General features: G+C 63.3%; 45 protein-coding genes. 27 read left to right on the plus strand and 18 right to left on the minus strand.

All coding sequences use genetic code 11. From position 1 onward, the window contains the following. Together VLJ37_09400 and VLJ37_09405 are read right to left on the minus strand one after the other, a co-directional pair. Positions 1–213 (minus strand): prolipoprotein diacylglyceryl transferase family protein (locus VLJ37_09400; GenBank protein HSA59883.1); only part of this gene is annotated, 213 nt, incomplete at its 3' end. A 142-nt stretch (positions 214–355) separates the two neighbouring features. Further along, complete coding sequence (locus VLJ37_09405; protein HSA59884.1) at positions 356–1,975, minus strand: hypothetical protein; 1,620 nt, start codon at positions 1,973–1,975, stop codon at positions 356–358. Between the two features lie 291 nt (positions 1,976–2,266). On the opposite strand from VLJ37_09405, the gene VLJ37_09410 reads away from it, so the two are divergent. After that, entirely contained in the window at positions 2,267–2,767 is a 501-nt protein-coding gene (locus tag VLJ37_09410) for a hypothetical protein (GenBank protein ID HSA59885.1), read from the plus strand. Here the strand turns inward: VLJ37_09410 and VLJ37_09415 are convergent. Further along, a complete protein-coding gene (locus tag VLJ37_09415) occupies positions 2,687–3,697 on the minus strand; it encodes a diguanylate cyclase (protein HSA59886.1) in 1,011 nt (336 codons plus the stop codon). The two genes, VLJ37_09410 and VLJ37_09415, sit on opposite strands and share 81 nt — an antisense overlap. 14 nt (positions 3,698–3,711) lie before the next feature. On the opposite strand from VLJ37_09415, the gene VLJ37_09420 reads away from it, so the two are divergent. From VLJ37_09420 to VLJ37_09430, 3 genes are all read left to right on the plus strand, one after another. Next, on the plus strand, positions 3,712–4,725 hold the full coding sequence (locus tag VLJ37_09420; protein ID HSA59887.1) for a tetratricopeptide repeat protein: 1,014 nt from the start codon (positions 3,712–3,714) through the stop codon (positions 4,723–4,725). A 128-nt stretch (positions 4,726–4,853) separates the two neighbouring features. Beyond that, positions 4,854–5,993 (plus strand): calcium-binding protein, encoded by a 1,140-nt coding sequence (locus VLJ37_09425; GenBank protein ID HSA59888.1) that lies wholly within the window; start codon positions 4,854–4,856, stop codon positions 5,991–5,993. Further along, the gene (locus tag VLJ37_09430) at positions 5,993–6,661 is read left to right on the plus strand and encodes a hypothetical protein (protein ID HSA59889.1); all 669 of its coding nucleotides are present in this window, start codon (positions 5,993–5,995) and stop codon (positions 6,659–6,661) included. The genes VLJ37_09425 and VLJ37_09430 overlap by 1 nt, the downstream gene beginning before the upstream one ends. Before the next feature lie 14 nt (positions 6,662–6,675). On the opposite strand, the gene VLJ37_09435 is transcribed toward VLJ37_09430, so the two are convergent. Genes VLJ37_09435 through VLJ37_09445 form a run of 3 tightly spaced genes read right to left on the minus strand, consistent with a single transcriptional unit; the run spans position 6,676 to position 13,715 of the window. Next, positions 6,676–7,224 carry a hypothetical protein gene (locus tag VLJ37_09435; protein ID HSA59890.1) on the minus strand — a complete coding sequence of 183 codons (549 nt, stop codon included), beginning with the start codon at positions 7,222–7,224 and terminating at the stop codon, positions 6,676–6,678. Positions 7,225–7,238: 14 nt separating this feature from the next. Continuing rightward, positions 7,239–13,019 (minus strand): hypothetical protein, encoded by a 5,781-nt coding sequence (locus VLJ37_09440; protein HSA59891.1) that lies wholly within the window; start codon positions 13,017–13,019, stop codon positions 7,239–7,241. Between the two features lie 12 nt (positions 13,020–13,031). Beyond that, positions 13,032–13,715, minus strand: coding sequence for a hypothetical protein (locus VLJ37_09445; protein ID HSA59892.1), 684 nt, complete (start codon positions 13,713–13,715; stop codon positions 13,032–13,034). A gap of 213 nt (positions 13,716–13,928) precedes the next feature. Between VLJ37_09445 and VLJ37_09450 the strand changes: the two genes are divergently transcribed. The 4 genes from VLJ37_09450 to VLJ37_09465 all read left to right on the plus strand — a co-directional run bounded on the left by VLJ37_09450 (position 13,929) and on the right by VLJ37_09465 (position 17,434). Then, positions 13,929–14,471, plus strand: a complete 543-nt coding sequence (locus tag VLJ37_09450; protein HSA59893.1) for a DUF309 domain-containing protein — start codon at positions 13,929–13,931, stop codon at positions 14,469–14,471. Between the two features lie 33 nt (positions 14,472–14,504). Continuing rightward, positions 14,505–15,830, plus strand: a complete 1,326-nt coding sequence (locus VLJ37_09455; GenBank protein ID HSA59894.1) for a methyltransferase domain-containing protein — start codon at positions 14,505–14,507, stop codon at positions 15,828–15,830. A 168-nt stretch (positions 15,831–15,998) separates the two neighbouring features. Further along, positions 15,999–16,499 (plus strand): hypothetical protein, encoded by a 501-nt coding sequence (locus VLJ37_09460; GenBank protein HSA59895.1) that lies wholly within the window; start codon positions 15,999–16,001, stop codon positions 16,497–16,499. Between the two features lie 113 nt (positions 16,500–16,612). Beyond that, positions 16,613–17,434, plus strand: a complete 822-nt coding sequence (locus tag VLJ37_09465; GenBank protein HSA59896.1) for an amidohydrolase family protein — start codon at positions 16,613–16,615, stop codon at positions 17,432–17,434. On the opposite strand, the gene VLJ37_09470 is transcribed toward VLJ37_09465, so the two are convergent. The 4 genes from VLJ37_09470 to VLJ37_09485 all read right to left on the minus strand — a co-directional run bounded on the left by VLJ37_09470 (position 17,363) and on the right by VLJ37_09485 (position 21,039). Further along, the gene (locus VLJ37_09470) at positions 17,363–18,061 is read right to left on the minus strand and encodes a hypothetical protein (GenBank protein ID HSA59897.1); all 699 of its coding nucleotides are present in this window, start codon (positions 18,059–18,061) and stop codon (positions 17,363–17,365) included. The genes VLJ37_09465 and VLJ37_09470 overlap by 72 nt on opposite strands. 37 nt (positions 18,062–18,098) lie before the next feature. Beyond that, positions 18,099–18,791, minus strand: coding sequence for an SRPBCC family protein (locus VLJ37_09475; GenBank protein ID HSA59898.1), 693 nt, complete (start codon positions 18,789–18,791; stop codon positions 18,099–18,101). Positions 18,792–18,890: 99 nt separating this feature from the next. Next, entirely contained in the window at positions 18,891–19,820 is a 930-nt protein-coding gene (locus VLJ37_09480) for a GGDEF domain-containing response regulator (protein ID HSA59899.1), read from the minus strand. 118 nt (positions 19,821–19,938) lie between these two features. Continuing rightward, positions 19,939–21,039, minus strand: coding sequence for a DUF748 domain-containing protein (locus tag VLJ37_09485; protein HSA59900.1), 1,101 nt, complete (start codon positions 21,037–21,039; stop codon positions 19,939–19,941). A gap of 66 nt (positions 21,040–21,105) precedes the next feature. Here VLJ37_09485 and rplS point away from each other — a divergent pair, with 66 nt between their 5' ends. Further along, a complete protein-coding gene (gene rplS, locus VLJ37_09490) occupies positions 21,106–21,492 on the plus strand; it encodes a 50S ribosomal protein L19 (protein HSA59901.1) in 387 nt (128 codons plus the stop codon). Further along, positions 21,437–22,069, plus strand: coding sequence for a ribonuclease HII (locus VLJ37_09495; protein ID HSA59902.1), 633 nt, complete (start codon positions 21,437–21,439; stop codon positions 22,067–22,069). Before rplS ends, VLJ37_09495 begins: the two co-directional genes overlap by 56 nt. A gap of 20 nt (positions 22,070–22,089) precedes the next feature. Here the strand turns inward: VLJ37_09495 and VLJ37_09500 are convergent, their stop codons facing one another. Genes VLJ37_09500 through purM form a run of 5 tightly spaced genes read right to left on the minus strand, consistent with a single transcriptional unit; the run spans position 22,090 to position 26,446 of the window. Beyond that, a complete protein-coding gene (locus tag VLJ37_09500) occupies positions 22,090–23,544 on the minus strand; it encodes a hypothetical protein (GenBank protein HSA59903.1) in 1,455 nt (484 codons plus the stop codon). After that, positions 23,545–24,219: a metal-dependent hydrolase gene (locus VLJ37_09505; protein ID HSA59904.1), complete on the minus strand. Its 675-nt coding sequence runs from the start codon at positions 24,217–24,219 to the stop codon at positions 23,545–23,547. A gap of 15 nt (positions 24,220–24,234) precedes the next feature. Continuing rightward, positions 24,235–24,807: an outer membrane beta-barrel protein gene (locus tag VLJ37_09510; GenBank protein ID HSA59905.1), complete on the minus strand. Its 573-nt coding sequence runs from the start codon at positions 24,805–24,807 to the stop codon at positions 24,235–24,237. Then, positions 24,804–25,406, minus strand: a complete 603-nt coding sequence (gene purN, locus VLJ37_09515; protein ID HSA59906.1) for a phosphoribosylglycinamide formyltransferase — start codon at positions 25,404–25,406, stop codon at positions 24,804–24,806. The genes VLJ37_09510 and purN overlap by 4 nt, the downstream gene beginning before the upstream one ends. Beyond that, positions 25,403–26,446 (minus strand): phosphoribosylformylglycinamidine cyclo-ligase, encoded by a 1,044-nt coding sequence (gene purM / locus VLJ37_09520; protein HSA59907.1) that lies wholly within the window; start codon positions 26,444–26,446, stop codon positions 25,403–25,405. Before purM ends, purN begins: the two co-directional genes overlap by 4 nt. 109 nt (positions 26,447–26,555) lie before the next feature. Between purM and VLJ37_09525 the strand changes: the two genes are divergently transcribed. The 8 genes from VLJ37_09525 to VLJ37_09560 are packed head-to-tail and all read left to right on the plus strand — an operon-like array spanning position 26,556 to position 36,222. Beyond that, positions 26,556–27,785, plus strand: coding sequence for an ATP-binding protein (locus tag VLJ37_09525; GenBank protein HSA59908.1), 1,230 nt, complete (start codon positions 26,556–26,558; stop codon positions 27,783–27,785). Beyond that, the gene (locus VLJ37_09530; GenBank protein HSA59909.1) at positions 27,778–29,151 is read left to right on the plus strand and encodes a sigma-54 dependent transcriptional regulator; all 1,374 of its coding nucleotides are present in this window, start codon (positions 27,778–27,780) and stop codon (positions 29,149–29,151) included. Before VLJ37_09525 ends, VLJ37_09530 begins: the two co-directional genes overlap by 8 nt. Further along, on the plus strand, positions 29,148–30,575 hold the full coding sequence (locus VLJ37_09535) for a sigma-54 dependent transcriptional regulator (GenBank protein ID HSA59910.1): 1,428 nt from the start codon (positions 29,148–29,150) through the stop codon (positions 30,573–30,575). Before VLJ37_09530 ends, VLJ37_09535 begins: the two co-directional genes overlap by 4 nt. Continuing rightward, positions 30,572–31,942, plus strand: coding sequence for a sigma-54 dependent transcriptional regulator (locus VLJ37_09540; protein HSA59911.1), 1,371 nt, complete (start codon positions 30,572–30,574; stop codon positions 31,940–31,942). Before VLJ37_09535 ends, VLJ37_09540 begins: the two co-directional genes overlap by 4 nt. Next, positions 31,939–33,180, plus strand: a complete 1,242-nt coding sequence (locus VLJ37_09545) for a folylpolyglutamate synthase/dihydrofolate synthase family protein (protein HSA59912.1) — start codon at positions 31,939–31,941, stop codon at positions 33,178–33,180. Before VLJ37_09540 ends, VLJ37_09545 begins: the two co-directional genes overlap by 4 nt. Continuing rightward, positions 33,156–33,854, plus strand: a complete 699-nt coding sequence (locus VLJ37_09550) for an ABC transporter ATP-binding protein (GenBank protein HSA59913.1) — start codon at positions 33,156–33,158, stop codon at positions 33,852–33,854. Before VLJ37_09545 ends, VLJ37_09550 begins: the two co-directional genes overlap by 25 nt. Further along, a complete protein-coding gene (locus VLJ37_09555; GenBank protein ID HSA59914.1) occupies positions 33,851–35,077 on the plus strand; it encodes an FtsX-like permease family protein in 1,227 nt (408 codons plus the stop codon). The genes VLJ37_09550 and VLJ37_09555 overlap by 4 nt, the downstream gene beginning before the upstream one ends. Further along, positions 35,074–36,222, plus strand: a complete 1,149-nt coding sequence (locus VLJ37_09560; GenBank protein ID HSA59915.1) for a hypothetical protein — start codon at positions 35,074–35,076, stop codon at positions 36,220–36,222. Before VLJ37_09555 ends, VLJ37_09560 begins: the two co-directional genes overlap by 4 nt. Positions 36,223–36,275: 53 nt before the next feature. On the opposite strand, the gene VLJ37_09565 is transcribed toward VLJ37_09560, so the two are convergent. After that, on the minus strand, positions 36,276–36,734 hold the full coding sequence (locus VLJ37_09565; GenBank protein HSA59916.1) for a hypothetical protein: 459 nt from the start codon (positions 36,732–36,734) through the stop codon (positions 36,276–36,278). Positions 36,735–37,072: 338 nt separating this feature from the next. Here VLJ37_09565 and VLJ37_09570 point away from each other — a divergent pair, with 338 nt between their 5' ends. The 6 genes from VLJ37_09570 (at position 37,073) to VLJ37_09595 (ending at position 46,275) form a co-directional block, all read left to right on the plus strand. Beyond that, a complete protein-coding gene (locus VLJ37_09570; protein ID HSA59917.1) occupies positions 37,073–38,332 on the plus strand; it encodes a hypothetical protein in 1,260 nt (419 codons plus the stop codon). Between the two features lie 70 nt (positions 38,333–38,402). Next, complete coding sequence (locus VLJ37_09575) at positions 38,403–39,368, plus strand: hypothetical protein (GenBank protein ID HSA59918.1); 966 nt, start codon at positions 38,403–38,405, stop codon at positions 39,366–39,368. Positions 39,369–39,512: 144 nt separating this feature from the next. After that, a complete protein-coding gene (locus VLJ37_09580; GenBank protein HSA59919.1) occupies positions 39,513–39,890 on the plus strand; it encodes a helix-turn-helix domain-containing protein in 378 nt (125 codons plus the stop codon). Then, positions 39,887–40,531 (plus strand): hypothetical protein, encoded by a 645-nt coding sequence (locus VLJ37_09585; protein HSA59920.1) that lies wholly within the window; start codon positions 39,887–39,889, stop codon positions 40,529–40,531. Before VLJ37_09580 ends, VLJ37_09585 begins: the two co-directional genes overlap by 4 nt. A gap of 63 nt (positions 40,532–40,594) precedes the next feature. Then, entirely contained in the window at positions 40,595–41,470 is an 876-nt protein-coding gene (locus VLJ37_09590; protein HSA59921.1) for a hypothetical protein, read from the plus strand. A 137-nt stretch (positions 41,471–41,607) separates the two neighbouring features. Then, positions 41,608–46,275 carry a hypothetical protein gene (locus tag VLJ37_09595; protein HSA59922.1) on the plus strand — a complete coding sequence of 1,556 codons (4,668 nt, stop codon included), beginning with the start codon at positions 41,608–41,610 and terminating at the stop codon, positions 46,273–46,275. On the opposite strand, the gene VLJ37_09600 is transcribed toward VLJ37_09595, so the two are convergent. After that, positions 46,229–47,578: a hypothetical protein gene (locus VLJ37_09600; GenBank protein ID HSA59923.1), complete on the minus strand. Its 1,350-nt coding sequence runs from the start codon at positions 47,576–47,578 to the stop codon at positions 46,229–46,231. The genes VLJ37_09595 and VLJ37_09600 overlap by 47 nt on opposite strands. Positions 47,579–47,800: 222 nt before the next feature. On the opposite strand from VLJ37_09600, the gene VLJ37_09605 reads away from it, so the two are divergent. Next, a complete protein-coding gene (locus VLJ37_09605; GenBank protein ID HSA59924.1) occupies positions 47,801–48,640 on the plus strand; it encodes a hypothetical protein in 840 nt (279 codons plus the stop codon). Between the two features lie 17 nt (positions 48,641–48,657). Continuing rightward, positions 48,658–48,852, plus strand: coding sequence for a hypothetical protein (locus VLJ37_09610; GenBank protein ID HSA59925.1), 195 nt, complete (start codon positions 48,658–48,660; stop codon positions 48,850–48,852). Here the strand turns inward: VLJ37_09610 and VLJ37_09615 are convergent. Beyond that, positions 48,849–53,024, minus strand: a complete 4,176-nt coding sequence (locus VLJ37_09615) for a sigma 54-interacting transcriptional regulator (protein ID HSA59926.1) — start codon at positions 53,022–53,024, stop codon at positions 48,849–48,851. The two genes, VLJ37_09610 and VLJ37_09615, sit on opposite strands and share 4 nt — an antisense overlap. A 230-nt stretch (positions 53,025–53,254) precedes the next feature. Here VLJ37_09615 and VLJ37_09620 point away from each other — a divergent pair. After that, on the plus strand, positions 53,255–54,005 hold a 751-nt coding region (locus VLJ37_09620; GenBank protein ID HSA59927.1), incomplete at its 3' end, for an RnfABCDGE type electron transport complex subunit D.

Consider the following 54,005-nt stretch of genomic DNA (forward strand, 5'->3'; position numbering starts at 1 on the left):
GTCGATGGCGATGTAAAGGATGCGGGAACCGACCAAGGCCGCGACGATGATGTAGAAGGAGAGGTCGAGGACGAAGTCCGTCTTGATCCGGACGAATTTCGCCTCTCGGGTCGACCACCAAATGCCCGCCACGAACCCCAAGGCGACGAGGACCCCGTACGTATAAACCTTGATCCCCCCGAAAAGCGGAATTTCGAATAATAACGGGAACATCGGTGAGGTTGAGTATACAGGCGAAGGTCTCAATGTAAAGGAGTTAAAAGGAAAGTGCCCCTCCTTCACATCCCTTCGTGAAGGAGGGGCACGGGGCAACTGGCCTCGCAGGGCGGCGAAGGCCAGAGCAGGGCCAAGGTGATTACTTCAACCGGATCAAAGCCCCGGTCAGGCTTGCCTCGCCGGCGCCGGACACGGTGAGCGCGTCCGCGGGCGTGGCGAGACGGTAGTACTGCGACGCCGTGCCCTTCAGAATGTTCGTGGCCGGATACGTCGCGACCGTCGTCGTCACGGGGCCGTCCAGGACGGTCCCTCGTCCGTCCTGAGCGTCGCAACGGACGCACAGCCCCGTGATATTTCCCGATTGCGAGTCGACGCTTCGCCCTTGGTAATTGTATCGGGGATCGGAGGTGGCTCCGGTCTCCGAGAGGGAAAGGGCAAGCGACCATCGGCTTACGAATTCCGGGAATTCGTCAAAATCGGCGTCAGTACCGTTCCAAGCCGCCTCGAGATTGGCGACGCCCGTGAACGGGCTCGCGTAGAGGCCGCTCAAGAAAGCGTCTCCGTCCGGGCTCTGTTCATAGAGGTAGCGCAGGAACGTGTAGCAGGCGCCGCGCTCGGGCAGTGTCGGGGATCCGGCCGAGATGATCGATGTCCGGGACGGCTGCGAGAGAAACAGCTTCACGCGGGAAGGGTTCTCGTTGCCGAAACCCGTCAGATCCTCCGAAAAGTGCGAGAGGCATTCGTTGAGCCAAGGTTCCTCGGTGGAGCCTTTGTTCTTGAAGACATGCTGCTGGAAGCTATTCATGTGCTGGTATTCGTGGGCGAGCACGCCGGGCAGGATGTTGGTCACCGCGAAATCGGCCGTGACCGAGGCCCCGCACTTGCCGTCCGGATCGGGAACCAACGTGTAGAAGATTTCCTGGGCGTTCGAGGCGGGATTGACCGAACTCCTCTGATACAGATCGCCGGGAAAGAAGAACCCGGTCACGATCCCTCCGGAGGTCGCCATCCGGTTGACCGTACAGGTCATGAGAATCGTGATATGGCCGTCCAGGTTGATGTCCGACTCATGGCCGAAGAGGGCTCGTTCTCGGGGGAGTGCGACGCCCTCAAAGTTGTAGGCCAGCTTTTGAAGGTCCGTGTCCGAGATGTTGTCGCGGTTCTCCTGATCCACGTAGACATAGAGGTCGCCGGAGGCGTACCGAAGCTCGCCCGTCACCTCTTGATAGGTGGTCAGGGAATTCATGGTCGAGATAACGTTGAAGGTGGAGGTGTCTCCGACGGCCGGCGCGGCGCCGGAAACCAGGGAGGCCTGTGAGGATGTCCGGACCTCCTCGAACTCGCCCGACTCGCTCACGATGTTTTCGACGGCGCGGAGGTAGTCGTGCAGTTGGCCGGCGCCCTCTTCGGTCTCCGAGGCCAATCCGGCGTCGGCGGCCAAGGCGGCCGTTTCCGTCTCCAGGGCCGCCACGGCTCCCGCCGCAAGGCGCACGGTCGAATCGGACCCCGTCTGCTCCGTTGAATTCACGATCAAGACATAGTCGGTCGCCGGGTCGTCCATGGAGACCGTGGTGACGCCCGCGGAGAGGTCCAGGATTTCGATGCTGTCGAGGGTCTTGTTCCCCCCAAAGGAGCCGGCGCCGGGGCTCTCCACCGAGGTCGAAATCCCAGGCGCCGAAACGCCGGAACCGCCGCAGGAGGACAGGATCGCGATGGCGGGTAGTACAAGGATGATGCCCTGACGGATCGAAAGCCCCATTTGCCCCTCTCCGGATTCGACTGCCGGACTGTTTGCCCTGGAGGGGTGCAGTGCAAGGGGCATACCAAAATGATAAATGACTCAATACGACGTTTGTTATATTAGTAATTTCAGTATGTTATATAACTATTTATGCTTGGATCACGTCCCGGCCCTAGGGCGGGAAAAGAGGGTCAAAAGAGACCCTTTTGGGCCTCGTTTCTTTCGGAATGAGAAGGATTTTTTCTTTACAGTCCGACCGGTCCTTTGTTACGCCACGTGCACTTTTGATCAATCTCTAAGGAGGAGTTCATGAAAAAGATCGCTTTGATTTCGGCTGCGCTTCTTCTTTGCGTCTTCGGAATGGGTTGGGGAACCGCCTGGGCGGGGTCGCGGGAAGGGAAGTTTCAGTTGGGCGGCGGCGCGGGTCTTGCGCTGAACCCTCCGGTGCGATTCGACCTCAACATCGGCGGTGAATACTTCTTTTGGGAAAACATCGGCATCGGCATGAACATCGACATCTTCTTCCGCGGGCCGACGGCGTTCACCTTCATTCCGTTCGCGAGATACCATTTTGACATCCGTTCGGCGCCCGCATGGGTGCCTTACGTGGGCGGCGGCGTCGGTGGCGGCGTCAACACGGACGGGGCGGGGGCCCTCGACATCATGATTCCGGACTTCGGCGTCCAGTACGAAGTCCTCGATGACAAGCTCTTCTTAGGAACGGACATGTCAGTCCACGTCGTCACGAACTTCGACAACACCGACTGGGACTTCCGCTGGCTCTTCATTACGGCCCACTACCGCTTTTAGCGTCAGGACGCGGTCGCGTCCGAGCCTCTTGGCCTCGTAGAGAATTCCATCCGCTTCATGCAGGAGGGATTGATGGGACATGTGCGACGCTCTCAAGCCCGCGACGCCGAAACTCGCCGAGAGGGGATAGATTTTATCTTCATGAAAAAAAGGGCTTTTCCGGATTTCCCGGAGGAGCCGGTTGGCGATCTTGGCCGTCGTCCTTAAATCCGTCTCGGGAAGGATGATGGCGAACTCGTCGCCGCCGTAGCGGGCGACTGTATCCACGAAACGCACCCCCTGCAGGAGGAGCCTCGCCATCTGCTTTAAAACCTGATCTCCTTGCGGATGCCCGCAGGCGTCGTTGACGGTCTTGAATCCGTCCAAGTCGACCATGACGAGGGACAGGTCGCGGTGGTATCGCCGAGCGCGCTCGAATTCGCGTTCCAACGCTTTTGCGAAATACCGGTGGTTATAGAGGCCCGTGAGGCCGTCGCGTTCCGCGAGGTCCCGAAGGAGATTTTCCTCCCGCTGGCGGTCGGCTTTCTGACGATTGCGCTCGATCAAGCTCCCGATGACCTCCAACAAGGGAAGGCTCTCCAGGTCGTCCTTCAGAAGAAAATCGTCTGCCCCCCGGTGAAAGGCTTCGCGGGCCACGCGTGCGCAGGCGTCGCGCGTGAGGAGAAGGATGGGAAGGGCGAGCCCCATTTGACGGACTTCGAAGAGAAAATGAAATGCATTGGCGTGAGGGAGGGCGTGATCCGTCAAGACGAGATCGAAGGTCTTGTGGCGGAGTTTCTCAAAGGCCTCGTCGGTGGTTCGGACAAAGCAGAGGGAGGCGGGGACGTCGGATTTCCGCAGGGAATCACGGATGAGGACGTGGTCCTCCGTGACGGGATCGATCACGAGGATCGAGAGATTCTCCTTTTCCATCGTGTTGGTGCGGTGCATTATAACGTCGCGTCATGAAGCTGACAAGAAAAGTTCAGACTATTTTCCTCGTTCTCGCGTCGGCTTGGACGCTCGCGGCCTTTCCCGTCCAAGCGAGGCCGTCCCCGGGCGAACAGATCGAAAAAGCGATCACCGCGCGGGACCTGCTTCTGCAGAGGAGATATGCGGAGGCCGAAGCTTTTTTGAAACGCATCGTGACCGAATGGCCCGAGGAGCTGATCGGGTATTTCGGTTTGATGTCCCTCTACCAGGTCCGAAACCTTGACAACTACGATTACCGGTTCGATCCGGCCTATCTTGCCTGGGAGGCCAAGGGCCGCCCGATGGCCCTCAAGATCGCCCGCGCGCCCGCGGAGGCCGGGGCGTGGGATCTTCTCATCGCCGGTGGGACCCTTGGTGTGAGCGGTTTCTATCGTGCGCACAACCACAAGTGGTTCGCGGGGCTCCGCGACGTCTCGTTCGGTTTCCACACCATCCAGAAGGCCCATGAGAAGGACGATACGCTGGCGGATGCCCTCTTCGGGACCGGGCTCTATGATTATTGGAGGAGCTATTTTACCCGGAAGCTGCACTTTCTGCCGTTCTTCGCGGACCGCCGCCCGGAGGGGAAGGCGGCCCTGGAGAGGGCGGTCAAGGAGGCTCATTTGACGGGAATCCTCGCCGAAATCGGGCTCGCCTTCATCGATTTTCAGGAGAAGAATTTTGAAAAAGCAGCGTCCACGGTGGACCGCTTTCTGGAACACTACCCTGGAAACACCATCCTGCGGACCCTGAAGGGGGAATGTTTGATCGAGCGGAAGAAATATGCCGAGGGGGTCAAGGAGTTCGAAAAAATCATCGCCCTCGACCCGAAACTCACCAAGTCCTACCTCTATATGGGTGTGGCCCTCGCCAAGGAAGGCAAGGACAAGGACCATGCCCGGGAGCTGCTTAAGAAATTCCTCGAGATGGAGCCGAACGCCTCCGAAGATTGGAGGGAGCCCGCCCTGGAACACTTGAAAAAGCTCGAAACGCCCGACCGGACCTAAAGACCCTGCCGTCCGGAAATTGAGACGCCGGCCGGAGACCGTCCGCGCGCGTCCTCGGAATTCATTCGCCTTTTTCGCATCCCCTTGTTGGCACCGCTCTTGCGATAGCCCTCGTTGAGGAGGTGGCTATGCGCCAGGTTTCATCGTCCGCGTCGTCGGTTCATTCATGGTCGGGTTTGGGGATCGAGACCCATGCGGGGCGCTCGAGCGTGCTCGAATCCGATCCCTTTGGAAATCACCGGATCACGGCCACCGGCCATGACGATCTGATCCGCGCCCGGGAGGAGAGCCTCGGAGGCCTTCGCTGGCTGGTCGTCGACGTCAACGACGACCGGTACCGGATTCCGCTCACCGGTCCAAGGGCCGCGCGGTCCGTCGCCATCGACGCCGGAGCCGGCAACGACGCCGTCTTCGTCGATCCCAGTGTCATGTTTCCTCTCTTCATCCAGGGAGGCGTCGGGGATGATTACCTCAAGGGAGGTTCGGGGCCGGCGGCCCTGCTGGGCGGTGAGGGCAGCGACACGCTGATCGGCGGTCCCGCATCCAACGATTTACTCCTGGGTGGCGGGGACAACGACGTGATCCACACGGGGGGTGGCCGGGACATGGTCTCCATGGGGGATTTGCTCCAGCGCCTCCGCGAGGGCTGGTGTGATCGTCCTGTGATCGCTCCGGAACGTCCTTCGGAAGCGCCCTCCTGGACGCTGCCAGCGCAGGAACTCCCCCCGGTCGCGTCGCAGCCTCAGCCGCCATCTCAGCCTCAGCCGGTCATCGCACCGGTCCCCCCGCCCATCGTCCGTCCTCAACCCCAGGTACAACGGCCCGTCGTCCCGCGATCTCAAAAGCCATTCGTGGCGCCTCGACCGAGGCTTTCGGACCTCCTCGCCGCCGTCGACACGCACAACGAAAAGGGCTTCAAGTCCGGGCGGTCGATGACCAAGAACCTCCTGACCGCTCTCTATGACGGCCCTCAAAGGTTCCGGGAAGCGGTCGCATCCCTCGCCGGCCAGGGGGAACGGGACGACGCGGTCGCGAGTTTCCTGCGCGCCCTCTTCGACGCGGGTCCCGGCGGGGCCAGGCTTTTCAAAGACATTCCTCTTTCCGAGAAAAAGACCCTCGCCGCCTACCTGGGCGGTGGCAACAGCTGGAACGCCCAGAAAAAGGGCCTGATGCTGGTGATGTCCAAGGCCACGGGGGCACCGGACCGGAATTTTGGAAACGACAGCCAGGCGCAGGATTACCTGCGCCGCTATGCGGGGGTGTTCTGATGGAAACGAGAGGGATCAGTCTCTTGAACAACAAAATCATTTCTTTCGACGGCTGGCCGGAGAGTCTTCCGGCCGCAAGCGGCGGGCCCGTCACGGGCGACGAGTACGTCGGCGCCCGCGCGACGGTTGCGGCGAATCACGAAAGCCTCAGGACGCCCGGCACCGCCCCGAACGCGGCGGTCGTGAAACAGATCGAGGAGATCGCGGACAACCCCGCGCTCAGCGACAAGCAAAAGCGCGCTACGATCAATGACTTGAGAAAACAACTCGGGATATCCAAAGGGGACATGAAGAAACTTTACATGAAGCCTCTTGAACAGAAGGCGGCACAGGAAGGGGACGAAGCGAAAAGAAAGTTATATGCTTCGATGTACAAGCCCGGCGGATGCGTGAAAAAGGTGTTTAAGGGGATCGGCAAGGGTTTAGCCGTCGGTGCCAAGGTCGCGGCGGGTGTCGCGTCGGCGATGGTGAATCCGGCAAACCTCATTCCCATGGGCGTCTCGTTGATCAGCAAGATCCCAGGCGTTTCCAAGGCGACCAGAGCCGTGGAAGGCGCCGTGGATCAGGTCACCGGGTGGGCGGATAAGGGCATGGGTTACGTTCAGAGAGGCGTTCAATTCTCGAAGGATCTGGCCTCGATCTTCGGAAATTTTGGCGGGAGGGGCTGAAGCTCACGAAAGGATCAGAACATCACCCCCATCCCGGCCTGCAGCTCCAGGAATCCGAAGCCGCCGTGCCGGTTGCCCATGCCGCCCAAGCCGATGTCGGCGCCCCAGAAGGGGAGCACGCGCCCGTCGGTCCGGTCGCGCCAGAACATGTGACGGACACCGATGTTCAGGACCCCGCCGTGTTGGGGGTCGCTTCCGGACACCTCGCGATAAATATAGTTCAGATGGATGGGGAACATGAGCCGGTTATCCAAGACGAAAAGATCAAAGCCGGCCCCCGCCCGGTGTTGCATGTTTCCAGCCGAATCATAAAGGAACGCGTAGCAGGCACCGCCTCCGACGCCCGAGAAGGCCCCGGTCGCGCCGTCCGCGCTGGTCGGGCGCAGGATGTCGAAACAGCCGCGTACGCCCGCGTAGGCCCCGCCCGTCCCGTATTCCTCGAAGTTGCCGCTCACCGAGGGCCGGTCGTCGTGGCCCGCGCCGATCCAGGCGCCCAAGACGGGTACCTCCAGTCGGAAATGGAAGTAGTCGGTGTGGAGCTGGTAATCCGGTCCGTCGCCCATAAAAACTCCTTCAATTAGAAGATCGAAGCATTTCTCTCCGAGACCACCGTGCCGCGGCCGTAGCTGATGCTGCGACGCGAGGCGACGCCCGCATGGTCCTGGGCCCCGTTCAAGACGGCGGTCATGAAACCGATGACGTCGTTCAAGGCCGCCGAAGACACCGTCGGATCGCGATCGGTGCCGAGACGCGTATTGATGACGCCCGCACGCACGACGATGAAGCCGCCTTCCCGCATCGGAAGTGTGAGCCACCAGCCCTGGTTGTCCAAGAAGTCGCGCGCTCCGGGTCGGTCTTCCTGGCGCCAAGGCGAGAGGAGGATGTTGCCCGGGAGAGTGATCGGATCCGTCGGAACGCTGATGCGGTAGTTGAAATTCGAGGATGGCGTGACGACACCGGTGTCGACGTACGTACGGCCCGCGACCGCTCCGGGAATCTCGGACGCCGGAACGACCCGGGACGGCGCGAAACTGGAGGAGTAGCCCGGGAACTGATCGGCGTGATGCACGAACCAGGTGATGTCCGCGGGGGAAACGCCCAAATCGCCCGGAACGAACCAGTACATGAGGTTGTCAATCGTGTCCGGTTGGGCCGTGCTTCTGCTGTGGAATCGGCCGTCCAGCATGCCGCGGACGCGGCAGTTGAAGCTGCTGCCCGTTCCCGAGCCCCGGATTTCCGACGCCGTCCGCAGGTCCTCGATCATCAGGAGGAAGCGCTCCGTCGGCGCGCTGAAATGCCGCATCGTGTCCGTGACCGTGTCCGGCGGGTTCAGAACCACCTGGGCCACGGCCTGGATGGTCGCGGTCTCGAAGTGGGTATCCAAATGGGTCTCGGTCATGAGCTCGGAGAGAGGGACGCGATGCGCCGAAATCCAGCGGTTGGCGACGGTATCGCTCACCCCCAAACGCGCGGTCAGCATGGGGCGGATGACATCCGCGGTGGCGTCGGGGCTGATGCGGAGCGAGGGGTCGGAGGCGTCGGTCGTATCAAGGGTCAGGAATTCGACGACGCGCGAGGTGCGGGAGATCGGCGAGCGCGAGTCGAAATCGACGCCGCTGGTGCGGACTCCCGTGCCCATCTCCATCAGGTTTTCCGCCATGCCGGCGAACCGGTTCGCGTAGAACGTGGCGAGATCCGGCGCCATGGGGCGAAGCGCTCCCAGCGCCCCCGTGCCGACCGTTTCGAGGTTGATCGGCGGGCGCGTGGGCAAACGCATGCGCGGGAGCCTCGCGTCGACGTCGGTCCCGGGAAAATCCTCATGCTGATCCAAGATGAGCAGGGAACGACCTCCGGACACGGGGACGATGCGGAAGGTGCGCGACGAGGCGACCATCGCGCTCGCTCCCGTCGGTGTGACGCGGATGACCCGGATGTTTCCTTCCCGCGTCTCCACGTGCGTCACACGGAAGCTGTGGTCGTTCAGGAGGGTTCCCGTCTCCAGCGAGCCGTTGATTTCCCCGTCGGAGGCCCAAGGGTCCCAGGCCGAGGAGGGGTTGGTCTCGATGATTCTCGCCAGGGCGGCCGGATCGACCGGAAGGACGGCCAGGAACTGCATGTCGGTGCCGTCGTTCGGCGCGGGGGCCCTGTGATAACTCGGGTCACCGAAGGCGTGAGCGTGAATACCGCGCAGGCCGCCGGATCCCACGGTCGCCAGCCGCGTGAGCTGGCTGCGGATGTTGCCCATGGTGATGATCAGCCGGTTGCTGAATCGCCGGAAAGACCCGCCGCTGTCGTTCAGATACGAGGAGACGAGCGTGGTCAGGTCATCCTCAGAGATGGCCGCCCGGATTTCCGGCGTGTTGCGGATGCGCGTCACGAGATCCGACACCTCCATGCGGCCGCTGGTGAGGATGCGGTCGACTTCCGCGCGGGGGATCCCCAGGGCGTCTTCCATGTTGCGGCCCAGGTCGGGGTCGAGGCGTGGAGGACCATCCGAACGCGTCTCCGAGATGAAGAACAGGGTGCCGGGGGCGCCGGTCGTCCGGTAAAGCGGGCGCTGGGCGTCGGAGAGGACGATGGGCTCGCCGGAACCGCTGCGCGCCGGCGGATTCGGGAACTCGCGGCGCATCGTCAGGGACTCCTGCAGCCTTCCCAAAAGGGCGCCCATGGACGCCGGGTCGCGCAGATTGGCCGTCAGTTCAAGCCGCGGCATGTCCACGTAGATCCGGCCGCGGCCCTGCGGGAAGAGGGCTCCCGCGGCCGGGGCGTTCATGGTGGCCTCCGAGAGAACGGCCAAGTGGGAGGTCCCGTTCATCTGGGTCTGGTAATCGCGCCACTGGTCGGTGGTCCAGGCCATCCAATCGTTCAGATTCGTCGGAGGAGGGGTGATTCCCGTCGGCACGGGCGGCGTCGCGACCACGCGCAAAGCCCCCGTGGTGCCGTTGATCCGGACTTCGAGGGCAGGCATGTTGGCGTCCGCCGTGACGCCGGTCAGATCGATTCTCTGTTCGTTGATGGTGGCGCTGCCGCCGACGCGCGAGGCGAGCGTCATGCCGGTGACGGTCAGTACGGTCTCCCCGGTCACCGGATCCACCGTGCCGCCGATGGCATTCGCGCGCGACGAGGACCCGACCGTGAGGGAAAGATTCGTGCCCGTGCCGTCGCGGACGCCCAGGTTGACTTCAAAGGCGGGCAGGCGGCCGTCCGTTCCCGGCAGGGCCCGGAAGGAGACCGCCCCGGAGGCGCTCCGGTCGACCTGCCACTGTTGCCCGTTGGCGATCGCGGAGAGCTCGGCGGTGACGTCCGTGAAATTGATTCCGCCCGGGAGCGAGAGGCTCGGAATCGTGACGCTCGCCGGTCCGATGTCGCCCGCCGTCCAGGTGCTCGTGAAGCCCATCGTCCGCGTGTTCAGGTCGATCGTGCCGCCGAAATTGCGGATGGGGATATTGAGGCGCGTGCCGGCGGGGATCGTGTTCCCGCCCAGGGAGATTGCGCTTGTGACCGAGCCCGAAAGCCCCGTGCTGGGGACCGAGAGCGTCAGGTGCGCCGCGGACCCGTCGACCGAGCCCGAGAGCGAGTAGGCCGTTTCGAAGTGGGCGGTGCCCGAGCCCAAGGTGACCGTGGCCCCTTCGCGGACCGCCGTCGCCGTGACGGTCAGGTCGCCCGTGAGTTGAGGGTCGGTGCCGCCGCCGCGGAAGGAGACGCGTCCCGTGCGCGGGTGGATCGTCGCATGAAAGGAAGACGCGCTCCTGAGGTCGCCCGCGTACCGGTAGGTGACGCCGTCGACGACTTGGGTGAAATCCACGTGGACCGTCTCCGGCGGGCGGACGGCGAGCGAGATCCGGTCTCGGTTTCCGCGGACGTCCAGTCCGCCGCCCGTCAGATCCACGGTGCCGGTGACGGGCAGGCCCGGACGGTTGATCGTCAAATGCTGCTCGCCGAAGGGGAGATTGGCCGAAAGATTCGGATTCCGGGGCGTTCCGCTGATCCGGCCGGACCCGATGGTCCTCAGAGTCCCGACGCCGGGGACGGCCGCTTCCACGAGGATCTGGGAGAGGGGGATCGCCAGATCGGAGTCCGGATCGAAGTCGTAGTACCGGACGGTCGCGGCCTCGGGCCCCGGGCGCGTGTACGAGAAGTCGTGGACGTGGTGGTGGAGGTCCGCGGCGATCCGGGCGCTGGCCGTGATGGCCTCGCCGTCGACGTTCACCGTCGTGTGACCGGCGATCACGACGTGACCGCGGGCGTCGTCGGAGATCCGGATGCTGGATCCGGAGAGCCTGACGCCCGAGCCGCCGATCTCGCGCACCGTGCCGTTCAGCCTCAAACTCATTCCCCCCACGGTCGGGCGGAAATCGGGCGGCGTGAACGTGCCCGGAACGTTCGTGTGCTTGTCCAAGAGACCCATGGAGCCGGTGAGCGTTCCGGTCATCTCAAAGGTCCGTCCGCCCATGGCGGTGAAGCGGAGGCGCTCGACGCGCGTATTCACCGAGGCCGTGTGCGTGACGCCCGAGGCGTGGCCCCGGGAATCCGCCGAGTCCAAGACCAGTCCCAGGCCCGCGAGCATCCGGTCCGTCGCGCGGCCGTTGACGATGGAGGCGCGGATGCGGTTGCCGTCCACGGTCACGTCGGCGCCCACGTTGTATTCCGGCAGGACGAGGCGGTCGAGACGCATGCCGGAACGCGTGAACGTGGCGTCGAGCCCCAGTCCCGAAAATCCGAAGTCGGCCGTACCCGTGGCTCCCAAGGGATTGAAGAGCCGGGCGTTCGACGGCGAGAGCCTTAAGCCCTCCGCGTGAAGGGTGTGCGATTCGCGGTCGGTCCCCACGGCCGTGCCGGAGAGCGTGATCGGATTGGTCGCCGTGAATCCCATGAGGGCCGCGCTGACCAGGAGATTCCCCTCCGGATTTTTCTGATTGAGGGTCGCGCTCGCGAGGTCCGGCGTGAAGCTCGCGTTGTAGGAGACCTCGCCGCTCCGGACGTTCACGGTCGCGTGCAGGCTCCGGAGGAGGGCGCCCTCGATGCCGACCTCGGACGTCTGGTTGTGAAGGAGGGTCCCTCCCAGGACGAGGGCGGCGTGATCGAGGCCGATCTCGGGGGCGTCGACAGTCGCCGTCAGGTCACCGTTGGCCTGTCCGGTCAGGTTAAAGGAGATGGCGTGGTCGCCGGTCAGGGGGTGCAGCGTGATGTCGCCGCCCTGGATCGAACCCGAGTCCATGAGGATCCGGCCGCTGCCGCTGAGGGGATAAAGAGGCTGGGAGCTGGCGAGCGCCGCCAAGTCCCCGGTCCCGCCGGAGCAGAGGGTCGCCAATGTGGTGAGTGCCTGGGATGTCGCCTGGAACATGTCGTTGCCCAGCGCGTCGCGATCGCCTCTCGGCGCCATGTCCAGGGCGACGTCTTCGAGGCGGACGTTGTGAATTTCCGATCCCGGGTTCGGAGCCCCGTTGCAGGAGACGGTGGGGGCGTGTCGGATCGTCCCGATGCTCGCGTGCGGTATGACGACCCGGAAGCCGCCGGTGTCTTCGTTGTAATGGACCTCGACGTTCAGATCGACGTCGCTCAAGGTGACCGTCGGGGAGAGCCTCAGTTCCGGCAGACGGATGTGCGCGTTGCTGACGGGTCCGAGCTCCGGAACGAGGGGATCGCCATCCTGACGGTTCGCGACGATCCGGAAGCGGACGCCCGCCATGTTCACCAAATTTTCGAGCCGGCCGCCTTCGGTCCCCTGGGCCTCAAAGAAGGCCTGCAGGAAGCTACTCGCGGGACCGGGGATGGAGCTCATCCTCCGCCCGAAGAGGGTCTCGGTCAGCTCCTCGGTGACGTTCATCGGCGAGACGTCCAAGCCGAAGATCCTCAAGGGGATGGGCAGGTTGAGATAGGTGGCCGTGGCCCCAAAGGTGATCGCGCCCGTCGTCGGATCGGTGTTGATCCGCAATTGGCTGATCGTTGCGTCCCCGCCGCCGGGGATTCCGTTCCGCTTTGTGAGGGGGGGGAGGAAGTCGATCGTGCCTCGAATCCTTCCGTCTTCAATGAAGAGACGGGCCTCCATCCAGGTATGGGGATTGACGACCACGCCGCCGCGGTAGGTGCCGGCGTTGAGAGGGCCCGCCATTTGGATCTCAAAGTTTCCGTGGTCAGTGATCTGGGGCAGGAGCCCGGTCATGACGGCCCCGCAAGGGTTTCCCGCCAGCGTCCGGTTCAAGTCCGTCAGGTCGGCGATGGAGGCGTCGAGGCAATGCTCCGAGGTGACGGTGACCGGCGCAGCCGGAGGAAGCGGAGGCGTTTTCGCGCCGGGGTCCGTTCCCGGTCCGGTGGGCCCGGGGGAAATGCCGCTCGTGGTGATGACGGGATCGCCCATGATTTCTCCCGATTAGCTCTTGCCCTTCGACGTGATGTCCGTTGTGACAGCCACGGTCGCTGCCTCTGGTGTCGCGGCTGGATCCTGAGGAGGCGCTTCGAGTGCCGCCGGTTTGGGTCTTCGCCGGAACAGGCGGCTGATGAGGCCCGGCTTGGGAGGTTCCGGCGTCACGCCAGCCGCCTTGAGGCTTGCCTCAAGCCTTTTGATCTTTCGGCTGCGCCGGATGATGATGATGGCCGAAGGGATTCCAACCAAGAGAATGGCGATGCCCACCAACCACGCCGTGAGGGCCTGATCGGTATGATGGCCCTCCTCCCGCTCGCGGCGCATTTCGCCGACGCTGGCCTTGTAACCCATGCAAAACGGGTCCCGGCTGTTCGGAGGGCAGTTCCCCTGATTCGCCGGAAGGGCGGATTCGTGGGGGATGGGCGCCGGGGCCGGGTCCGACCGGCATCCCGCCAGGGCGGTTCCCACGGCGGTGATTGCGGTCCCGGCGAGGAAGTAACGCAGCGAACTGCGGGACGGGCCGACATCCGGAGAGGGATAAAAGAAGGCGGGCTCAAGCGTCCCCGCGCTGACAGGCCCAGGGGCCGCCATGGGCACAGGGTGAAAAGAGCCTGTCATTTCCATGGTCTGGATTGTCTGAAGGGCTAGATTTCCGACGGTCTGGGCGACGATCAGGTTGCTCTGCGTCATAGGCGCCTTCTCCTCATGCGGTTGTCCCCTCGGGAGGCGCTATCGTCGATTTTTAGTGAATGTTGCGTGGAATGACCTAAAATTTTGAACAATTTCGAGGGCTTGTTTGACGCGTCCCGGCGCGGGCGCCGGAAAAGTCAAGTCTAATCTTCTTTCTTAGAGCAAATTTTTACCGCTTTTTTTGGTCCGGGGCGGCGATTAGGGTGTTTTTCGATGTCTTCACAGGAACCTTCCATCTGGTCCGAGGCCCCCCGCCTGTGTCCGCAAAGGCCTTTCCCGCCGTACCGCTTTGTCCCGGGCGTGACGCCCCATCCCCGGCAGAATCCCAAGGGGCATGCCTACGGCAAGATCGAGGAGAAGCCGGCCTACCTCCCTCCCGAATGTTGGAAGGAGAACGAGATTTATCTCCATGGCATCGATCTCTACCATCAAGGCTACCTGTGGGAGTCGCACGAGGCCTGGGAGGCCTTGTGGCACCTGACCCGGAAAGAGGACGTCGAGGGGCAATTTCTTCAGGGGCTCATCCAGAACGCGGCCGCCTTGCTCAAGGTGCATCTCCGGCAATGGGACGGGGCCCGGCACTTGAGCCGGGAGGCCCACCGGCGCCTTCAATTCGCGGCGATGCATCACGCCGGTCCCTTCATGGGGATCGATCTCGTGGATCTCTTGAGGTCTGTGGAGGCGTTTTATCTTCCGCTTTGGGGGGGCGGGGAGCGCGTCGCATCGAATCCTCCGCGTCTTTCCCCAATCGAGTGACAACTTTTGCGGTTTTTTGACGATAGGCCGCCCATGATCGGTTTGTCTGTTGGAAATCTGCTCCATCTGAACGCTGCGGCGAACGCCCTCATCCCGTCGCGCACGCTGGGCGAGATGACGCGCATGGCCGTCGATCCCGAGCAGCCGCGCGAATTTTCGCTGCCCGTGGGGTTGGCCGTCAGCGCTGGCGTCCGCGTGGCGACGTCGATCGGCCCCTCCGCCCTGAGGCTCGTTTCCGAAATCCGGCAGGCGCGCGGACGTCCCCTGGGCGAAACGCTGGCGGGCCTTCTCCAACGCGTCCGCGAGACCCCGCCGCCTCCGGCGAGCCTCGACCCCGACCTCGATCCCGTTTTGTCGCGCCACCCAAGGGCCTTCCGCACGCATCCCATGGCCGTGCAAGTCGCGGAACACTTTCGCTCGGGACGAATCGAAGAGGCGCGCTCGTATCTGCGCAACAATTGGTGCCGGTTTCCGGCCTTTCTCGACCCCGTCTTGAGGGACCTTATGGGCGATCTCGGCGCGCGCGCCTTGCTGCAGGAGGAGGGGGTGCGGATCTTGGAGGATTGGAAACGATATCAAGCGGAGGCCTCCTTGAGGGATCAGTACCCCATCGAACGTTTCGGCAAGTCGAACCTCCGGGGCATGGCGGATTACGACCGGGACGCCTTCGGCCGGGAATTCCTCGTCCGATGCGGCGCCAAGCTGCGCCCCCAGGACACGCTGTTTCACAAGATGATCGGCCGGCTCCCGCGGGGGGCGCATCTGGCGGACTGGGGGAGCGGGGCGGGCATCTTCGGCCACGAGGTCAAGTCCCTCCGGCCGGACCTCCGCGTGACGTCCGCCGACCTCTTTCCTCCCGAAGAGATCTTGGCCGCCCACCCGGAGCCGCCTCTGGCCGCGGAGACCCTTCGGTCCGAGATGAACTTCTTGACCGGCAACGCCGTCGAGGTCGGTCTGCCGGAGAACGACCGGGCCGATCTCCTCATCTCCGTCTTTCTCCTGCCCTGGGTGCCCGATCCGCTCCGGTTCTTCGCCCACATGTATAACCAGCTCAAGCCCGGCGGCGTGATGCTCGCGACCGTCCACATGGAGACCTACGACGTCGATCGCCCGTTCGGGGAGCGCATGATCGGGACGGCCTTGGCGGACGATTTGAGGGCCCAGGGCCTTGAAGTCGAGCTCGCCAACAGCAACCGCACGATCGCGGTCCGCCGCGCCGACGCGCGCGAGATGATGGTCACGGCCGCGCTCCGAGCCTCCTCGTTCGAGGAACTGACCCACGCCTTCGGCGTCCTGTATCTCTATTACAACTTCTACCGCCGGGCCTCCTCCGGACCTGGCTGGATGACCCTTAGCTAGGTCGAAGGGTGTTTTTCGCCCCATTGATGCCCCCCGCCAAGAGGCGTAAAATTTTCAAAAAGCGAACAGAGTCCGGCTTTGCTGGACGTAGTGAGCGGTTCGTCCACGGATCAATCGATGGGAGCTCGAGGGAGAGCAGGATCTCCCTCGATCAAAAAGGAGGGGGCCATGAAGCATCATCCTCATGAACGAGTCGTGAGCGGGGTCTTCGAATCGCGCGAGGAGGTGCACAAGGCCCTCGACGCACTGGCCTCCACCGAAATTCCCTCCGACGACATCAACGTCGTCATGAGCGAGGCGACCTTCGAGGAAGAGGACTTTTCAGAAATCACCTCGGGCCTGAAACTCCATAACGAATCGGTCCACTCGGCCAAGATCGGCGGCATCGTCGGCGCCGTCGTCGCCGCGGCGACCGTCCTGGTCGGCATGATCACCGCCGGCGCCGGACTTCTCGCGGCGGGACCCATCATCGCCGTGATCACGAGCTTCGGCGGACTCCTGGGCGCCTTGATCGGCGCCGGCTTCAAGGAAAACGAGGCGGAGGCGATCGACGACGCCGTCCGCCAGGGCAAGATCCTCTTGGCCGTCCACAGCGAAGACCACGGCAAGGCCCGGCGCGCGGAAGAGATCCTCCGCGAGTGCCATGCGCAGATGGTCCATCATTATTGACACCGTGTAGGGGCGATCCTTGTGATCGCCCCCACGCGTGTCGGGCGAACACGAGGTTCGCCCCTACAAGCATTTGCCTTGCCTGATCCCAATTCCCCCGTCATTCTCGGCCTATGTCTGACATCATCGACTTTCACACCCACTTCTTTCCCGAGAAACTCTGCAAGGCCATCTGGGAGTGGTTCGAAACGCACGGATGGCCCATCAAGTACCAGGTCCAGGCCGAGGAGACCGCCCGCCTTTTGAAGGAACAGGGCGTCTCCCGCTACGTGGTCCTGAACTACTCACACAAGGCGGGCATGAGCGAGTCCTTGAACGCCTGGACGCACGCGTTCGCACGGCGCCATCCCGAGGCCATTCCCTTCGGCGCCATTCACCCGGAGGAAGGGAATGTCCCCGGCCTTCTCGACCGCTGTTTTCGGGAGTACGGATTCAAAGGCCTCAAGTTCCACACCCACGTGACGGGCATCCGGCCCGACGACGAACGCATGTTTCCGGTCTACGAGAAGATCCTCGAGCATGATCGCGTGCTGCTGATCCATTCGGGAGGAGGCCCGAGCCTCAAGGGCTACAAGGAAACGACCAAGGACGTGAGCGGCGCGGCCTTTACGCGGAACATGCTCAAGCGGTATCCGGGCATGAAGGTCGTCGTGCCGCACTTGGGCTTCGACGAGCCGGACGAATTTTTCGAGCTGATGGAGGAGTTTCCGAACCTTCGAATGGATACGACGATGGTGGTGGCGGGGTACTTCCCGATCCCGATCCCTTGGGAGAAAATCGAACGATTCTCGGACCGCATCTTTTACGGAAGTGATTTTCCCAACATCCCGTACGACGCGGGAATCGAGATGGCCGCCATCCGCTCATCGCCGCTTTCGCGCGAGGCGAAGCTCGGGATCCTGGGTGGAAACGCCGCGCTTTGGCTGAACCTGTGAATCCGGGTCGTCTTCCCGCGCCAGCTCCGGAATGGATTCGTTGAGCGCGAGTCCCGAGGGCAGGAAGACCGAGCGGACGTAGTCCTTTCCCTCCTCATCCGTCCGATGCCACCAGAATGCGGCTTCCGTCAGACCGACTTCGACCTGTGTGGGGGCGGCCAGATCCAGACCTTCATGGAAATTCGCGGCGATGAGGCGCACGCAGTGTAGAAAGGTTTCGCCGTAGGCGCGGGTTTTCATGCCCGGGGCGGCGTCGAAGCCGCGCAGTCGTGCTTCCCCTCTCCAGCGACCGATGGCCCGGAAGTCTTCGAAGACCTCCGGGCAGAGGGGAAAGCGGAACAGGCGTCGGCCCAGGCGGCCGTCCAAGCGCTCCATGAAGCCACGGAGCGTCCGGGCATAGGGATCGCCGCGCTCCCGGAGGTCCTGATCCGACAGATGGGAGAAGAGGATCATCGCGTCCGCCGGCCCCAGGGAAGCGGCGCGATCCATGTACCGGAAGGAGAGCAGCCGTGCCTGCACGGCGTAGAGCATCTCCTCGCGGCCACTCAGGGTCTGAGGCGCACGAGGGTCTCCGACGCACAGGGGGTGCACGAGCAAGTGAAGGGAATTCAGGGGGGTCAGCGGCATCGGGCTACGCATCGCCCCCGCGGCCGAAAAGTTGCGATCATCCCGCCTTTTGCATCGAGAACGGGCGGAAGAGGGGCGGCATCCGCGACGACCACTGGGGATTGACGCACCGGCTGGCCAGCGAGGCCGGGAACTGTGGGAGCTCCTCGATCGTGGCGTTCGTGATCTTGCCCTTGGTCCCCGGCAGGAGCGGGGTGACCTGGGTGTGGATCGTGTAAACGGCGAGAGTTTCGTTTTCGCTCAAGGGATAAAACGCGCAGGACCCGTTGTTGATCGCGAGGCCCATCGCGAAACGGTCCTTGTGAAATCCCGTCTCATCGAGACCCCAGTAGAGCTGAAGGCCCAGGTCCAGCTGCCTCTCATGCACGAGGATGCGGTAGTGGATCGTCAATCCGGCGGCCTTCATCTTGGCCTCCTGAAAGTAGGAGCCGGTTTGGCCGGACGGGAGTCTTCGGGACGACGTGAAGCGTGGCATCCAGTCCGCCCAGTGATCCACGTCCCGCATGGCATCCGCCGCCCGCTCCATCGGGACCGGGATCGACCAGAGCGTGACCAGACGCGGCATCTTGGCCTCGGGCCGGTCTTGGATGTCGTAGAGGATCGTGCCCCGGCGCAATTCCATCATCAGGTCCTGATGCTGCGCGGCGGATACCAGCGCCTGGGCCTGGAGAGAGGCCGCCTGCGCGGGAAAAAGGGAGGCCCCCAAACCGGATGTCAGTGAAATCGGCATGCGTCCTCCATGGTGTAGGGAGGGCATCGTTAGTTTTTTGAAAAAGTTGCCTTGAGTTTCTGTTCGCTAACAGGGCCATGGACGCGGGGGGGAGGAGTTCTAGACGCCGGAGGCCAGCCGCATCTGCGCGCCGCCTCGCGAACGGGCCTCTTGGAGGGCCTTCGCGGCCCGGGCGAGGATGTCTTGCGGCTTGTGAAGGCGATGAATCTTGGGGGAAGCGCCGCGGTAGTGCATGACGCCGATGCTGACGGTGAAGCGGTGCGAGGCCGACTGCTTCTTGACCGTATCGAGGACGCGCCGGGCGCAGCGGACGGCGTCCGACTTGCGGCAGTGTGAGAGGAGCATCGCGAACTCGTCCTGGTCGTAGCGCGCCACGACGTCCCCGGAGCGGACGGCGCGCGTCAGGATCGAGGCGAGTCTTTTCAAACACTGCTCGCCGAAGAGAAGCCCCTTTTCCCGGTTCAGCCGCTCGAAGCCGTCGACGTCGATCATGAGGAAGGAAAGGTCGTACTGGTGCCGGTTGCACCGCGAGACTTCACGACGGAGCGTGTCCTCGAGATAGGCCCGGTTGTAGGCGCCGGTGAGCGCGTCGCGGAAGAGCATGCCCTCGTTCAAATCCTCCCGCTCGTGAAGCAGCGCGTTCATGCGTTTGCTCGCGGCCATGAGCCGTTGCACGCGGCTCACGAAGGAATCCAGCGTGGAACGGTCCTTGGTCAAGAACTCCACCGCGCCGCTGTGTCCCGAGATTTCGAGGTTGGGATCGGTGAGCTCCTCCGTCAGGATGGCGACCGCCGCGAAGGGGTGCCGCTCCGAAAGTCGGTCCAGCAAATCGGTCGCGATGCCGTCGGGCAGCTTCCAGTTGATGATGACCAGGTCCCAGGATTTGGAGGGCAACAGTTCCGAGGCTTCTTGGAGCGTGCTCGCGGAGAAGATCTCCGCGTCCGGAAACGCGCCGCGGAATTTCTCCTCGATCAGAAAGCGGTGCCCCTCGTTGCTTTCAACGAGCAAAAGGGCCGGCGATACGTGCATTTTCGAATCTTAGCCGTTTTGTAGGGAAACGGTCAACGCGCGAAGGGTGAATTCGACGGAAAAATCAGTATTTATGACGCGCCGTGCGGGAAAAATGACGCATTTCGGAACGGTTCGGTCATTTGAAGATGCCGCGAAGCTTGTCCAAGCCCGACTCCGCCCCCTTCTTGACCCCTTCGCCCGCGCCCTTGAGCGCCTCGCCCATCTGGCTGGGGATCGCCATGATGAGGCCCTTTGAAAGCGACTCCACGAACCCCGCCGTCAGGTCCGTCATGACGTGGAATTGGGGATTGCGGATGTTGCCGCTGATCATCATATCGAGCTCCACCCGGCCGTTCCGGTCCTTGAGGGAGTCGACGACCGTGTTGGCGGCGAATCCGAAGATCTTCGCCTGCTTGGGCTCGACGGCCAGTCCGCTGATGACGACATGGGCGGGCGCCTTGAGGTAGTCCTTGTCGCACTGGGCGTGGCTGGTCATCGCCATCGAGCCCCGCGTGATCCGGACCGGCAATCCCTTGTCGTAGTAGGGCGCGTAGCGGGGAAGGGGAAGTCCCGTGAGATTCGCGTCCGATTCGAAGGAGATCTTGGGGGATAGAAAGTCGGCCTTGCCCGTCATCGAAAAATCCCCGCCGCCGCCGATGTCGAAATCCATCTTGAAGGAGGCGGGCAGGGGGCTCTCCTTGGTCGGGAGGCGCACGTTCCGGACCTTGACGTCGATGTCCGTCACGCGCGTGGTCATGCCGATCTTGCCGTCCCGGTAGTCGACCACTCCGTTCCTGATCGTGATCTCATCGATGTTGACGGGCAGACGTTTCTCGCCCTCCCCCCTCATGAGCAGAGGGATGCGTTTGGAGAGTTCCCATTGCCCCGTCTTGGTGGTCGCGTAGACGATCTTGGGCGCGTCGATCTCGAACTCGATGTGGGCGAGTTTGCCGAAGAGCATGGGCCACGGCTTGATCTGGATGGCGGCCCGCGCGACCTCGATGATCTTCTCGTTCTTCCGGTCCGGATGGAAGACCTCGATGCCCTGGGCGATGACCCGGCCCTCCAAGAGGCGGAGCTCGGAGCTCGCGATCCGCACATCGGTCTGGAGAACCTTCCGGGCCTCGCGGACGGCCATTTGCGTGAGAAAGGCCCGGCTCATGAGGGGGACGAAGAGGACGGAGGCCCCCCCAAATACGACCAGCGCGATGAGGAGAATCTTGAGAAATTTCTTCATTTTCGCCTTGTCATTCCGTAGAATCCCATGTTACCCACTGCAACCTCGCGAAACGGAAGGTGTTTTATGAATGTTATCGAAAAAATACAACGGGAAAACGTGAAGCCCAATCTTCCTGATTTCCGGCCCGGCGACACCGTCCGTGTCCACGCCAAGATCAAGGAGGGCGACAAGGAGCGCATTCAGGTGTTTGAGGGCGTCGTCCTCCGCCGGAAGGGCCATGGCGCGGAGGCCTCTTTCACCGTCCGCAAGGTGTCTTATGGCGTCGGCGTCGAGCGCGTTTTTCCCGTTCAGTCGCCCCTGATCGACAAGATTGAAATCGCCTCCCGCGGCAAGGTCCGCCGGGCGAAGCTCTATTATCTGCGCGATCTCTCCGGAAAGAAGGCCCGTCTTGAGGGTGAAGAGGGATTCCAGGCCGCCGGTCCAGGCCCCGAAGGACCTACTGCCGCTTGAGCGTTCGCTCCACGCGAAGGGGATCCTGTCCGTCGCGGGGGTGGATGAAGCCGGCCGCGGCTGTCTGGCCGGCCCCGTTTTCGCCGCCGCGGTGATCCTGCCCGCGGGACTCGTCATTCCCCAGGTCGACGATTCCAAAAAACTGTCCCCCGATCTTCGCGAGCGCCTCTTCGAAGTGATCCGCCGCGAGGCGGTCGCCTGGTCGGTCTCCTCCGTCGGCGCCGGCGAGATCGACCGGATCAACATCCATCACGCCTCTCTCAAGGCGATGCGCCTCGCCGTCGCCTCGCTCTCCGGACGTCCGGATTATCTCCTGATCGACGGAAAATTCACCTTGGGGGATTCACTCTTCTCGCTCCCCCAGGAGGCCGTTGTGGACGGCGACGCCCGAAGCCAGTCCATCGCTGCGGCGTCGATCCTCGCCAAGGTGTCCCGCGACCGCTGGATCGCGGAGGAGGGAAGAAAATATCCCGGGTTCCGATTCGCCAAGCACAAGGGTTACGGGACGGCCGAGCACCGAGAGGAGATTCGAAGATACGGATTGACGCCGCTCCACCGGCGGACGTTTCGTATGTAGGGCGAACACAAGGTTCGCCCCTACGAATTACGTACCTTCAATTCCCCCGCCCAGATCATCTCGACGGCCCGCAGGGCGCCGAGCATCTTGCCCTCCAAACCCAGCCAGTCGAGGACGTTGGGGCCCAGCACGAAGAGATTCTTGTAAGGCGAGGTGATCGTCGGAAAAAAGAACGACGGTTCGTAGGAGACGCGCTTTTGGACGATGCGTTCGAGGACGGCGGTCTCGTCCTGGGGCGGGAAGAGCGGGGCCGTCTCGCCGACCGCCTCCGCTGCCACTTGGACGGCCGGAAAGACGCGGCGAAGCCGAGCGCCCGCGAACGGGATCAGTTTGCGAAGATGCTGGTCGATCCGCGCGTGCAGGGCTTCAAAGGTCTCAGCCGTCTTCTCGCTCAGGATGTAGGTGACCGTCAAAAGCGTGTCCGCGTCGGGAGACGTTGACTTGGAAATCGGCTGAATGTTCAATTCCAGGCAGTTGGCGCCCTCGAAAGGGGCGTCGGCTTCGGGGATCAGGACCAGGTTTTCCTTCATGGGACCCGGGAGAATCTCGCGCGGGACCTCGTACTGGACGAGCCCCCGGCGCTCCATCGGTTTCAGATCCGAAACCTTTCTTTGCTCCCTGCCCAAGAGGAAGGAGAGCAGCGGCGTCGGCAGGGTGCGGTAAAGGGATTGGATGTTCATGTTCCCCAGGACGAACCGGCATTTCGTGGGGAAGCTGTAGCGCGGAAGCTGAACGGACTTGATCTCGCCGCGCTTGGTCGCGAACGAAAAGGGATCGTCGCCCAGCGGATGAACCATGCCGCCGAAGTAATCGAGCTTGTCGAAAAAGAGCTTCTTGACCTCGCGCGCCCCGCCTCGGATCGAATAGCTGCTCCCGCTCTCCGGCGGAAGAAAGAGCATGAGCTGAAAGAGCGGAGGGTCGATCAGCGGGCTACGGGACAGGAGGCGGATCTGGGATTTGAAGACGCACTGGAGGTCCGGAGAGAGGCTTTTCCAAATCGCCAGGGCTTTTTCCCCGGGCAAGGACTGCACCCAGCGGATGAAACGCTTCTTTTCCTTGGGCCCGACGACGGGGAAGAACGAGAGCATCTCGTCCAGGTGATTCTCGCGGAGGCCGTCAATCTCGGACAAGAGTTCCTCGACGAGCTCTCGCTCTTCCGGGAACTCCCGCTCGATCTCCTTCAAGAAGAGGGGCCGCGATCGATGAAGGTCCAGCCGGTGCTTGGGCAGCACCACCTGGCAAGCGACCTTGTTTTCGTGAAGAATTTGAAGCTTCGTGTCCGGGATCATGAGCTTGCCGAGCAGGCTCTTCAAGCTCCGCGAGCCCAGGCCCGTGAGCAGGTTGGGCACGGGCTCGGTGTCGTTTTCGTCGTCCAGGACGAGGACGTTCATCCCCCGCTTCGCCAGGAGCGTCGCGGCCATGACCCCCGAGAGGTCGCTGCCTAAGACCAATAAATCGCAGAAGTTGAGGGACATTTATAATTCGTACGTTTCCCCGAATCCCATCACCTTGACCCGCGCCAAATCACCCACCTTGTCGATGAACTCCTCGGGGTCCTGCTTGATTTCCGGGAACGTGTTGTAGTGCATCGGGATCGCGAGCTTGGGCTTGAGAAACTCGACCGCCTTGGCGGCGTCCGCGGGGCCCATCGTGTAATTGTCGCCGATGGGCAGGAAGGCCACGTCGATGTTGTGCTGCTCTCCGATCAGCTTCATTTCGAGGGAGAGGCTCGAGTCGCCCGCGTGATAGATCGTGCGGTTCTCCATTTTGAGGATGACGCCGCAGGGCGATCCGCCGTACGCGCCGTCCGAGAATCCGGAGCTGTGGAAGGCCGGGGTGAGGATCACTTCCCCGAACTCAAAATTGTAGCCTCCGCCGATATTCATGGCATGCCCCGTCGCGCCCTTGCCGATGGCGTATTGGACCAGCTCGTAGACGCCGATGACCGGGGCGTGGTTTTTCTGCGAAATCTCGACCGCGTCGCCGAAGTGATCCGAGTGCGCATGCGTGGCGATGACGGCGTTGGTGATGATCTCGTTGGGGTTGACCTTCACATGGGGGTTGCCCTTGAGGAACGGGTCGATAACGACCTTGCCCTTGGCCCCTTCAATGAGGAAGCAGGAATGGCCGAAGTACGTGAATTTGATCATGCGATTCTCCTTATATTAAAAATGAAACGCGACATTACCTAATAAAGAATACGGGAATATAGCTGTACTGGCGCTTGGCGTCCCAAAATTTGTGATCAGTCCGATCGACCGGAAGACGCCTTCAAAACCGAGCGAGATGGCGTCGGTGATGTAATAGTCGAAGCCGACCCCCAACTGGGCCCCAAGCCCGACGCCGCCCGTGGAGTCGCCGACGCTGCCCTCCGTCAACCAGTAGAGGCCGACGCCGACCGCGGCATAGGGGTCGAAACGGGGATCGTTTTTCAAAAAGTAATATTTGAAATCGAACGTGGGCATTCCCAGGAAGAGGATGCCGCGGTCTCCGGAGGAGACGTTGGTTCCGTTCTGGGTCGTGATGAGAAAGCTCGTCTCGAAGGCGAACTGCTCATGGAAGCGGTAGTTGAAAAAGACGTGGCCGCCGAATCCCGGGTCCATGACGGGAATGGTGTCGATCAGAAAGATGTTGCCCGCGGGACCGAGGCCCACGGCGAAGCCCTGGCGGGCCTCCGCCGCGCGGAGCGGGAGGGCGGATGCGGCGGCGAGCAAGACGGCGATCATGATTTTCTTCATAGGATTTCGACTTTGCGCCCCTGAACTCGGATCTTGCCTTCCGCGAAGAGCCGGATCGCTTCGGGGTATAACCTGTGTTCCACGGAATGGACTTTTTTCTCAAGGCTTTCAAGCGTTTCTTTCGGGGAAACGGCGATCGCTTCCTGAAGGACGACCGGTCCCGTGTCGGTCCCCTTGTCGACGAAGTGCACCGTCACTCCGGTGACCTTCGCCCCATAGCGCCACGCCTGTTCGATCGCATGGGTCCCCGGAAAGGACGGGAGAAGGGCGGGATGGATATTCAGGATGCGGTTCGGATAACGCTCGACGAAGCGAGGGGAGAGCACCCTCATGAATCCCGCCAAAGCGATCAGGTCCGCGCCCGCCTTCTCCACGGCGGCGATCAACGTGTCCTCAAAGGACGACCGGTCCGGGAAATCCCCGTGAGGAATGACTTGGACCGGGATTCCCGCCTTTTGAGCGCGCTCCAGGGCGAAGACGCCGGCCTTGTTGCTGACCACGAGGACGACCTGGGCTGGGTAGGAGGGGGAGGCGGCCGCATCGAGAATCGCCTGGAGATTCGATCCGTTCCCCGAGACGAAGACAGCGACCCGGCTCATAGGATTTCTAGGGGATCGTCGCCGGACCCGCGCGCTGCGATCCGGCCGATGACCCAGGCTTCGTCCCCCCGGGAACGCAGGGCTTCGACGACGCCGGACGCGTCGCCGGGACGAACGATGAGGCAAAGCCCGACGCCGCAATTGAAAACCCGATGCATCTCCTCGTCCGCCACCCGTCCCCATTTCTGGATCCATTGGAAAAGCGGAGGCACGGGCCACGCGTGGCGCTCCAGGATGGCGCGGCAGTTCCTGGGATAGACGCGCGGCAGGTTTTCAATCAGTCCGCCGCCGGTGATGTGGGCGATGCCCTGAAGGTTGAAGGACGTCATGAGTTCCAAGACCGTACGGACGTAAAGCCGCGTGGGGGCCAGGAGGGCGTCCGCGAGGGGGCGATTGAGCCCCGGGTACTTCTTGTCGGGTGAGAGCTTCTTTTGGGCCACGATCTTCCGGACGAGGGAAAAGCCGTTGGAATGGACCCCCGACGAGGCGACGCCGACGATCGCGTCGCCGGCCCGGACGCCCGATCCGTCGACGATCTTGTCCTTTTCCACGACGCCGACGATGAAGCCGGCGAGGTCGAAGTCGCCGCCGCGGTAGATCTTGGGCATCTCCGCCGTCTCGCCGCCCAGCAGCGTGCAGCCGATGTCCTTGCAGGCCTGCGCGATGCCCTTGAGGAGGCGGACGGCGCGGTCGACGTCAAGTTTTCCGGTCGCGAAGTAGTCGAGAAAGAAGAGAGGCTCGGCCCCGAGGCAGAGGACGTCGTTGGCCGACATGGCGACCAGGTCCTGCCCCAGGCCTTCCAGACGGTCCCATTCGAGGGCAAGTTTCACCTTGGTCCCGACCCCGTCCGTCGACGAGACGATGACGGGATTCCGGTACTTGGAGGTATCCAGGGCGAAGAGGCCGGCGTAGTGGCCGACGGTGGAGAGCACCTCCGGCCGTTCGGTCATCTTCACGAAGGGCTTGATCCGTTGGATGAAGCCATCCGCGGCGTCGATGTCGACGCCGGCATCCTTATATGTAAGCGCTTTGGCGGACATGAATCGGGTCTTTTTCATCTTGAAGGCCGGAAATGTCAATTTCTAAGTAGATTCCCCTAGCCTGATAAAATTCCCCGTGTTAGTTTTGACCCTGCATTTTTCGACCCATATGAAAAGAGCCCGAAAGAAAACGGTTTCCAAGGCCCGTCCTCCCTCGGGCAACATTCAGAAGCTCAAGCGACTCTTCAACATCGTCGAACGCGGCAAGTTCATGTGGGAGTCGACCTTCGACGCCATCCGCGACCCCGTCTTGATCATCGGCAAGGACTACCGCATCGTGCGCGCGAACCTGGCCTCGGCGGAGCGTTCGGGGCGGGTGATCCGGGACTTGGTCGGCGGACGTTGCTACGAGGTCTTCGCGGGACGAAAGGACGTCTGTCCGCATTGCCCCTTGAGCGAGACCCTCCGTTCGGGGAACCCCCGCAGCGTGGAGATCGACGGCATGATGTCCGACGGGGATTTCACCGTGAACTCCTACCCGCTGGCTTCGGGCAAGTCGCCCGGCCCCCTGGCGGTTCACCACTACCGCGATGTCACCGAGGAGAAGCGGCTCCAGAGAAAGCTGATCCAAAGCGAGAAGATGGCGGCGATCGGCATGCTCGCCGGCGGCGTGGCCCACGAGATCAACAATCCGCTCGCGGGCATCCTCGCCTTCACGCAGCTCTTGAAGAACGAGATCCGCGAGACCGAGGCGCAGGGCGATTTGAACGAGATCGAGCAGGCGGCCAAGCGCTGCAAAAAGATCGTCGAGGACCTTCTGATGTTCTCCCGCCCCCACGGGGAGAGCGAGTTGAAGGACATTTCCCTCGCCGAGACCGTCGACCAGATCCTGCCGCTCTCAAAACTCAACCTCAAGCACCGGAACGTCACGCTCGCCACGCATTATGAAGAAAACCTGCCCGCCGTCCGGGGAAACGCCGCGCGGCTCCAGCAGGTGTTCCTCAACCTCATCAACAACGCGGCGCAGTCGATGTCGGCCGCCGGCGGGGGCGAAGTCACCGTCCGGCTCGCGGCCATCCCGGACCGGAGCCAGGTGACGGCGGAGGTGAGGGACAGCGGCAGCGGCATCAGGAAGGAAGACATGGTCCGGATTTTTGATCCTTTCTACACGACCAAGGGCCGCGAGGGAACCGGTCTGGGGCTCTCCATTTGTTATTCGATCATCTCCGAGCACGGCGGCAAGCTGGAGGTGGAGAGCGAGGTGGGGGTCGGAAGCGTGTTTCGCGTGATTTTTCCCGCCGTCATTCCCGCTCAGACCGGCAAAGCCGGATCTTCGCTAAAGTCAGGGGAGATCCTGCTCTCCCCTGAAACCCCATCGAGGAAAAACAGTCATGGCTAAATCGATTCTAGTCATTGACGACGAGGAGGTCCTTCTCAAGGCGCTCGATCGCTATCTGAAGACGCAGGGTTACGACGTCTCCGCCTTCTCCGATTGGGAAAAGGCCCTCGAGGCCGCGCGCGAGCGCTCGTTCGATCTCCTTCTCGTCGACCTCATGCTTCCGAAGACCTCCGGCATCGAGGTCATCCGCCGTCTTCGCGAGACGCAGCCGGGCCTCGTCTCCGTCGTGATGACGGGGTTCGGCACCATTCCGTCCGCGATCGAAGCCATCCGCGCCGGGGCCTACCACTACGTGACCAAACCCTTCGACCTGGAGGACATCGGCTCGCTGGTCGCCAAGGCCCTCGAGCACGCCCAACTCCGCGAGGAGAACCGGTCCCTCAAGAAGCAACTGCAGCAGAAATACGGTTTTGAAAACATCGTCGGCGAGAGCCTGCCCATGAAGGAGGTCTTCCGCCTGGTCGAGAAGATCGCGGACACGGACAGCACGGTGCTCATCACCGGCGAGAGCGGGACGGGCAAGGAAATGATCGCACAGGCCGTGCACTACCGTTCGAGGCGCGCGGACCGGCCTTTCGTGGCGGTCAATTGCGGGGCCATTCCGGAGGGGCTGCTCGAGTCCGAGCTGTTCGGCCACGTCAAGGGGGCCTTCACCGGCGCCGTCACCACGCGCGCGGGCAAGTTCGAGCAGGCCGACCGGGGTACGATCTTCTTGGACGAGATCGGCGACATGAGCCCCAAGCTCCAGGTCAAGGTCCTGCGGGCGCTGCAGGAGCGCGTCGTCCAGCCGGTGGGATCGTCCAAGAACCGGGAGGTCGATATCCGGGTCATCGCGGCGACCAACCAGAACCTCGAGGAGGCCGTCGCCCAGGGCCGTTTCCGCCAGGATCTCTTCTACCGGCTGAACGTCATTCCGATCCACTTGCCCGCGCTTCGCGAACGCAAGGACGACCTGCCTCTCTTGGTCAGGCATTTTCTCCAAAAATACCGGCAGGACGGGCGCGGACCGGCCACCTCATTTTCGCCGGAGGCGATGGAGCACCTCAAGTCCTACGACTGGCCGGGCAACGTCCGGGAGCTCGAGAACCTCGTGCAACGGCTGGTGGTGCTCAAGGGCGGCGGCGAGATCGAGGTGCGCGACCTGCCGCCGAACCTCGCCGGGCGGGCGGCGGTCTCGGCGCCCGAGGAGGCCGTCTTTCCCGAGGAGGGCGTGGACCTGCGCGCGATGGTCGAACGTTTCGAGGCGTCCCTGATCCACAGGGCTCTCGACCGGAGCGCGGGCAACAAAAACCGCGCGGCGCAGCTTCTCCGGCTCAACCGGACGACCCTGATCGAGAAACTGAAGAAAATGGGAGGCGCTTCATGAGCCAACCGAACCGCGTGAACGTTCTCATTGTCGATGACGAGGAGTCCCTCACGTCCGCCCTGGAGAAGCTCCTCCGGCGCGATCAGCGCACGTTCGCTGCCGTCGCGTCGGCGGGAGAGGCCCTGGAATTCGCGGCCAAGAACAGGGTGGACGTCGCACTCGTGGATGTCAACCTGCCGGACCGCTCCGGGATCGAGGTCTTGGAAAGGCTTCGGGCCGGGGGCTCCGACACCGAGGTGATTCTCATGACGGGCAAGGGGACCGTCGAAACCGCGGTCTCCGCTCTGAAGAAGGGGGCCTACGATTATCTGACCAAGCCCTTCGACGACATCGAGCGCGTCTCGCTCGTCGTCGGCAAGGCGATCGAAAAGACCGACCTCCTGCGCAAGATCCGGGAGCTGGAGGTGAGCGGGACGGAAGAGGACCGATTCCTGGATATCGTCGGCAAGAGCCTCAAGATGCACGAAGTCTACCAGCTCATCGACCGCGTGGCGCCGTCCAACTCGAGCGTGCTCATCCTCGGGGAGAGCGGAACCGGCAAGGAACTCGTCGCGCGCGCCATCCACCAGAAGAGCCGCCGCAAGGACAACCCGTTCGTGGTCATCAACTGCGCCGCCCTGCCCGAGACTTTGCTCGAATCGGAGCTCTTCGGTTACCGGAAGGGGGCTTTCACCGGCGCCTTCGCCGACAAGAAGGGGCTCTTCGAGGAGGCGGACGGGGGGACGATCTTCCTGGACGAGATCGGCGAAATCACGCCGGCGGTCCAGGTCAAGCTGCTGCGCGTCCTCCAAAACGGCGAAATCCGCCGCATCGGAGGCTCGGAGAATTCCCGCGTGGACGTACGGGTGCTCGCCGCGACGAACAAGGACCTGCACCAGCAGGTCAAGACGAAGGCCTTCCGGGAGGACTTGTTCTACCGCCTGAACGTCATCACGCTGACCCTGCCTCCGCTCCGGGAACGGAAGGATGACGTCTCACTGCTCGCCTATCATTTTTTGAAAAAATTCTCCGAAAAGACGGGCAAGAATGTCGAGCGGATCTCCATGGACACGCTGCAGACCTTGGAGGAATACCGCTGGCCCGGCAACGTGCGCGAGTTGGAGAACGTCATCGAGCGCGCCGTCGTCCTCGCGGAGGGCGGTACGATCACCGCTCGGGAGCTGCCGCCCAAGCTCTTGGGCGAATTCTTCTACCTGCCCGAGACGCGCTCGGAGACGGATTTCATCCATCTGCCGTACAGGAGCGCGAAGCAAAAAGCCTTGAATCTTTTCAACCGGGCCTATATTTCGAACCTTCTCCGGCAGACGTCGGGAAACGTCTCGCTCGCCTCCGAAAGGGCGGGGATGGACCGGAGCAATTTCAAGAAAATTATCAAGAAGTGCGAAATCAACATTCGCGAATTTAAGAAGAGGGAAACGGCATGAGCGCGCGCATCCTGGTCGTTTCGTTCCGCGAGAAGCTGGACAAGAAGATTCACGGACTCCTGGCCAAGGACGGGGCGGAGGTGAGGGAGATCGGACGCGACGACCTGCGCCAGCAGCCGGTGCCCGCCTCCGACGTTGTGCTGCTCAACTGCGGCGGAGAATCCTTCGAATCCGGGCGCGATTTGCTCGCCCGCCTCAAGTCCAAGGACGAGAACCTTCCCGTCATCTTCCTCACCAAGCTGACCGGCGTCGACCACGCCGTCGAGATCATGAAGAGCGGGGCCTTCGACTACTTTCAAATCCCGCCCAACCTGGAAAAGCTGAAGCTCGCCGTCGATCGGGCCTCGCGGGCCTCCGAGATGAGCCGGAAGATGAGCCTCTTGGAGAGCCAGGTCGGGTGGGAGGACCGCCTGGACGACATCGTCGGCATCTCGCCGCAGATGCAGGAGATCTTCCAGATGGTGAAGACGGTCGCGCGCTCGAACGCCACCGCACTGATCATGGGCGAGAGCGGAACCGGCAAGGAGCTGATCGCCAAGGCCATCCACCGCCACTCGGACCGCGCTCAGAACAAATTCATCGACATCAACTGCGGGGCCATCCCCAAGGAACTCTTGGAGAACGAGCTCTTCGGCCATGAGCGCGGCGCATTCACGGGGGCCGACCGCCAGTACATCGGGAGCTGCGAGCGCGCGCACGGGGGGACGCTCTTCCTGGACGAAGTCTCCGAGATGGACCCGAGCCTGCAGGTCAAGCTCCTGCGCGTGCTGCAGGAACGGACGATTTCGAGGATCGGCGGCAACGAGAAGATCAACATCGACATCCGCGTCATCGCCGCGACCAACAAGGACCTGCGCGCCGAGGTGGACAAGGGAGCCTTCCGCGAGGATCTCTACTACCGGCTGAACGTCGTGCCCATTCACCTGCCTCCCCTCCGCCAGCGAAGGACGGACATCCCGCCGCTCGCCCAGTATTTTTTGGAAAAATACGCCAAGGAGAACGAAAAGCGATTCCGCGGTTTCACGCCGGAGGCCATGGAGGCGCTGGTCCAGTATGACTGGCCGGGGAACGTGCGCGAACTGGAGAACAACATCGAGCGCATTGTCGTCCTGCACGAAGACAGCCGCGTCAAGCCCGCATACCTGCCCCGTTTCATCGCCACCGCCGAGAAGAAGGGGGAGGTCGATGCCTCCGAATGGGATCAGGGCTTTCAAAAGATCCTGCCCTTGAAAACGGTGGAGCAGTACGCCATTGAGAGCGCGATCAAGCGATGCATGGGGGACGTGCTGACGGCCGCCAAAAAGCTGGGGATCGGTCAGGCGACCCTGTACCGCAAAATCAAGAAATACGGCATCAAGGCGGCGTGAAGATCCCCATTCATTCCTACGAGGATTTCGTCAAACACCTGGGCGACCGCGAATATTTCGGCCAAAAGCTCGGGCTCGAACGCATTCAATCCCTGTTGGCCCGCCTCGGAAATCCGCAGGAGAAGTTTCGTTCCGTTCACATCGCCGGGACGAACGGCAAGGGGTCGACGGCCGCGATGATCGCTGCGATCTTGGAGGAGGCCGGATACAGGACCGGTCTCTACACCTCGCCGCACCTGCAGGATTTTTGCGAACGCATCCGCGTCGACGGCATGCCCATCACGCCCGACGAGGTTTTGAAGCAAGCCCGTCACATTCGGGAGGTAGAGGACGAGCCGTTGACCTTCTTTGAGCTCGCGACGGCGATCGGATTTCTCCACTTTGCCGAGGAGGGTGTCGACTTGGCGGTCGTCGAGACGGGTCTCGGAGGGAGGCTCGATGCGACGAACGTCATTCAACCGGTCCTCTCGGTCATCACCACGATCGCGCGGGACCATACGGCCCAACTGGGAGAAGCCCTGGAAGAGATCGCCTTTGAAAAGGCGGGGATCGTCAAACCGGGGGTTCCGGTGGTGGTGGGTCTTGTCCCGCCGGAGGCCCTTGAAGTAATCCGCGAACAGGCGTCCAAAAAGGGGGCGAGGTTCGTTCCCGTCGTCATGGATCTGATCCCGCCCAACATTCCCATCCGTCTGGAAGGCGCGCACCAGCGCCGGAACGCGAACCTGGCACTCGCGACGGTCGACGTCTTGAACGCGCTCGGGGAGATCCGCGTCAACCGGGACGCCGTGTGGCGCGGGTTTGAAAACGTGCGCTGGCCCGGCCGCCTGGAAACCGTCTCGGCGGAACCGGAGGGCCCGTGGATTCTCCTCGACGGCGCCCACAATCCGGAGGCGATGCGGGCGGTGCGTGATTACCTGGAAGAAAACCTGGAAGGGCGAAAGCTGACGGTGGTCCTCGGGGCCATGGCGGACAAGGATTTGCGGGGGATTCTAACCGAAATCGCGCCGCTTGCCTCCCGGATCATCGTCACCGCACCGGCCGTGGAGAGGGCCGCCGCACCGGCGGTTCTGGCGGAACATGCGTCTTCGTTCGGTCTGGATGCGATCGTCTGTCGGGGCGTCCCGGAGGCGATGGGACGAATTGTTGAGGAGATCGCTCCGGAGGAGGTCCTTCTGATCACGGGATCATTTTTTACCGTCGGGGAGGCTCGAAGATGGCTCGCGGATCACTCGGGATGATCCGCCTGGAACACATCACGAAGGTCTACCATGCGGACGGACTTCCCGTTCGCGCCCTGTCCGGGATCGATCTGTCGATCTCCCCCGGCGCCTTCGCCGTCTTGGCCGGTCCGTCGGGCTCCGGCAAGTCGACGATCCTGCACCTGATCGGAGCGCTCGACCGTCCGTCGGAGGGGCGCGTGCTCATCGAAGGGGACGACCTCTACCGGAGAAGCCGGAAGGAGTTGGCCGATTTCCGGCTCCATAAGATCGGTTTCGTCTTTCAGGCCTACAATTTAATTCCCGTCCTGACGGCGCGCGAGAACGTCGAATACCCCCTCCTGCTTCAAAGAATTCCGCCGGACGGGCGGAGGGCTCGCTCCGAGGACTTGCTGCGGAGGGTGGGCCTCGGCGATCAGAGCGGCAAGCGCCCCGGTGAGATGAGCGGCGGCCAGCAGCAGCGCGTGGCGGTGGCGCGGGCCCTGGCGGCCAGACCCCGCATTATTCTGGCCGACGAGCCGACGGCGAACCTGGATTCCAAGACGGGCTCGGAATTGATCGACCTCTTCCGGGAGTTGAACGAGCAATACAAAGTCACCTTCGTCTTCGCCTCCCACGACCCGATGGTGATCCGGCGCGCCCATCAAATCGTCCGCCTGAAGGACGGGCGCGTGGAGGGGGAGGAGCGCCAATGAGGATCTTCCTCTCCCTCGCCCTCCGGAACATGTTCCGCAACAAGAAGCGCTCGCTCATCACGCTCGCGGCGGTTTCTTTCGGGTTGACCGCGCTGATCTTCCTCCGAGGCTTCGTCTTCGGCGCCCAGGCGCAGATGGTGCAGAATATCACGACGTCGCTGACCAGCGACGCCCAGATCGTGCCGGCGGCCCTCGAGAACATCTACAACACCAACGGATACATCGAGGATCCTGAGGCCATCCGGCGCATCCTCCGCAAGGACGCGCGCATCCAGGACTTCGCGGAGCGCGTGATCGCCGGCGGGATCGTCTCGTCGGCCACGAACTCCATCGCCACGTTCGTGGTCGGCTTCGACCCCGAGGCGGAGACGAGGATCGGGAGCCGCCGGGACGTGGTCCGGGGCCGCCTCATGACGCTCGAGGACGGCCACGCCGCCGCGATCGGCGACAAGATGCGCGAGATTCTTGGCGTCGACATCGGCGACAAGATCGTCGTGACGACGCAGGACTACTACGGGGCGCTGGCGGGGGAGGCGTTCACCCTGGTCGGCACCTTCGAGTCGGGCAACGACCAGATCGACAACGGAACGGTCATGGTGCTCAAGTCCTCGGCGCAGCGCATGATGTCGCTCGAACACCGCGTTTCCAAGTTCGCCATGAGGATCGAACCGAAGGGCGCCGTCATGTCGGTCGTCCAAAGCCTGCGTTCTGCGATGCCTTCAAAAGACCTCAAGGTCCTGACCTGGGAGGAGCTGATTCCGATGATGGCCCAGCTGATCAACTTCCAGAACGGCATGATCTTCGTCGTCGTCGTGATCGTGCTGACGGTCGTCGCGGCTGGCATCCTCAACACCCTCATGATGTCGATCGTGGAGCGCACGCGCGAGTTCGGTCTCATGATGGCCATGGGGACAAAGCCGGGACAGGTGATCTTGCTGGTGGCGCTGGAGTCCTTCTTCATCACGGCGCTCGGGGCCGTCGTCGGCACGGCGCTGGGGGTGGCGCTCACGGCTTACATGGGTCACGTGGGCATCGACCTGTCGCGCTTCGTCAGCACGTTCTCCAACTTCCTCATCGGCGCGCACGTCTTCCCGAAGGTCGACTGGCTGTATTTGGCGATCTTCCTCGCCGTCGTGATGGGGTCGAATGTCGCCGTCTCGCTCTACCCGGCCTGGAGGGCCTCCCGTCTGGACCCTGTCGAGGCGATGCGGCAGGTAGGATGAAACGCCTCGCTTTCGTCTTTTGTCTCTTGTCTCTTTGGTCGCCCCGGGCCGGCGCCGCCACCCTCGTCCAAACGGACAATTTCTCGCTCGGCTTCAAAGGCTATTTCAAAAACCTTTTCTTCGAGACGAAGCGCCGCGCCACGAATGAAGCCATGATCGCCGACATAAACCGCCTTCGGACCGAGTGGGACGCCAAGTTCTGGAAGTTCCTCTCGGCCAAGGTCATCTGGGACAACGAACTCGTCGCCGGCGACTACGTCAATTCGGAGGAATTCGCCGCCCGGCAGAGCCAGCGGGCCGAACCCTATCTGGATCTCGACTACGAGCTCGTCCGGGAGAGGAATTTCTTTTACGGCCAGGAGATCTACCGCGCCTATGCCCGCGTCGACGCCGGGCCCGTGGTTTTCATCGGCGGAAGACAGAAGGTGGATTGGGGCGTGATGCGGCTGATCTCGCCCGGTGATCTCTTCACCCGGGTGGCGGTGTTCGATATCGAAAAGGAGGAGCGCGTGGGGGCGACGGCGGCGAACCTGACTGTTACACCCGTCACGGGACTCAAACTCAACGCCGTCTACGAGGTCCAGCCGGACTTCGACCGCGCCCGCCTCGGCGGACGGATCACCAAGACCTTGGGCCGCTTCGACGTCTCCATCCTGGGCGGCAAGTTCCTGCAGGACGAGGACTTCGGCTTCGATTTCACGGGGGACCTGGGCAAGGCGGGCATTCGAGGCGAATTCGTCTACGACCGCGCGCAGTTCGTCTCCGACTTCGTGCAGTTCGCGGCCGGCGTGGATTACGGCTGGGAGAACAGCCTCTCCCTGGCGCTCGAATACTTCTTCAACGGAAATGGTCGCGGCCTTCCGCTGACCGCGGGGGCGCCCCGGGCGGGGACCCAGGTCCCGTCGGTCCACAAGAATTTTCTGGAGTTCCAGGCCAAGTACGACCTCATGCCGCTTTGGTCGGTCCTGTTCCTGACCGTCGTGGACTTGAACGGCGGCAGCGCCTTTCTCCATCCGGAGACCAAGTACTCGCCGCTCCCGTGGCTGGAGATTTCCGGCGGCGCCCAGATTCCCGTGGGTCGGACGAACGGGGAATTTACGGCGTTCCCCAACGTCTATTACTTCCAGAGCCAGTTCTTCTTCTAGCGGACGCTCGGGGGGTTATTTCGTGATCGTGAGTTCGACGGCGTTGCTGGTGTTCAGTTCAAGATCGTGTTCACCACCTGCATGATCAAGGCGGGGGACGTCCCTTGAGCGGCTCCGCCACCCGTTGTGTCTCCTCCGTCGGAACCTCCGCTCTCCGGGCCCTCGCCGAGGGCGGGTGGCGAACCGCCGGTGACGGTCCCTGTTGCGCTCATTCCGCCGCCGGCTCCCCCTCCCGGTAGGATGGACTCGCCGTCGGCCTTTGTGGCACCGGAGCCCGAGGGGGCCTTAGGCGAGACGATCGTGCCCGTTCCCTCCTGGGAGCCGCCCCCGCAGCCGGCGAGCGCCGTGGTGGCGAGGAAGGCGGCCGCGATGAGCCAATGCCCGCCTTGATGCGTCAGGGATCTCTCGCGCAGGCAGGAGAAAAACGTCACCGTCTCGGTCCACATCCACGCAATCAGAATGGAAACCGTCAAGCCGATGAGAAAGTAGAGGATGATGTCGAGGACGATCATGGATCCCCCTTCGCAGGAGGGATTGCAGAGGGCATGCCAAGAGGATCGCCAGTCTAATTAGCTGATATTGTTTAGTTTGTATTCTTTGCGACCCGTCCAATTCCCTCTCAGAATGATAATTTTCTCATTTTGAGAGTCTGAAGAGCTGACCGGCTTCCGATCGGTGAGACGGGCTACCGTGACGAGTTCATAAAAATGAGAATAATAGGAAGTATCAGTTCTTGTCCCCACCCATTTCCCCAGGAGTGAAATTAATAAAGAATAATAATTTCAATATATTAGATTGAAATCTCCTCATGGCATTCCGCTTGCTAAGGCGAGGGGAGAGGGGGGATGTCATGAGAAAAATCTATTTGGCGGTCTTCAGTCTGGGAGTGATCGGCTTTGCATCCGCGTGTGGCTCAAGAGGCGACGTCCAAGAGATCGCATACCGTGGAAGCTCGAGTGATACGGAGGTCGCCCCGAGAGACGCGGGAACGATTCCGCAAGGGACGGCCGACTCGGGTGACGAGGTGATCATGCCTTCGTCTCCCTCCGCCCCCGCCGTTCCGGCCGCCGAAGAGACGCCTCCCGCCGCCGAACCCGCTCCGCCCGCCGGTCCCGAGACCCCGGCCATCGCGGAAGGGGAGGGAGTCCCCGACACGACGCCCGAAATCGGCACGCCTCCCTTGCCCCCGGCCGTCAGCTGCGACGAGCCGGCCTTCGCATTCGTCTCAAACCGCTCGGGCGTGCAAAATATCTTCGTCCACAAAGCGGGCTCTCCGCGGTCCTTGACCGATCTTCGCGGGGTCGCCCTGTCGGACCTGACGGTCCATCCCACGCGGAATGAATTGGTCTTCACGGAGTTGGCGCTGTTCTTTCCCATCACCGTTTCGCTCGACTTGGAGGGACCGGTCGCGGCGCCGGACGTCGTCTTTGACGCCGACGCCGACGGAGGCGCCGATTCATTGACCGCTTCCGCCGTCTTTAGCCCCGATGGAGGCAATATGGCCTACGTGAACTGGCACAACGTCGGCCGCAAGCTCGTGCCGGAGGTCTTCCTGAAGAACGAGAACCGCGCCATCGTCGCCAATGCGGATGGGCGTAAGGAATTCCGTGGCATCGCCTGGGCGGGAGGCAAGGTCATCGTTTCGATCGACACGAAGGACGACGGCGCCGAGGCCCAACTGGCGATCTTCGACACCGCCCGCGGAAGCCTTTATGGCCTCGTCGACATGACGACGATCACGCCGGCTGCGGGGACCTCGCCGGCCGCGAGCCCAGACGGAAAATCCATCGCCTTCGTGAAGAAGGACTCGTTCGGGGCGGATCAGATCTACCGCTGCAATCTCGACCAGGAACCCTTCGGTATGGGCACGCTCGGCTCGCGCGGCGAGATCACGGTCTGCCGCGTGGTGGCCCCTCTGACCAGCGGAAGCGTCAACAATCAGCCGGCTTGGTCGCGCGACGGCCGCTGGATCTACTTCGTCTCCAGCCGCGACGGGAACAAGGAGATCTACCGCGTGCGCCCGGACGGCACCGGCGAGGAACGCCTCACGAACGACCCGGCCGAAGACACGTCCCCGGCCCCGTTCGCCCCCTACGCGAGCTGCGAGTAACCGGGGCGTGCGATGCATTCCTAGCTCGCGGCAACGCCACGCGATTTTCAGATTGGGAGACTGATCGCTCATGACCGACATCGTCATCGGACAAATCGACGGACGGACCCTCCGCTTTCACGATGAGGACGGCGAGGGCGATTTCGACCACGGCGAGCGCTTGAGTCTCGGCGGCGATTCCCGCCCCCTCGACGAGGCCGCCGCGCGCGAGGCCCTCGCCCGGATCGGCATCTCCGGCCTCCATACGGGCGCCCGCATGCATCGGGTTGCCGCCTACGTCGATTGTCTCCACATGGCGGAGCGCGCGCTCGAATCCGGGGAATACATGTCCGTGCAATCCCAATTGGATCAGGCCGAGCGCCTGGCCCGGGAGGGCGGTTTCAGCGTCAGCTACGAGCGCTTGTCCGCTCTTCGCTGGCGCGCCATTGAGGCGGCACGGCTTGACGGGGCCGCCGGTTTCGAGGAATTGGGGGACGCGGCCCTCGAGACAAAGCCCATCCTCAGGCTTCTCCGGGGAGACAGCGAGGCGGCGGAAAGGAATTCAAGCGCAGGCCTGATCCTCGACTACCTGCACACGTGCCGGTCGAGGGACACGGTGCGTGCAAGAGGACTGGAGCACGAAAGGGCGTTTCTTGCGGATCTTGATGGCCGGGCCTCCCGTCTACGGTCCGATCTCCGCCTCCGCGCCCGCCACCTACACGCGGTGGTCTCCCTGGGGATCGAGGAATCGCGCGCGACCGCGGCGGATCATGTGAACACGCGCGGAATCACCCTGCACTCGGGAGATCGTGTTCAAATGAGGTGGGAAGACGGGCGCGCGCCGGGAGCGCCGTTTGTCATCGATCACTTCGAAATCCACGCGAGTTATATCGTCGCCATCGGCAGGGGAGGGGAACGCGCGAATATCGATTCCTTGCATCCGGCGCCCCTCGCGCCGAGTCCCAACCCGCCCGTCTCCAGGGGTTCCTCCGGCGGAAGTCGGCCCTCCTGGGTCGCCGGTGCGATCCGCAGTGTTTTGAGCCTATTGCCCTTCTGAGCGGGTTCTCCGCGTTCGGATCTATATCACATAAATGTGAAGTACCAGTGCTTTAGGAATCGGCCTCATTTTTCATCTTATTGATTTTATTTAGATTTAGTCTGGCATCGGCCTTGCTCTTTCCGGGGGTAGGAGAGGATTGCCATGAGCACGACGGATAAAACCCAGGTGATCGAAGAATTCTTGGCCGGACGCCTGACGCGGAACGAGGCCTGCCTCAAGCTTGGCGTCCACCGGACGACCCTTTGGCGCCTTTGCCGGCGTTTTCAAGAAAAGGGTTCGGAGGGGCTCGTTCACGGATTGAAGGGCCGACGCTCCAACCGCGCCAAACCCGAGGCCATGAGGCAGGAGCTGGTCGCCCGATTCGCGACGGAGGGACAGCCGCGCGGAAAGAGCGTCTTCTCGTTTTACGACCGCGTGGCGCGCGGGCTTCCGGATTACGTCTCCTATTCCACGCTCCTGGGATGGCTGAGGGAGGCGGGGTTGCTCGGGGAGCCTGATCCCAAGAAGGGTCAATCGTGACGCTGACCATCCGCACGAGAACGATCACGGAGGAGCGGCTCGACGAGATCGCCGGTCCGACGTCAACATACGGTTCCTCGCTGCCTCTGGAAAGGCGGGCGGTCGTGGCGGAGGTGCAACGCCGGGACTATGCTCATCTGATCATAGAAGGCACGCGCGGGAGCGACGGCGTCGCCCGATATTTCGCAAGGCTTGACCGGGGCGGAAGCGCCGACGCCGCCGATCGGGCGGCGTCCTTCGAAACGGGAGGGCGCATGCCCCTCGACGTGGGCGGCGAGCGGATCGTCGCCGTCTACTTCGGCGACGAGGACGGGGACGGCTCGCGGGACATCATCGCGAGGTTGGAGGATGGCGGTCTGCTCGTCTTTCTGGTGACCGAGGGCGAGGGCGCCGCCGCGTCGCCGCCGCCTGGAGTCCCTACCTTGAGTTCGCCCGATCCCGGAAGCGCCACGGCTTCCGGGGCCGGATCCGAACAAGAGAGCGAACCCTTCGACCCCGAACCCTACGACCCAGAGCCCGTTCCCGCCGAGCCGGCGACCCGCAATCCCGGGGCCGCGCCGACCGGCGCGGGCATGCAAGGCAGCGCCTCGTCTGGTTGCGGGACGCGAAACGACGGCCCGGTGACGACGGAAGGGATTTGAAGAGGCGGCAACTCCTTGGTCTTTACAGGCCGATAATCTATAATACACGTTATCAAAATGAGAATGACCCTTCGCACACTCCTCAGTCTTCTTCCCATGGCCGGCATGCTCCTGCTGACGGCCTGCCCGCAGATGACGACCTCCCCGATCGGGGCGCCGGGTTCCCCCTTGAGCGCCGTGGGGGAGGAGAAGACGACATCCGAAAAGGTCCCTGATTCCGAGGAGGCGATCGCACCTCCTTCGGCCGCTGCCCCGATCCCGCCTTCCGCGGTCAGCGGGGGAGGAGATCCGGCCGGGACGACGCCTCCGCCGATGGAGCCGGCCTTCCGCCGCATCGACGGGGGCGGGGTGGGCGGAGAGACGCCCACCACCATCTCAGGCCCGGTCGCCGCAGGCGACAGGGGTCTGATCAGCGCCCCCTCCAGCCGGGAGGCGATCGATAATCCCGACGACAATCTCCGCATCGTCTACTTTCCCAACGGAGCCCCGAGGCGATGGACGAACAGCTCCGAATTCCTCCGGGATATGACGGAGGCTCAGGCCGCCGCGGCCAAGGCCCGGGTTCTGTCCTTCGTGATCTGCCCCCCTTGCGAAATCGACCCGTCGTGGCCTTACGTCGTGCGCAGCGAGGATGAGATCCCGGGCGGGGGCCTCGTGACCGAACCGGGGTATTATCTCTTCTTTACGATCAAGGACGAGCTGATCGAGAGGGGCTTCCTCCTCTTGGATTTGGGCCCTAGCCTGCCAGACGAATGGGTCCCCGTGACCTCGGTGGCTCATCTGAAGGGTCTTGTCGAAGACGACCGCCTGAAATTTTTGGGAGATCGGACGATCTCGGCGCGATTGATCATCGATCCGAGTGTGTTGCGGCGGGCCCTCCCTGTGCCACAGACGGGCCCCGTTCCCACCCTGCGTGAGCCCGTTCTGATCCCCCGTTGAAAACGAAAATGTGAACTAGCGGCTATTCCGGCTTCAATTCTGTTTCAATCTAAAATAGGAAATTAATAAAATCAATAAGTTGCGTGAGATTTTTTCGGCACGCCCCTTGCTTTTTCCAATCTCCATCGGGGGACAAGATGGGTTTGGAAGGAACACGATTCTGGGCCATGCTCGCGGGGACGGAAGTCCGCCGCGTCGACGAATCGCCAGCCGAAACTGCAAGCCTGCCATTGACCGACGGCCGGACGGGCACCTCCACGTCCTCCGACACGTTCACCTCCGGCGCCACGATCATCGTGCCGGATGCCTCCACACGCCCGGCCGTCGGTCATCCTCTCCTCACCTGCCGATTCTTTACGGCGGAGTTTGTTGGAACGAGACCCGCGCTGACGGATAGCCCAGCGGCGGATCCCGCGGAGGTGCTACGAGCCTTTGACGAGGAGCTCGGACGCTTCGAGGCCTTGCCCGAAGATCGGACGGAGGAAGCCAACGCCAGCCTGGAGCAATTGGAATGTCTGGCCCAAGAGGTCGAATCATTTCCCACCGATGGACTATCGGAGGAAGAGCTTCGCGACCGCCATGTTGCCGTCCTCCGGAGTTGGAGTGCGGTTCGCGCGGCTTCGATTCGATTTTCGGAAGGATCGGGGCGGCCGCCTGCGGCGACCCTGAATGACACGCAGGTCACCGACCGCATGCGCGGCTCCGCCGCCCGGTTGGTGGAGGTCGTGACGGCGTCCTCCGACTGCGAAACCGTCGAAGACTTCGAGACCCGTTTGAACGCGGCCATCGACGAGGACGACACCGAGTTTCTCCTGACGCTAAGCCCGGAGACGGTCACAAACTTTCTGTCCACCCATGAGATGGGCCGGGCGCTTTTTGAATTCGCCGAACAGGATGCGGGGGAGGACCGTCTGACCGGTTATCTCGAGTCCGCCCGGTGTTTCGCTTCGTTGGGTTTGAACGATCGAGTCACGGAGGTCCTCACGGCGGCCCAAAGCGCCATCGACGGTCTCCCGCGCGAGGACGAAGCCGCTTTCTTGGACGGATTGCTCGCCGTTGCGGGCGGGTACCAGGAAGCCGGCATGACGGAAGAAGCCAACCGCGTCTTCGTGCGCGTCAGCTTCGTGGGGGAAAACAGCGCGGATCCCGAAAGCCGCCATCGCGGCGTGCTGGCCCGCGCCATGAGGCTTCTCAATCAGGGGGACTTCGTTCAGGCGGAGGAGGCCGTCTCGTCATTGCCCGAATCCGAAACCACCGAGGCCCTCCTCGAAGTGATCCACGAAGGAGAACGCCGCGCCCGTGTCATCCAGAACCTTCAGCTTTTCCAGGGCTACATCAATCTCTACGCTCAAACCCATTCCTTCGCCGGCGGGATTGATGCCGAAGGCGTGCGGACGGAACTGGGACAGGCTCTTCAAAGCGCCGCGGACGCCGCCCTCTCCGGAGAGACCCCCAATCTGTGGGCCGCTTTGAGCGCCGAGGCACCGGAATTTCCCAGCGTCGCGAGTTTCCTCTTCGACACTCCATACGGCCGAAATTTGGAGGCGATCTCCGATCCGCGATTGGACCGGGAGGAATATCAATTCCGGATTCTAACAATGGCCGACGGCTACATGGACGACTCGGACTACACCGCCGCCGGAATCGTGGCGGAGGTCTTTCGAAACGATGCCGAGCTGGGACATCACTCCGAGGAATATTTCCGCCGGATCGAATACCACACCTCCCGGGAGACCTTGAGCCGTTCGGGAGCCAACTTCGTCGGCGACTGGCTCTCCATGACCGGCATCGGTCTCCTGGAATCGGCGGGACATTTCCTGTCGACGATGACGGCGGGATTTTCCGGAACCGGCGGCAGCATTGAGGACGATCTCCCCGGCACGGCGGAGTTCGCGCTGCTCATCGCGTCCGAAGGCCTGTCCGTCGAGGCGGAGTCGCTCTTCAGCACCACACGTTTCGCCCGCGGACTTTCGCCCTTGGCACGGGGCGCGGCAAGCTGGGCGGTACGTGAAGGGACGATGGCGGGAATCCTGACCCCGGGCACGTTGCTGATCGACGCGGCCCGGCGTAGGAGCCTGGATGGCTTGACGGTCGAGAGCTTCGCCCGGGAATTCGGCGCGAACGTCGTCATGTTCAGCCTGTGCCACTTCAGCGGCCGGGCCACGCGCGGAGCCGCCGCCCCGGTGCGTTGGGGCGCCGGCGTCGGCTCGTTCGTCGCTTCGGACTACGTCAACGAAGGTGTCGGTTTCCGGGACGCTCGCGATGCCGGCATCGGCGAAAGATTGTTGGATGCCACCGCCGCCGACGGAAGGGTTCGTTTCGCCAGTTGGCTCGGGAACCGCATTTCGGGCGGCCGGTTCGAGAGGTTGAGGGAGGAGATCGCGCTGCGAAGCGCCGAGCACGAGTCCGCCTGGCGCGCCGGGCGCCCCTCGGATCGCGGCGGACGCCGCGTGGATCTGTCATGGGCGCGTGACTTGGTCCGGTTCCTTCCCATCCCCGGCGTCGGCATGGGCGGGATCGGCTTCGTCTCCGGCGCCGGCGGCGGACGCCGGGGCGGCGGCCCTCTCTCCGGGGGCGTTCCCGGCTCGTACCGCGACCTCTCGCAACATCTGCACGTCTTCTCCGCCACGCGCGGCCACGACACCTTGATGGCCGATTTCGCGTCGGGCGACTACGCGCGGACCCCGGTGGTCGACGCGATCCTGGGCAATCCGCGTCTTCGGCCGACCACGTCGGTCCGGGCCGGCGACCGCACCTTTTATCTGGGGCCGGTTATCCGTACCGAAGGTCCCGACGGGCCGCGTAGCTACGCCTTGGGCGTCGTTCCCATATTGGAAGGCGGTGGCGTCCGCCTCCGCGAGGTGATCTTCTACCGCTCAAATTCCGACGGCGGCTGGCGCGTCACCCCCGTCCGCATGGGGGACCATCTCGTGAAAGGGAGGCTCCGCATCGGTGATGCACGCGGTCATTACACTCAGGAGACCCAACTGGCCCCCGAGCTCACCCGGCGTCTGGAGGCTTTAGAAGGCGAGCCCGCCGTCTCCCTGCCGGAAGATGCTTTGAACATGCTGATCAATTTCGAAAGCCCCCTGAACGGCGACCGGGGCGTAAGCCTCGTCGGCCGTTTCGCAGACCAGCAGAGGCTGAGCCTGGCCCCCGGCCTCGAGGCCGCGCAGCGATTCGTTCCCGGCCGCGAGATGTTTTGGAGGGATGGAGACGTCCCCGCGGGGATGGATCCGACCACTTGGGGCATCGTCTCGCGCGTGGCCCCGTCGATCTCCGACTTGAGTACGCTGCCGCTTCCGGAAGGCTTCGTGCCCGACTTTGCGGCGGTTCCGATCCGCGAATACTCGGGCTCGCACACGCTCTTGGGTGAGACCGTTTATCGCGAATACCCCGCGACGCTGAACGGCCGCGAGGTGGTGTGGACGATGGCGGAGGCCTCCGGCGACCGCGTGTGGATCCAGGGAATCCGCTACGCCGAGGCGCAGATCACGGACTTCGGCACTTACGACGTCGCGATCGACTCCGGCATCCTCACGTCCAAACCCGTCGAGTACGGGAGTACCTTGGGCAATCTTCCCGCGGCTTACCGGCGGCCCGTGACCGCCCCAGATGGCTCCCCGACGCGCTACGAAGACATCACGCCGCTCCTGGCGGAACTGGAGCCGATCCGGTCGTATCGAGAAGCCCGAGCGGCGGGCGGCGATACCGTCGTCGACGCGGTCGCCGCGCGCAGAATCGTGGTCGTCAGGGATGTGGCACCCGAGGTCGTCGAGCGTCCGACCGTGCCTCCGTCCGAAGAGCGATCGACCCGCCGGCCCGCGGCGCGACGTGAAAGCGGGGACGTGGATCTCGAAGCCGCCCTCAGAGCCCTCGAAGCGCGCGCCGCGGAGACGGATACCGCGATCGCCGCCCTTCGCGAGCGCGTCGCATCCTTGGATGCCGAGCTGAACGCATTGGACGCCGACGCGACGAGCCGTTTTCTGGCGGAAATGGACGCCTGGCACGCGGGGTCCTCCGAGATCGATCCCCGCGCCGAGGTTTATCGCGACTGGGTCTCGCAAGTGCGCCGCGACGTGGCGGGGCTTCGGGAGAGGATGGAAAGGATGGAAGGGGAGCTCCGGGAGGCGGAGGCCCGCGGTGACCGCGTCCGCGTCGCTTCGCTTCGCGGCGAGCTCTTGGGAGACGTCTCGCGCCGGTTCGAGGAATTGTCGGTCGATTGGAGAGGGAACATCGACCAGGCGCGTTCCCGAAGCCGTCACCGGACGATGACCGACCTGTTCCCGCTCGAATCCGCCGTCGTCGAGGCTCAGAGAATCCTGCGCGCGGATCGCGGCGTCCTTTGGATGATCCGGCCCGAAAGCCTGGAAGCCGGCGTCGAGATTTCCGTTCCGGACACGGCCGCCGAAAGCCTGGTCATCGACCGGATCGCCGCCCAGGACGGGCTTACGGTCGACGGTGCCGGAGACGGGGCCTATCGCGTCACGTTGGCCGACGGGCGCGGATTTGACCTTCGCATCTCCCGCGGATTGGATCTGCCCGCCGAAAGAATCGCCGACCTGACGGATTGGCTGGACGCGCAGCCAGCCGCCATCAGCGAGCTCGGCGACGCCTTGCGCTCGTACGATCGGGATTCCTTGGAAAATCTGACCGATCACTTGATCGCGAGGGGCTGGAGCCAGGCCGACATCGAAGGCCTCTTTGCTCAGCGCGGATTCACGGCGGGGGAAGCCGCCGCGATCGTCGGTCCGAGGATCAGCCGCGCGGCTCGAGAAGGCCGGAGCGGAGAAGGATCTCTTTGAGCGCCCAGACGTGGTCGGGGACCGTGTCCCGGAAACCCAGTGGGTCGGTCATCTCGTCGATCACCCGCATCAGGGCGACTTCGCGCTCTGGGACGTGCGCAAAACGGTTGGGATCGAAATCGAGAAGGAGGAGATAGCGAAGCGCCATCGGGACCACGCCGTTCATCGTCAATCGCGCCCAGCGCCATGCGCCCTTCGAGCGTTCTCCGATTTCGGTCGCCGTCATCTCGCCGTAAACGGATCTCACCAGCTCGCGCGTCACATCCGGACGGATCTGCTCCAGAATGTCGAGAATCCGGTCCTGCCTTTTCAGGGGAAGCGACTTGGACGCGTGCACGCTTTCGACGGAGATCGTGTTCAGGAGGGGATGGAGTTCCAGGGTCGCGGGTGAGGAGGTCGTGACGGGAAAAACGGTGGTGTAGCCAAAGGTGTGAACGGCCGCCGCCGCCGCGACCGGCAGAAGGGCGAGTCTCGGTTTGAGCGTCACGAGGGCGGCGTCCGCGAACGAGGGCTCCGCCGCGGACAGGCCCCCCAAGACCAAGACGTCGACCTGGCTCCGGTAGCGCTCGATCGACGTCAGGAGCCGTTCCCTCCCGTCGCCCGTCAGCGCCCGATTGAGTCCCAGGAATGTGAAGCGGCCGATGCGGGTCAGATTCTCTTGCAAGGCGACCTCTAGGGGCGCCGAGAGTGGCGTCACGCGGGCACCGCGCAGGTCGCGGGCGGCGATCGTTTCGATGTCCTTCCTGGCGAAATGCTCTTGAACGGCCGCCGATCGGCCGCGCCCCTTCAACTTGCGGGGAGTACTGATCCGCAGCGTTTCGTCTTCGGAGGCGGGTGGAGGCGTCACCGTAAACAGCTGGAGCGCGGACCGAGCGGGAACCGCCGCTTCCTCGCGCGCCCCGAGAAAGAGGGCGATGCCGCGATCCGGCAGCCCCGAGGGCGGAGTTCCGGCGAAGACGCTCATTCTCAAGGGAAGCGCGACGCCGATCGACCGCTCGAGACGCTCCGCATTCGTCTGGAGTTCCGCACGGAGCTGGGGGTCGCTGAAGGCGAGGTTCGTCAGGAGTTCGAGCGATTCGTCATCCAGGTGGCGGATCGGAAGGGCGTCGTGGATACGGACGTCTTGGATCAGCCGTTCCGTGTCGCCGTCGCGCACGGCCTCCTGCCACAGGTCGGCACGCGGGAGGACGTTTTCCTCCGAAACGAGGTGCGCCATGTAGTCGGCCGCATTCGCGAGGCGCGTCAGGGTCTGTGAGACCGTCGCGAGAGAGGCGCCGACCGAAAGTGAAAAGGGACCCGTCATAGACCTGCTCTGATCTCGGAATGGCCCCTTATCGCCGCAAAGCCCGGATCGTTTCGGAGCGATTCTAACTGGAATCTGTGTTCACAAAGTTGAGAATTATAGGATTCTTATGTCCCAGGATCATTTCACGGAGCTGCAATAATATATAGCAATATTAGGCAGTTATAAAAGTTACCCACTGGCACAAACCTTGCTCCTTCAGAGACAACAAGGAGATCGGATATGCCCCCCATCGGTGAGACATCTTACGTCGCCTCGTTTGACGAGGATCCGGTCCTCGGTAGTCTGGATGCTCGTTTTGCGATGGAGGACGCCGCGCTTTCGGGGATGATGGGGGGGCTCTCGAGACCGCCGGAGACGGGCGGGCAGTTGATGGCCCTGTTGACGGCGATGATGGCGCACCGGGAGGAGACGGGGCACTACGAGCCGCCGCCTCCGCCTCCCGATACCTCGGCCCAGGACGCCCAGACGGCGGCGATGGTGGGCCAGAGCCTTGCCGCCTTGGCGCAATCGACGGCGGCCATCGGCGCGGCGGCCTCGGGCAACGGCGGAACGGCCGCGGCGGCCCCGGCCAATCCCCCTCCGGCCGCGGAAGCGCCCGCAGAAACCGCTTCGACGTCCTCCGTACCCCCGTCGACTTCGACGGCCGAGACACCCACGGAAACATCGACGGGATCGACCGAGACGCCGACGGAAACACACACGGAATCTGCGCCGCCTCCGGCGGCCGAACCCGTTGCGGAGGCCAGGCCGCGCGGGCACGGAGCGGGAGGAAGAAGGCGCAGCGCGCCTCTGCCGCCGGGACCTCCTGTGGAAGTCGGGTCGACCACGACGGCCGTTGTTGAGGAACCCGCTGAAGCTGATCCGCCTCCTCCGTCCGTCAGGATGTCTCGGGAACCCGGAAGAGAACACCTGGCCGATTTGGGAGGGGGGCTTTATGCCGATCCGGAGACGGGCGATACCTACGCCGAGAATATGGTGACCCACGAGTTGGAAAGGACGGGACGGCTCTCGGAGGGCGATTTGGCGAGATTACGTGAACATATGCCCGAGAGGTCGTAACCGAAGGGCCCACAACCATGCAAACCGCCGCCCTCATCCTCGAGTTTGTCACCCCCCAAGGCGCCTACGACCGGGTCCGCACCTTGGTCGAGGTCCTCGACCGGGAGGACATCCGACAAAAAATGAACGAGCTCGCATTGACGGAAATCCCCTCCGGGGCAGTCATCCAGGGCGGGACGATTGAATGGCTCCAGATGGCGGAGCCCGTCTAACTCAGCTCCTTCTCCACGTACGCCTTCATCGACACCCGCTTGGTCGGAATCCCATACTTCTCCATCTGCGTGTAGAGATAGCGGCGCGAAATCCCCAAGGCCTCGGCGGCCTCGCCCTTGTGGAAGCCGTTCTCCTTCAACGCCTTGAGGAGGAGGCTCTTCTCATCGAACTCTTTCCCTTTCGGCTTGGCGGACTTGGCGGGCTCCGGGGCATGAAGAACGGACACCGCCTCCCCGCCGAACAGGACCTTCTTGAAGTGGAAGGACTTGGGCAGGAGCTTGCCCTTGTAGTGGAAGAGCGAGGCGCTGCGGATCGTGTTCTCCAGTTCGCGGACGTTGCCGGGCCAGCTGTATTCCGTCAGGAGATCCAGGGCCTCGGGCGCGATCTCCAAGGGTTCCTTCTTTTCCGCGAGCGCAAGCCTCTTCAGGAAGTGTTGGACCAGGATGGGGACGTCCTCGACGCGTTCCCGGAGCGGCGGCAGCGTCACCGTCATGCCGTTTAAACGGTAGAAGAGGTCTTCACGGAATTTCCCCTGGCGAACCAGCTCGTTTAGGTCCTTGTTGGAGGCGGACACGACGCGCACGTCCACCCGGATGACCTCGTTGGAGCCGACAGGCCGGATCTCCCCCTCCTGCAGGAAGCGCAGCATCTTGGCCTGGAGCGCCGGGCTCATGTCCGCGATCTCGTCCAAAAAGACCGTGCCGCCGTCCGCGTGGTGGAGGAGGCCCTTCTTGTCCCGGTCGGCGTGGGTGAACGAGCCCTTCTTGTGGCCGAAGAGTTCGCTCTCGAGGAGGGTCTCCGGCAGGCTCGAACAGTTCTCGGAGACGAAGGGCTTCTTGGCGCGCGGACCCTTGAAGTGCAGGGCGCGGGCGATCATCTCCTTGCCGGTGCCCGATTCGCCGTAGATCCAGACGGGGATCGACGAATCAACCAGGCGGTCGACCAAGGAGAGGACCTCCATCATGGGGCGGGACTGGCCGACGACTTCGGCGTATTCGTGGGTCAGCTGGAGCCGCTGCTCCTCAACCTCCTTCTTCAGCGTCACGATCTCGTCCTTCATGTCCTCGATGGTCTTGGCCTTCTGAAACGCCAGCGCCGCCTGGTCCGCGAACATTTGGAGGAGCTTCACGTCGTCGTCCCGGAAGACGAGGGGTTGGTAGCGGTGGTCCAGGTAGAGGACCCCGATGGCGCCCTCCGCCGTCTTGAGGGGGAGGGCGCAGATGGCCTTGAGCTCCAGCTCCTGGATGCTGGCCGCGTTCTTGAAGCGCGGGTCCAGGGCCGCGTTGTCGGTGACGACGGCCTCGCCTCCCTCCATGGCCTTGCGCACGGCCGAAAGGCTCAGGCGGAACTCGTTTCCCTTGAGGAATTCCTTCGAGAGATTCCTGGAAGCCCGCACCTGCTCGTCGCGCGTGACCAGGAATCCCCGCTCGGCGCCGGAGAGCTGCATGGCGCCCTCCAAGATGCGGGAGAGGATGTCGTCCACCTCCGTGGAGGTGAGCAGGTCGCGCATGATGGCGTTCAGTTGGTTCAAGATGTCCATGGATGTCTCCTTGTGCAAAACGAGTTTTTGGTAATCGGGCCGGTCTTCGAAGCTGATCTTGAGGGCGTCGGGGAGTTTCTGGTGAATCGCGAGGAGACGGTCGCGCGCTTGATCCGGGTTTCCGGAGATCTCGCCCGACTCAAGTCGCTCGATCTCCCCTTCGATTTCCCCCCGCGAGGCCCGCACTTCCGGGGCGTCGCTGAGGGCATTGGCTTGATCGATCAGGGCGCGGGCCTCGTTGAAGTGGCCGACCTCCGCCTGGGCGAGGGCGTGCTCAAGGTGGTTTGAGGCCCGCTCGGCCGGCGTCCCAAAAAAGAGGAGGAGACGGCGCGCGGCCGCGAACTCCTCCAGGGCCGTGGCGAGGCCCGCGCGGCGCAAATCCAAGACGCCCCGGTTCTGGTGCACGCGCGCGAGGAGGGCCTCGTCCTTGGGATCGGAGGCGATCTCCAGCGCCCGGGCGTAAGCGGCCTCGGCATCGTCCAGGCGGCCCAGCTTCACTGCCAGGTTCCCCCTTTCGAGGACGGCGGCAAAGACGGAGGCGTGGGAGTTGACCGCCCAGGCGACGGCCTCGCTCTCGTCCAGGGCCTGAAGGGCCTTGTTCCAGTTGCCGAGGTCGGCATCGAGTCGGGCCTCGTTCAAGAAGACCTCGGCCTTCTGTTCGCTCGGGTCGAGGAGGAGGGCGCGCGAGGATTCGAAGCGGCGGCGGCTGCCCTCCCATTGCCTCTCGGACAAATCGAGGACCCCCAGGAGGGCGTGGGCGCGGGCCAGCCTCGGCCGGTGGGAGGCTTGCTCGGGCCGCCCGTTTGTCAGGCAAAGCTCCAAGTGACGGCGGGCCTTGGCGTTGTCGCCCAGGTTCCGGAGGGCCACGGCCGAGGCCAGGTGAAACTTGACGGGGTTCAGGCCCTCGGGATCGTCCGGAAAATCGGCAAACCATTCCTGGAGGACCCGGAGCTGCTCGCTCCAAGCGCCCTTCGTCCCGTAGGCGTTGGCCAGCCCTCTCAGGAGCGGTTCGCGCTCGCTCGGAGGCGGACTCAAGGAGAGCGCGACTTCATAGAGACGGATCGCGCGCTCGGCCGCCCCGCGCCGCTCCAGGGCCTCCGCCGCTTCCAAGACCCATGCGTGGCGTTTGGGATGGGAGGCGACGTGGAGGGCGTGGTGCGCGAGGGCTTCCACGTCGCCCATCGGCTCCCAGTAGGCGATCCAACGCCTGTGGACATCGGGATTCGCCGACAGGTGTTTGGCTGTGACATGCCGAAGACCAGCGGCGCTCAGTCGAAAGAGCGATTCCGCGACGGCGACGGGCGTGAGTCCCGTCACGAAGGCGATTCCGGAGGGCGGCGCATTCTCGCCCGCTGCGGTGAGGGCCTCCCAGACTTGAGCGTCGGTCTTGGAGAGCTTTTCGACGCGCTTCCTGAGGAGGGACTCGGAGCCTTCGCGCCGGGCCGGGTCGAGAAAGCCCTCGGGCGAGAGGACGATTTGGAGGACGCCCTCCTCGCGGGCCAAGTCGCCGAGAAACGCGGCGGTCTCGGGGGCGAGCCGGTCGTCGTTCGCCTCCAAGACGAGAAGACCGTCCGCGGCCGCGTCATCCAAATGGCGGAAGAGATCGCGGCGTTCGGACGGGGAAAGGGTTTCTTGGACCTCGCGCGATTCGGCCCTGAGACCCCGGAGCGCGGCGTGAAAGGTGAGCTCGCGCGCGAAACGCGTCTTTCCGGTGCCCGTGACGCCGCGCGCGATGAGGATGCCGTTTCGATGCCCTTCGAGGAACGCGACGGCCGCCGCCCATTCCGCGTCCCGGCCGGTCAAGCGAAAGGGCTCGCCGCCTTCGCGCGGCGCATCGGCGGCCAGGGGCTTGTCGGCGCCAAGCGCGTCCAAGACGTCCCGCGCGGACTTGAAGCGCGCGGAGCGGTCCGTCTCGATCATCCGGTCGATGATCCGTGCGGTACGGGACGGAAGATTGAGCCCGCGTGTTTCCAACCGTTGGAAGGCCGGCGAAAAGAGTTGCGAGAGACCCTGGGCGTCCGGCCTTGGATGCTGCCGCGCGAGGATCTCGTAAAAGACGGTTCCGAGCGCGTACAGGTCGCTCGCCGGCAGACGCTCGCCTTGGAGTGACTCCGGCGCGAGGTAGGGGAGGGACCCCTTGATTTTCCCCGGCGTCGCGCCTTCCGTCGTCAGCGAGGCGAGGCCGAAGTCGACGAGGCGCACATGGTTCTCCCGGTCGACCAGGATGTTGCCGGGCTTCAAGTCTCCATGCAGGACGCCCTGGGTATGCAGGTAGTCGAGGGCCTCAAGGCACTCGCGAAGCCATGAGGTCACTTGCTCCGGGTTGGCCTGCCTCGCCACTTCGGTCAAGGAGGTGCCGTCGACCCAGACCATCCAATAGCAGGGGCCGGGTTCGATGCCCGCGATGCCTTCCCCGGTCTTGGAAAAACCGTAGACGGCGACCAGGCCCGGATGCCGGAGCTTGGAGAGGAACAGGGCCTCCCGCTCGAAGTTGGCGACGGAAAGGGGGGAGAGGTCTTTGAGAACTTTGAGAGCGAATTTTTGGGAAGTTGCGGTATCGTGCGCGAGGTAGATGGAACCGGCGGCCCCGGAGCCGATCAGACGGTCTGCCTTGAGTTTGGCCGGATTCACTGACGTATTTTAGTCGGATCGGTAAGAAGCGTCAATCATGCACATTTTTGTGATGATTCTGAAACCCCTGGCGGGGCCTCCCTCTCTATGACGCGGCCCTGTTCGTTCTCGCGGTGACGGTGAGGGTTTGATTTTACGAAGCATTTACAGCGGTTTCTTAAGACCCGTGCTAAAAAACCATCACACCCTAACGGGTGCGATTCAGTCGAATATTCTTTAAGGAGTGAAACGTGACCTCGCGTCTTGATCCCCGGTATTACCAAATCACGGTCCTGGGGATTCTCCTTGGCTACGGCATCTTCGTCCTGCGCTTCGACATGACCTGGGAGCGGGTCGTGTTGATCGTGGGATCGACCCTCTTGACCCAATACGCCTGCACCCAGGTGTGGAAACTCCCCGCGTTCGATTTTCGAAGCGCCCTGATTTCCGGGTTTTCCTTGAGCCTTTTCCTCCGGACGAATCGTTGGGAGTTGGTCGTTCTTGCCGCCGTCATCACGATTCTGTCCAAGTTCACGCTGAGATGGAAGGGGAAGCACTTGTTCAATCCCACGAACTTCAGCGTCGTCTTCATGCTGATCTTCTTCCCGGACGACATCTGGGTTTCGGCCGGCCAGTGGGGCAACGCGATGGTCGCGGCCTTTTGCATGGTGGGGATGGGCAGTTTGGTCGTGTACAAATCGCGCCGCAGTGACATCACGCTCGCCTTCCTCGCGTTCTGGGCGGCCATTCTCTTCGGCCGTTCGCTATGGATGGGCGAGCCCATGACGATCCCCTGGCACCGGATGCAAAGCGGTATCATCCTGCTCTTCGCCTACCATATGATCTCGGACCCGAAGAGCACGCCGGACTCGCGCGCGGGCCGCATCCTTTTTTCGGCCCTCGTCGCGGCGGGGGCCGGATACGTCCAGTTCGGGCTGTTCCGGACCAACGGTCTCTTGTGGTCCCTGGCGGCGTGCCATCTCCTGGTGCCCGTGATCGATC

This window comes from bacterium (genome assembly GCA_035454885.1).
Classification (GTDB): Bacteria; UBA10199; UBA10199; order JACPAL01.

Bases quoted from the DNA above. Each gene is read 5' to 3' on its own strand.
- VLJ37_09600 (HSA59923.1), bottom strand. From the start codon at position 47,578: ATGACGGGTCCCTTTTCACTTTCGGTCGGCGCCTCTCTCGCGACGGTC.
- VLJ37_09475 (HSA59898.1), bottom strand. From the start codon at position 18,791: ATGCCGATTTCACTGACATCCGGTTTGGGGGCCTCCCTTTTTCCCGCG.
- VLJ37_09510 (HSA59905.1), bottom strand. From the start codon at position 24,807: ATGAAGAAAATCATGATCGCCGTCTTGCTCGCCGCCGCATCCGCCCTC.
- VLJ37_09505 (HSA59904.1), bottom strand. From the start codon at position 24,219: ATGATCAAATTCACGTACTTCGGCCATTCCTGCTTCCTCATTGAAGGG.
- VLJ37_09440 (HSA59891.1), bottom strand. From the start codon at position 13,019: ATGGGCGATCCCGTCATCACCACGAGCGGCATTTCCCCCGGGCCCACC.
- VLJ37_09415 (HSA59886.1), bottom strand. From the start codon at position 3,697: ATGCACCGCACCAACACGATGGAAAAGGAGAATCTCTCGATCCTCGTG.
- VLJ37_09405 (HSA59884.1), bottom strand. From the start codon at position 1,975: ATGGGGCTTTCGATCCGTCAGGGCATCATCCTTGTACTACCCGCCATC.
- VLJ37_09530 (HSA59909.1), top strand. From the start codon at position 27,778: ATGGCTAAATCGATTCTAGTCATTGACGACGAGGAGGTCCTTCTCAAG.
- VLJ37_09485 (HSA59900.1), bottom strand. From the start codon at position 21,039: ATGAAGAAATTTCTCAAGATTCTCCTCATCGCGCTGGTCGTATTTGGG.
- rplS (HSA59901.1), top strand. From the start codon at position 21,106: ATGAATGTTATCGAAAAAATACAACGGGAAAACGTGAAGCCCAATCTT.
- VLJ37_09450 (HSA59893.1), top strand. From the start codon at position 13,929: ATGTCTTCACAGGAACCTTCCATCTGGTCCGAGGCCCCCCGCCTGTGT.
- VLJ37_09410 (HSA59885.1), top strand. From the start codon at position 2,267: ATGAAAAAGATCGCTTTGATTTCGGCTGCGCTTCTTCTTTGCGTCTTC.
- VLJ37_09540 (HSA59911.1), top strand. From the start codon at position 30,572: ATGAGCGCGCGCATCCTGGTCGTTTCGTTCCGCGAGAAGCTGGACAAG.
- VLJ37_09435 (HSA59890.1), bottom strand. From the start codon at position 7,224: ATGGGCGACGGACCGGATTACCAGCTCCACACCGACTACTTCCATTTC.
- VLJ37_09445 (HSA59892.1), bottom strand. From the start codon at position 13,715: ATGACGCAGAGCAACCTGATCGTCGCCCAGACCGTCGGAAATCTAGCC.
- VLJ37_09455 (HSA59894.1), top strand. From the start codon at position 14,505: ATGATCGGTTTGTCTGTTGGAAATCTGCTCCATCTGAACGCTGCGGCG.
- VLJ37_09430 (HSA59889.1), top strand. From the start codon at position 5,993: ATGGAAACGAGAGGGATCAGTCTCTTGAACAACAAAATCATTTCTTTC.
- VLJ37_09480 (HSA59899.1), bottom strand. From the start codon at position 19,820: ATGCACGTATCGCCGGCCCTTTTGCTCGTTGAAAGCAACGAGGGGCAC.
- VLJ37_09500 (HSA59903.1), bottom strand. From the start codon at position 23,544: ATGTCCCTCAACTTCTGCGATTTATTGGTCTTAGGCAGCGACCTCTCG.
- VLJ37_09605 (HSA59924.1), top strand. From the start codon at position 47,801: ATGCCCCCCATCGGTGAGACATCTTACGTCGCCTCGTTTGACGAGGAT.
- VLJ37_09570 (HSA59917.1), top strand. From the start codon at position 37,073: ATGAGAAAAATCTATTTGGCGGTCTTCAGTCTGGGAGTGATCGGCTTT.
- VLJ37_09555 (HSA59914.1), top strand. From the start codon at position 33,851: ATGAGGATCTTCCTCTCCCTCGCCCTCCGGAACATGTTCCGCAACAAG.
- VLJ37_09595 (HSA59922.1), top strand. From the start codon at position 41,608: ATGGGTTTGGAAGGAACACGATTCTGGGCCATGCTCGCGGGGACGGAA.
- VLJ37_09580 (HSA59919.1), top strand. From the start codon at position 39,513: ATGAGCACGACGGATAAAACCCAGGTGATCGAAGAATTCTTGGCCGGA.
- VLJ37_09460 (HSA59895.1), top strand. From the start codon at position 15,999: ATGAAGCATCATCCTCATGAACGAGTCGTGAGCGGGGTCTTCGAATCG.
- VLJ37_09470 (HSA59897.1), bottom strand. From the start codon at position 18,061: ATGCCGCTGACCCCCCTGAATTCCCTTCACTTGCTCGTGCACCCCCTG.
- VLJ37_09425 (HSA59888.1), top strand. From the start codon at position 4,854: ATGCGCCAGGTTTCATCGTCCGCGTCGTCGGTTCATTCATGGTCGGGT.
- purN (HSA59906.1), bottom strand. From the start codon at position 25,406: ATGAGCCGGGTCGCTGTCTTCGTCTCGGGGAACGGATCGAATCTCCAG.
- VLJ37_09535 (HSA59910.1), top strand. From the start codon at position 29,148: ATGAGCCAACCGAACCGCGTGAACGTTCTCATTGTCGATGACGAGGAG.
- VLJ37_09550 (HSA59913.1), top strand. From the start codon at position 33,156: ATGGCTCGCGGATCACTCGGGATGATCCGCCTGGAACACATCACGAAG.
- VLJ37_09560 (HSA59915.1), top strand. From the start codon at position 35,074: ATGAAACGCCTCGCTTTCGTCTTTTGTCTCTTGTCTCTTTGGTCGCCC.
- VLJ37_09610 (HSA59925.1), top strand. From the start codon at position 48,658: ATGCAAACCGCCGCCCTCATCCTCGAGTTTGTCACCCCCCAAGGCGCC.
- VLJ37_09575 (HSA59918.1), top strand. From the start codon at position 38,403: ATGACCGACATCGTCATCGGACAAATCGACGGACGGACCCTCCGCTTT.
- VLJ37_09590 (HSA59921.1), top strand. From the start codon at position 40,595: ATGACCCTTCGCACACTCCTCAGTCTTCTTCCCATGGCCGGCATGCTC.
- VLJ37_09565 (HSA59916.1), bottom strand. From the start codon at position 36,734: ATGATCGTCCTCGACATCATCCTCTACTTTCTCATCGGCTTGACGGTT.
- VLJ37_09465 (HSA59896.1), top strand. From the start codon at position 16,613: ATGTCTGACATCATCGACTTTCACACCCACTTCTTTCCCGAGAAACTC.
- VLJ37_09420 (HSA59887.1), top strand. From the start codon at position 3,712: ATGAAGCTGACAAGAAAAGTTCAGACTATTTTCCTCGTTCTCGCGTCG.
- purM (HSA59907.1), bottom strand. From the start codon at position 26,446: ATGTCCGCCAAAGCGCTTACATATAAGGATGCCGGCGTCGACATCGAC.
- VLJ37_09525 (HSA59908.1), top strand. From the start codon at position 26,556: ATGAAAAGAGCCCGAAAGAAAACGGTTTCCAAGGCCCGTCCTCCCTCG.